Annotated in this window: 42 protein-coding genes and 4 tRNA genes (2 of these 46 cut by a window edge); 13 read left to right on the forward strand and 33 right to left on the reverse strand. The window is 55.5% G+C overall.

Annotation, left to right across the window (positions count from 1 at the left end; genetic code table 11):
• From hemX to LK04_RS20920, 3 genes are all read left to right on the forward strand, one after another.
• A protein-coding gene (hemX, locus tag LK04_RS18100; RefSeq protein ID WP_039329219.1) for a uroporphyrinogen-III C-methyltransferase crosses the window boundary here: on the forward strand, positions 1-62 show its end. The gene continues 1069 nt to the left of window position 1, outside the view; the window shows 62 of its 1131 coding nt (coding positions 1070-1131); the start codon falls outside the window, past its left edge; its stop codon occupies positions 60-62.
• Between the two features lie 2 nt (positions 63-64).
• The gene (gene hemY / locus LK04_RS18105) at positions 65-1261 is read left to right on the forward strand and encodes a protoheme IX biogenesis protein HemY (protein ID WP_039329217.1); all 1197 of its coding nucleotides are present in this window, start codon (positions 65-67) and stop codon (positions 1259-1261) included.
• Between the two features lie 500 nt (positions 1262-1761).
• Positions 1762-1896, forward strand: coding sequence for a hypothetical protein (locus tag LK04_RS20920; RefSeq protein WP_267886290.1), 135 nt, complete (start codon positions 1762-1764; stop codon positions 1894-1896).
• A 77-nt stretch (positions 1897-1973) separates the two neighbouring features.
• On the opposite strand, the gene LK04_RS18110 is transcribed toward LK04_RS20920, so the two are convergent.
• From LK04_RS18110 to trxA, 18 genes are all read right to left on the reverse strand, one after another.
• Positions 1974-2050: transfer RNA gene (locus LK04_RS18110), tRNA-Pro, on the reverse strand.
• A 36-nt stretch (positions 2051-2086) separates the two neighbouring features.
• Positions 2087-2173: transfer RNA gene (locus LK04_RS18115), tRNA-Leu, on the reverse strand.
• Positions 2174-2188: 15 nt separating this feature from the next.
• Positions 2189-2264 (reverse strand) — tRNA-His (locus tag LK04_RS18120).
• 88 nt (positions 2265-2352) lie between these two features.
• Positions 2353-2429 (reverse strand) — tRNA-Arg (locus LK04_RS18125).
• 158 nt (positions 2430-2587) lie between these two features.
• Positions 2588-3322, reverse strand: coding sequence for a lipopolysaccharide N-acetylmannosaminouronosyltransferase (gene wecG, locus LK04_RS18130; protein ID WP_039329215.1), 735 nt, complete (start codon positions 3320-3322; stop codon positions 2588-2590).
• 18 nt (positions 3323-3340) lie between these two features.
• Positions 3341-4684 (reverse strand): ECA oligosaccharide polymerase, encoded by a 1344-nt coding sequence (wzyE, locus tag LK04_RS18135; RefSeq protein ID WP_039329212.1) that lies wholly within the window; start codon positions 4682-4684, stop codon positions 3341-3343.
• Positions 4681-5751, reverse strand: a complete 1071-nt coding sequence (locus tag LK04_RS18140) for a TDP-N-acetylfucosamine:lipid II N-acetylfucosaminyltransferase (RefSeq protein WP_039329210.1) — start codon at positions 5749-5751, stop codon at positions 4681-4683. The genes wzyE and LK04_RS18140 overlap by 4 nt, the downstream gene beginning before the upstream one ends.
• Complete coding sequence (wzxE, locus tag LK04_RS18145) at positions 5748-7001, reverse strand: lipid III flippase WzxE (RefSeq protein ID WP_039329207.1); 1254 nt, start codon at positions 6999-7001, stop codon at positions 5748-5750. The genes LK04_RS18140 and wzxE overlap by 4 nt, the downstream gene beginning before the upstream one ends.
• Positions 7001-8131 carry a dTDP-4-amino-4,6-dideoxygalactose transaminase gene (gene rffA, locus LK04_RS18150; protein WP_039329205.1) on the reverse strand — a complete coding sequence of 377 codons (1131 nt, stop codon included), beginning with the start codon at positions 8129-8131 and terminating at the stop codon, positions 7001-7003. The genes wzxE and rffA overlap by 1 nt, the downstream gene beginning before the upstream one ends.
• On the reverse strand, positions 8128-8826 hold the full coding sequence (gene rffC / locus LK04_RS18155) for a dTDP-4-amino-4,6-dideoxy-D-galactose acyltransferase (RefSeq protein ID WP_039329203.1): 699 nt from the start codon (positions 8824-8826) through the stop codon (positions 8128-8130). The genes rffA and rffC overlap by 4 nt, the downstream gene beginning before the upstream one ends.
• Positions 8804-9685, reverse strand: coding sequence for a glucose-1-phosphate thymidylyltransferase RfbA (rfbA, locus tag LK04_RS18160; protein WP_039329201.1), 882 nt, complete (start codon positions 9683-9685; stop codon positions 8804-8806). The genes rffC and rfbA overlap by 23 nt, the downstream gene beginning before the upstream one ends.
• 23 nt (positions 9686-9708) lie before the next feature.
• Positions 9709-10785 carry a dTDP-glucose 4,6-dehydratase gene (rffG, locus tag LK04_RS18165; protein ID WP_039329199.1) on the reverse strand — a complete coding sequence of 359 codons (1077 nt, stop codon included), beginning with the start codon at positions 10783-10785 and terminating at the stop codon, positions 9709-9711.
• Positions 10782-12041, reverse strand: a complete 1260-nt coding sequence (gene wecC / locus LK04_RS18170; RefSeq protein ID WP_039329197.1) for a UDP-N-acetyl-D-mannosamine dehydrogenase — start codon at positions 12039-12041, stop codon at positions 10782-10784. The genes rffG and wecC overlap by 4 nt, the downstream gene beginning before the upstream one ends.
• Before the next feature lie 2 nt (positions 12042-12043).
• Positions 12044-13168, reverse strand: coding sequence for a non-hydrolyzing UDP-N-acetylglucosamine 2-epimerase (gene wecB, locus LK04_RS18175; RefSeq protein WP_039329195.1), 1125 nt, complete (start codon positions 13166-13168; stop codon positions 12044-12046).
• Positions 13169-13178: 10 nt separating this feature from the next.
• Positions 13179-14228, reverse strand: a complete 1050-nt coding sequence (gene wzzE, locus LK04_RS18180) for an ECA polysaccharide chain length modulation protein (RefSeq protein WP_039329194.1) — start codon at positions 14226-14228, stop codon at positions 13179-13181.
• 35 nt (positions 14229-14263) lie between these two features.
• The gene (gene wecA, locus LK04_RS18185; RefSeq protein ID WP_039329289.1) at positions 14264-15340 is read right to left on the reverse strand and encodes a UDP-N-acetylglucosamine--undecaprenyl-phosphate N-acetylglucosaminephosphotransferase; all 1077 of its coding nucleotides are present in this window, start codon (positions 15338-15340) and stop codon (positions 14264-14266) included.
• Positions 15341-15618: 278 nt separating this feature from the next.
• The gene (rho, locus tag LK04_RS18190) at positions 15619-16878 is read right to left on the reverse strand and encodes a transcription termination factor Rho (RefSeq protein ID WP_039329193.1); all 1260 of its coding nucleotides are present in this window, start codon (positions 16876-16878) and stop codon (positions 15619-15621) included.
• A 344-nt stretch (positions 16879-17222) separates the two neighbouring features.
• Positions 17223-17555: a thioredoxin TrxA gene (trxA, locus tag LK04_RS18195; RefSeq protein WP_039329191.1), complete on the reverse strand. Its 333-nt coding sequence runs from the start codon at positions 17553-17555 to the stop codon at positions 17223-17225.
• A gap of 116 nt (positions 17556-17671) precedes the next feature.
• Here trxA and rhlB point away from each other — a divergent pair, with 116 nt between their 5' ends.
• Both rhlB and gppA read left to right on the forward strand, forming a co-directional pair.
• Complete coding sequence (rhlB, locus tag LK04_RS18200; protein WP_039329190.1) at positions 17672-18967, forward strand: ATP-dependent RNA helicase RhlB; 1296 nt, start codon at positions 17672-17674, stop codon at positions 18965-18967.
• 7 nt (positions 18968-18974) lie between these two features.
• The gene (gene gppA, locus LK04_RS18205) at positions 18975-20459 is read left to right on the forward strand and encodes a guanosine-5'-triphosphate,3'-diphosphate diphosphatase (protein ID WP_039329189.1); all 1485 of its coding nucleotides are present in this window, start codon (positions 18975-18977) and stop codon (positions 20457-20459) included.
• 157 nt (positions 20460-20616) lie between these two features.
• Here gppA and rep read toward each other — a convergent pair whose 3' ends face one another.
• Positions 20617-22638: a DNA helicase Rep gene (gene rep / locus LK04_RS18210; RefSeq protein WP_039329187.1), complete on the reverse strand. Its 2022-nt coding sequence runs from the start codon at positions 22636-22638 to the stop codon at positions 20617-20619.
• Between the two features lie 180 nt (positions 22639-22818).
• On the opposite strand from rep, the gene ppiC reads away from it, so the two are divergent.
• Complete coding sequence (gene ppiC, locus LK04_RS18215) at positions 22819-23100, forward strand: peptidylprolyl isomerase PpiC (RefSeq protein ID WP_034827827.1); 282 nt, start codon at positions 22819-22821, stop codon at positions 23098-23100.
• Here the strand turns inward: ppiC and LK04_RS18220 are convergent, their stop codons facing one another.
• Entirely contained in the window at positions 23101-25161 is a 2061-nt protein-coding gene (locus LK04_RS18220) for an AsmA family protein (protein WP_039329184.1), read from the reverse strand.
• A gap of 62 nt (positions 25162-25223) precedes the next feature.
• On the reverse strand, positions 25224-25997 hold the full coding sequence (pdeH, locus tag LK04_RS18225) for a cyclic-guanylate-specific phosphodiesterase (RefSeq protein WP_039329183.1): 774 nt from the start codon (positions 25995-25997) through the stop codon (positions 25224-25226).
• Between the two features lie 284 nt (positions 25998-26281).
• Here pdeH and LK04_RS18230 point away from each other — a divergent pair, with 284 nt between their 5' ends.
• Complete coding sequence (locus LK04_RS18230) at positions 26282-27217, forward strand: sugar kinase (RefSeq protein WP_039329181.1); 936 nt, start codon at positions 26282-26284, stop codon at positions 27215-27217.
• 475 nt (positions 27218-27692) lie between these two features.
• Positions 27693-28562, forward strand: a complete 870-nt coding sequence (locus tag LK04_RS18235) for an alpha/beta hydrolase (RefSeq protein WP_039329180.1) — start codon at positions 27693-27695, stop codon at positions 28560-28562.
• A 173-nt stretch (positions 28563-28735) separates the two neighbouring features.
• On the opposite strand, the gene LK04_RS18240 is transcribed toward LK04_RS18235, so the two are convergent.
• The 6 genes from LK04_RS18240 to bcsE all read right to left on the reverse strand — a co-directional run bounded on the left by LK04_RS18240 (position 28736) and on the right by bcsE (position 37637).
• The gene (locus LK04_RS18240) at positions 28736-30250 is read right to left on the reverse strand and encodes a M16 family metallopeptidase (RefSeq protein ID WP_039329178.1); all 1515 of its coding nucleotides are present in this window, start codon (positions 30248-30250) and stop codon (positions 28736-28738) included.
• Between the two features lie 245 nt (positions 30251-30495).
• Positions 30496-31776 (reverse strand): dicarboxylate/amino acid:cation symporter, encoded by a 1281-nt coding sequence (locus LK04_RS18245; RefSeq protein WP_039329177.1) that lies wholly within the window; start codon positions 31774-31776, stop codon positions 30496-30498.
• A gap of 230 nt (positions 31777-32006) precedes the next feature.
• Entirely contained in the window at positions 32007-34019 is a 2013-nt protein-coding gene (gene hmsP / locus LK04_RS18250) for a biofilm formation regulator HmsP (protein WP_197063311.1), read from the reverse strand.
• Between the two features lie 242 nt (positions 34020-34261).
• The gene (gene bcsG / locus LK04_RS18255; RefSeq protein WP_039329175.1) at positions 34262-35902 is read right to left on the reverse strand and encodes a cellulose biosynthesis protein BcsG; all 1641 of its coding nucleotides are present in this window, start codon (positions 35900-35902) and stop codon (positions 34262-34264) included.
• Entirely contained in the window at positions 35902-36090 is a 189-nt protein-coding gene (gene bcsF, locus LK04_RS18260; RefSeq protein WP_039329173.1) for a cellulose biosynthesis protein BcsF, read from the reverse strand. Before bcsF ends, bcsG begins: the two co-directional genes overlap by 1 nt.
• Positions 36090-37637, reverse strand: a complete 1548-nt coding sequence (bcsE, locus tag LK04_RS18265; RefSeq protein ID WP_039329171.1) for a cellulose biosynthesis protein BcsE — start codon at positions 37635-37637, stop codon at positions 36090-36092. The genes bcsF and bcsE overlap by 1 nt, the downstream gene beginning before the upstream one ends.
• 193 nt (positions 37638-37830) lie before the next feature.
• On the opposite strand from bcsE, the gene bcsR reads away from it, so the two are divergent.
• Genes bcsR through bcsC form a run of 5 tightly spaced genes read left to right on the forward strand, consistent with a single transcriptional unit; the run spans position 37831 to position 47135 of the window.
• The gene (bcsR, locus tag LK04_RS18270) at positions 37831-38025 is read left to right on the forward strand and encodes a cellulose biosynthesis protein BcsR (RefSeq protein WP_039329169.1); all 195 of its coding nucleotides are present in this window, start codon (positions 37831-37833) and stop codon (positions 38023-38025) included.
• Positions 38025-38756, forward strand: a complete 732-nt coding sequence (bcsQ, locus tag LK04_RS18275; protein ID WP_039329168.1) for a cellulose biosynthesis protein BcsQ — start codon at positions 38025-38027, stop codon at positions 38754-38756. The genes bcsR and bcsQ (LK04_RS18275) overlap by 1 nt, the downstream gene beginning before the upstream one ends.
• The gene (gene bcsA / locus LK04_RS18280; RefSeq protein ID WP_039329166.1) at positions 38753-41368 is read left to right on the forward strand and encodes a UDP-forming cellulose synthase catalytic subunit; all 2616 of its coding nucleotides are present in this window, start codon (positions 38753-38755) and stop codon (positions 41366-41368) included. Before bcsQ (LK04_RS18275) ends, bcsA (LK04_RS18280) begins: the two co-directional genes overlap by 4 nt.
• 15 nt (positions 41369-41383) lie before the next feature.
• Entirely contained in the window at positions 41384-43681 is a 2298-nt protein-coding gene (bcsB, locus tag LK04_RS18285) for a cellulose biosynthesis cyclic di-GMP-binding regulatory protein BcsB (RefSeq protein ID WP_039329165.1), read from the forward strand.
• Positions 43674-47135 (forward strand): cellulose synthase complex outer membrane protein BcsC, encoded by a 3462-nt coding sequence (bcsC, locus tag LK04_RS18290; RefSeq protein ID WP_071885757.1) that lies wholly within the window; start codon positions 43674-43676, stop codon positions 47133-47135. Before bcsB (LK04_RS18285) ends, bcsC begins: the two co-directional genes overlap by 8 nt.
• 110 nt (positions 47136-47245) lie before the next feature.
• Here the strand turns inward: bcsC and LK04_RS18295 are convergent, their stop codons facing one another.
• The 6 genes in view from LK04_RS18295 to bcsQ (LK04_RS18320) are tightly spaced (at most 57 nt apart) and all read right to left on the reverse strand, a layout consistent with a single transcriptional unit that may run on beyond the window.
• Positions 47246-48250 carry a glycosyl hydrolase family 8 gene (locus tag LK04_RS18295; protein ID WP_039329160.1) on the reverse strand — a complete coding sequence of 335 codons (1005 nt, stop codon included), beginning with the start codon at positions 48248-48250 and terminating at the stop codon, positions 47246-47248.
• A 9-nt stretch (positions 48251-48259) separates the two neighbouring features.
• On the reverse strand, positions 48260-48706 hold the full coding sequence (gene bcsD, locus LK04_RS18300; RefSeq protein ID WP_039329158.1) for a cellulose biosynthesis protein BcsD: 447 nt from the start codon (positions 48704-48706) through the stop codon (positions 48260-48262).
• Entirely contained in the window at positions 48706-52512 is a 3807-nt protein-coding gene (locus LK04_RS18305; RefSeq protein WP_039329156.1) for a cellulose biosynthesis protein BcsC, read from the reverse strand. Before LK04_RS18305 ends, bcsD begins: the two co-directional genes overlap by 1 nt.
• Positions 52513-52523: 11 nt before the next feature.
• Positions 52524-55052, reverse strand: a complete 2529-nt coding sequence (gene bcsB / locus LK04_RS18310) for a cellulose biosynthesis cyclic di-GMP-binding regulatory protein BcsB (RefSeq protein WP_039329154.1) — start codon at positions 55050-55052, stop codon at positions 52524-52526.
• Positions 55049-57154: a UDP-forming cellulose synthase catalytic subunit gene (gene bcsA / locus LK04_RS18315; RefSeq protein WP_052205981.1), complete on the reverse strand. Its 2106-nt coding sequence runs from the start codon at positions 57152-57154 to the stop codon at positions 55049-55051. The genes bcsB (LK04_RS18310) and bcsA (LK04_RS18315) overlap by 4 nt, the downstream gene beginning before the upstream one ends.
• Positions 57155-57211: 57 nt before the next feature.
• Positions 57212-57671: the 3' portion of a cellulose biosynthesis protein BcsQ gene (gene bcsQ / locus LK04_RS18320; protein ID WP_039329151.1), read on the reverse strand. It continues 341 nt past the right edge of the window; the window shows 460 of its 801 coding nt (coding positions 342-801); its start codon lies beyond the right edge, outside the window; the stop codon is at positions 57212-57214.

Genomic DNA, 57671 nt, shown 5'->3' on the forward strand with positions numbered 1-57671 from the left:
AAACACGCGTCAGAAATCTGCTGGCGCAGCCGTCGGTTCCGGCTGATCAACAGGGAGGCTAAGCATGCTGAAAGTATTGGTGCTTTTCCTGCTGTTGATTGCAGGTGTGGTGTTGGGGCCGATGATCGCCGGCCACCAAGGCTACGTGCTGATTCAGACCGATAACTGGAATGTTGAAACCAGTGTGACGGGCCTGGTGATCATCTTGATCCTCAGTCTGTTAGTGATTCTGTTCATTGAGTGGGTTCTTCGCCGTCTGTTCCGTACCGGCGCACGTACGCGTGGTTGGTTTACCGGCCGCAAACGCCGCAGTGCGCAGCGTCACACGCAAAGTGCGCTGATGAAACTGGCGGAAGGTGACTACAAACAGGCAGAAAAACTGCTGTCGAAGAATGCTGACCATGCGGATCAGCCCGTCGCTAACTACCTGCTGGCCGCCGAAGCGGCTCAACAGCGCGGTGACGAAGTGCGAGCCAATCAGCATCTGGAGCGCGCGTCTGAGCTGTCTGAAAACGACACCATTCCGGTTGAGATCACTCGCGTTCGTCTGCAACTGGCGCGTAACGAAGATCATGCCGCACGCCACGGTATTGACCGTTTGCTGGAAGTGGCTCCACGCCATCCTGAAGTTTTGCGCCTGGCTGAACAGGCTTATATTCGCACCGGCGCATGGGGTTCATTGCTTGATATTCTGCCATCAATGCAAAAATCTCAGGTGAATGACGAAATCCAGCGTGAAGCCTTACAGCAACAAGCCTGGCTGGGGCTGATGAATCAAGCGATGGCCGATCAAGGCAGCGAAGGCCTGAAAAAATGGTGGCAAAACCAGAGCCGTAAAACGCGTCAGGAAACGGCGCTGCAGGTGGCAATGGCTGAACATCTGATTGAGTGCGACGATCCTGATACGGCACAAAGCATCGTATTGGAAGGGCTGAAACGCCAGTATGACGATCGTCTGGTGCTGCTGATGCCGCGCATTAAAAGTGGCGATCCGCAATCGCTGGAAAAAGCGCTGCGTCAGCAAATTAAACAGCATGGCGCCACACCGCTGCTGCATAGCACGCTGGGCCAGATGTTGATGCGCCACGGTGAGTGGCAGCAAGCAGCAGAAGCCTTCCAGCAGGCGTTGGCGCAGCGCCCGGATGCCTTTGATTACGCCTGGTTAGCCGATGTCTATGACCGTCTGCATCGCCCGGAAGACGCCGCTAAAATGCGCCGTGAAGGGTTGTTGCTCACGCTGAAGACCAATCCTGCACCCTGATTTAACGATTGTTACTTTTGTGCACGCCGGGCTTGTCCCGGCTTTTTTTTGCCTGTTGCTGGGAGAATCGCAAAAAAAAACACCTGCCAAAAGCAGGTGTAAAGTCAGGTCGTTCAGACAACTGATGGTATCCGACTCAACGTAATGTCCTTCTTACTGCAGTAAAGCGTGCGCAAATACTGCCAGGCTGGACAACGGATACCGTAAGGGGCTCTGCATCATTCCCAGGTTTATGTAGCATCAGCAAACATAAGAGGTGGAATGAGCATCTACAGAACAATTATTGCATAACGCGTGCCAGAATTGCAGACGCCGAGGTAAGTTATTTTAAATCAGCAAGATAGAATGGGATTAACGGCGCGAGGTGCCAGCAGTGTCGTGATTTCACAACAATCACGTCCGCGGTTGTCGCTGATGAACGACACGCTGTGCAAGGTAACGTAAGGCCGTTTAATATCAATAAGATAGGCGTCTCAGAATAGCGACAAATCGATATTCAAATGAATACGTTCTACCGTATTGTAGCGGCGCAATTCATTGCGCGTCCGGTCAGCAGCGGCTCCGCTCTATACAAGCGCGATAAATCGCGCCGCTACGGTTATTTTGTCGGGGCGCGCCCGATGGCGGCAAGGTGAGCCCTATACAGAATGACGTATGAGACGGGAAATACAGACGAAAAAAAACCTGCTTTTTCAAGCAGGTTTCTTAAATATGGTCGGCGAGAGAGGATTCGAACCTCCGACCCACTGGTCCCAAACCAGTTGCGCTACCAAGCTGCGCTACTCGCCGATTTTTTACTTCTTCACGCTACCGCGTAATTTTGCCTGGTGCGAAGGGAGGGACTTGAACCCTCACGTCCGTAAGAACACTAACACCTGAAGCTAGCGCGTCTACCAATTCCGCCACCATCGCATGTCCAGCAAAATTTGGGGTGGCTAATGGGACTCGAACCCACGACAACTGGAATCACAATCCAGGGCTCTACCAACTGAGCTATAGCCACCATAATTCTGGTGCGTAAGCATCTCTGCTTACTAATCACTGCATAACGCGGTCAAACCAACCACCGAAGCTCTTGCGCACAAACTAAATGGCGCGCCCGACAGGATTCGAACCTGAGACCTCTGCCTCCGGAGGGCAGCGCTCTATCCAGCTGAGCTACGGGCGCGTAGCGCCGTTGCGGATGGGCATACTACGGATTTGGCCTCACACTGTCCAGAGCTTTTTTATAAAAAAAACGCGTTTGCTTACGCTTTGTGCATTCCGTCGATAAATAGCGCAGTTTTGCTACTGAACAGGATGTAATTGCTGCAAAAATCAGCAATATCAAAGATCGCCACGCCAGTGGTAGCGTAAATATTTCAGCAGCTTTAACTGCCTGCGCCAGCGCGAAGGCTGACGAATCAGACGATAGAGCCACTCCAGCCCCAGATTCTGCCAAATACGTGGCGCACGCGCGACGTGACCGGTAAAGACGTCGTAGGTGCCACCCACGCCCATATAAAGGGCATGTGGCCAGCGCTCACGGCAATCACGCATCAGCAGCTCCTGGCGCGGTGATCCCTGCGCGACCGTGACTATCTTCGCCCCACTGGCGGCGATACGTGCAAACAGTGCCTCACGCTCAGCGGGTGCAAAATAGCCATCCTGGCGGCCAACGATATTCACATTCCACTGGCGACGCAGCTTGTCGCAGGTTTCATCCAGTACCGCCTGTCGGCCACCAATCAGAAACACCGGAATGCCCGTCCGCCCTGCGCGCTCCATTAACGCTTCCCACAGATCAGCACCGGCTATGCGATTCACCTGTAAGTCTGGGTACTTCTTACGTAATGAACGCACAATGCTGATGCCGTCAGGGTATTTAAATTCTGCCTCAGCAATCAGCGCGCGTAACTGCGCGTCCTCTTCCAGAGTCAGCATCTTCTCCGCGTTCATCGCCACCAGCGTGCCGCTGCGCGGCTGCCCCTCAGGCAGCAGGAAATGCAGGAAGCTTTCCATATCATTAAACGCGTGAAGATCGACGCCGCGCAGGTTATAGCGCGGCTTATCGGTTTTCATGAATCATCTTCCCAAAGGTTAAGAAAGGCTGTGAAACACCGGCTCGCTGCGCGCACGAATCAGTCCCGCACGCGCTAACAGCCAGTACAGCATTTTCGCCACTGCCATACAGGCAGCAAAAATCACACAAAAGAACACCACGCGAGAGCCAAATGCATCCAACCCTTCGCGAGCCAGCACGATCATGTTAAAGACTGCACCGAAGCAGAAGCTCTGCAGGATTGCGCCACTGTAACGGTTTGGCGTATCGCGACCTTGCAGATAGAGGCTATCGAACCCCTTCATCAGCCAGCCCACGGCAACCGCGCCCAGCGGAATAAACCATACGCCGCCCATCACCAGCAACGAACCGATCAGCGTGGGGGAAATCGCCAGGCCCGAGTGGTTATTCAGTACTTCCCAGGTAAAGTAGTTGGCACTGTTTAGCACAATCGATGGGCGACCAGGCCACAGCCAGCTGGGGATAAAGACATAGAAGTCACGCCAGATCGGTGCCAGCCCCTGGAAATCAATCTTGTCGTAGTTCTGCAACAACAGCGCCAGATTCTCCCAGGGTGAGAAGGTATCGCGCGTCAGATACAGGAAGGTATAGAAGGCTTCATCCCCCACCACGTCGAGGTTGTAACGGCGCAGCGCCAGCCAGAACATGCCCGCAATCGCCATCACGCCCGCCCCCACCAGCATCCACAGCGTAATCCAACCGCGCGTAATGCCAATAAACAGGAAAAGAGCAAAAGCGATAATGATATTCGCGCGAGTGCCCCCCACCAGCGCGTAGGTCAGCAGCCCAAACGCCACCGACACCAGCAAAAACCACAGCCACTGACGCTGCGTCGGATTGAGGAAATAGCGAATCAGCATCGCCGGGATGAAGAAGTAGAAGAAGCGCTTCAACGCCACGCCCGACACTTCACTGGAGAAAATCTGGTTGTAGGCTGAAAGCCTGAACAGCAGCAGGCCATTGTGCATAAAGAACACCGTCACGGTGCCGATCGCCACCAGAGCCAATAGCAAACAGGTGAGATGGGTTTCAACCCGATTCATCTGTAGCCAGGGTTTACGCGGCGGCGCAGTGACCGGACGTAATCGCACTTTGTAGCTGACGTAATAGATGGCGTAAAAACTGGTGGCGGCCAGCAGGGCCTGCAGCAAGAATTCCGGCGGCACCACTTCCACATTGAAGCGGAAAACCAACACGCAGGTGAGCGGAAAACCGAAGTAAAACGTCAGCAAAAACAGGATGGTAAAAAACAGGTGGAAGTTAAAGCGCACCCGTTTAAATTCCCGCCAGGTTAAGGTCAAGATAAAACCCAACGAAAACAGGTAAACCACCAGCAGACCACTAAACTGCATCAGGCTCATGTTCTCTCCCTTTCACTAAGGGTCAGCGCGTGGCGCCAGCCTGCCAGATAGCCAGGGGCGAAAAAGGCAATCAAGGATTTATCGCAGTGCGTCAGCTGTCGCTGCGCTTCCGCAACGCGGGCTGCATCCAGCACATCCTCACTGAACAACACCGGCAAGCCCTGCTCACTGAGATCGCGCCAGAACGGGTTCTTGCGGTTAAGCACAAACGGAATATTGGCCTGGATCAGCAAACAGAGCGTGCCAATCCCCTGCTGGCGCTCGAACATAAAATAGCCGAGCTGACAGCCACTGAGCAATTGCAGATAGGTGTCAAAATCTATCTTATCGCGTAATAAGCTCACCTGACCTTGTGGGAACAGGCGCTGCGCGGCGGTAGCAATCTCTGCGATATACGCGTGATTGTTATCCGGGTAACCGAGCGGCACCAGCACTTTCACCTTATCGCCAAACTGAGCATGAATCGCCTGTAAACCCTCAATATGGCGATTACTGCGATCGCCAGAGTTGCCTAAAAGCACGGTAAAATCATCGCTATGCGTTCCAGCGGGGACTGCAGCTTCTGGCATACGTGTCGGAAAATAGAGCAATGATGTTGGCACGCGGGGGTGACGTTGCTGGAAAGCGTGCAAATCGCCGCGCGTGGCGAACACATGTGCCAGACGGCGCTGGGCCAGACGGCGCAGCAGATAAAACAGCTGATACTTGATGCCGCGTCCTTCTTCGTACAGATCAGCGCCCCAGATATGCCAGAACGCCTGCTGACGCCGCAGTTTACCGCTCAGTAACGCCAGCCAGATTTGCGGATTAAACTGGCCGTGAAAGAAAAAGCGCGTTGCGCGGTCAGCCGCGCGCTGAATCACTGCCTGCGCCAGCGCGCGCTTGCTGGTGAAGGTTTCAATGTGCAGCGCAGTGTAGACTTGCAAGGCCTCTGGCGTTGTAGTCACCACCATAAACTGACGCGGCACATCAGTTGGCAGCTCGCGGCTCATCACCTCATTAAAGAAGCGCAGCACGGTATGGTTGTGATGCGGGATATCCGATCCCAGCACGTGAAATAAAGTCATTTTTTCCGGCAATAAATCATAAATACGCCACAACAAAGGGCGAAATAGAGCACGTAGGTCGCCATATAGGCTTGTGCAGCTCCGGCTGTGCCATGTAGTGGGATCAGCCAATGAGAAAACGCGGTCAGCAGCACAAACTGGCTGATTTCCGTCAATATATAGAAACGCAGCGACGCTTTGGCGATCACCAGGTATCCGAAAACATAGGCGCCGACTTTAAAGACGTCGCCACACAACTGCCAGACAAAAAGGTCGCGCATTGCGGCAAATTGCGGCGAAAACAGCAGCCAGATAGCGACATCGCGCAGCAACCAGACACAAAAACTGGCCGCCGCCACCGCAGGTAAAACAAAGCGCAGTGCGCGCCCCATCTCACGTGCAATCTGTGGTTTGCTCTCCAGCCGTGCCAGCGTAGGCAGTAACCAGACGCTGAAAGTAGCGGTGATGAACTGCAAATAGGCGTCAGAAATACTGGTGACGCCCTGCCACAACCCCACTTGCGCCCATCCCTGCTGTTGCGCCAGCAAATTACGCATCATTACCCATGCCACCGGTAAGGTGACCGAGGTGATCAGCGCCATCAGGGTAAACTTCGCCAGATTCCGCGCCAGCTCAGGCTGCCACGTCGGTTTGAGCCAGCGCAGTGGCAGCACCTGTTGATGACGCCGCAGCATCAGCAGTGCCGGGAACACCAGCAGTGCCGGAACCAGGGCCACCCCCACCAGCGCACCGGGATAACCGCCAAGCCACCAGCACAGCACATAGCCCAGCACACCCACCAGGCTTCCCGCAATCAGCGCCAGCGCATTGCCGCGCGCATCGCGAAAACCTTTCAGCAACGCCAGTGTCAGATTGGCCCAGGCAATACCGAACTGCAGAAACGCCACAATGCGCACCACATTCGCGTATTGCTCATGGCCAAACAGCGCATGGCTTATCGGCCCTGCTGCCAGCAAAAACACCAGCGCCACCAGAGTGGAAAAGCCCAACACCATGGCTGATGCCGTGCCCGTCACGGCCCGCAGTTGCGCGGGCTGCTGCTGAAACTGCGCGACATAGGTGGTCACGCCATTAAAAATGCCTGCCCCGGCTAATACGCCCAGCACGGTGACCAACTGACGGAAGTTACCCGCCTGCCCTATTCCCTCCGGCCCAAAGCTCACCGCCAGCAGTTTCACCACCAGCAAACCGGCGACAATTTTGACCAGCGTAGAGGAGGCGGTCCAGACCGAGGCTTTTGCTAACGACATCAGGCAAAGAAGCTCAGCAACGAACTGATCACCGTACGCTGATTGTTGTCTGAAAGGTTATAGAACAGCGGCAGGCGCAGCAGGCGCTCGCTCTCTGAAGTGGTGAAGACATCATCGCCCAGGAAGCGGCCAAACCGCTCGCCAGCAGGTGAAGAGTGCAGCGGAATATAGTGGAACACCGTGAGGATCTCGGCCTCTTTCATCCAATTAATCAGAGCCTGACGATCGTCGCTATCGCGCAGTTTGATATAGAACATGTGGGCGTTGTGGCGGCAGTGCTTCGGCACCACCGGTATTTCGATACGCCCTGCCGCTGCCAGCGGTTGCAGCGCATCGTAATAGCGCTGCCACAGTCGCAGGCGCTGCTGGTTGATGCGCTCAGCCGCTTCCAGCTGTGCCCACAAGTAGGCGGCTTGCAGATCCGCCATCAGATAGCTCGAACCGATATCGCGCCAGGTGTATTTATCCACCTGCCCACGGAAGAACTGGCTACGGTTGGTGCCCTTTTCACGAATAATCTCGGCACGTTCGACCAACTTCGCATCGTTGATCAGCGTCGCGCCCCCTTCACCCCCGGCAGTGTAGTTTTTGGTTTCATGGAAGCTAAAGCAGCCAATGTGACCAATGGTGCCCAGCGCACGCCCTTTGTATTGGGACATCACGCCTTGTGCCGCATCTTCAATCACAAACAGCTGATGCTTCGCCGCCAGCGCCATGATGCTGTCCATCTCGCAAGCCACGCCCGCGTAATGCACCGGGACAATTGCGCGGGTCTTGGCAGTAATCGCCGCTTCGATCAGGGTTTCGTCGATATTAAGGGTATCAGGGCGCACATCCACAAACACAATGGTCGCACCGCGCAGCACGAAGGCGTTGGCGGTTGAAACAAAGGTATAGCTCGGCATGATCACTTCATCACCGGGCTGGATATCGATCAGTATCGCGGCCATTTCCAGTGAGGCAGTGCATGACGGCGTCAGCAGGACTTTTTTACTGCCAAAATGTTGCTCCATCCACTGCTGACAGCGTCGGGTAAAGCCACCATCACCACAGAGTTTGCCGCTGGCCATCGCCGACTGCATATATTCAACTTCGCTGCCTACAACCGGAGGCGCATTAAATGGGATCATGAGGCATTCCTGTAAAACCAGTAAGCGGTGCTTTCAAGCCGGGCACCGCTGCGTAAATAGAGGCGCATCGCCGTGAGATTACTGAGTTGCGTGGCCACACGCAGGCGCTCAAGTTGGCGCACACGGCCCCAGTCTGCGGCAGCCAGTAACAAACGTTGTCCGATTCCCTGGCCCTGGGCATGCGGCAATACGGCCAGCAAGCCAATGCGCGCATCGCCTTCTACTTCTCGCATTGAGACAAATCCCTGCAATGCGCCACTCTCATCGCTGGCCACCAGGCATTGATGATCAAAGGTGCCGCGCACAGCATTCTCAATCCATTGCGCGTAGAAGCGTCCGCTGTCCTCGGGATCGAACCAGGGTGCACGAAAACGACTCAGCCGAAATGCCTGCGAGGCCGCCTCACGTAATGCCGGGATTTGCGCTTCACGCGCAATACGCACCCCCATTTGCCGTTCGGTGCGTTTGATATTGAGCGCGAGGTCCGCTTCCCCCTCAACCAGCTGGAACCCCTGCTGGCTCAGAGCATCAATCACCTCAATGCGCTCGGCAGGCACTTTGGCCTGCCACAGCGTAGCAGGCTGCTGCAGCGCTTCCTCAAGGGAGAGTTCGCCATCCAGCATCACGCGGGCGCTGTTTACGCCAAAAAAATCGCTCTCCCACGCAAGGGGATTAATACTGACGCGGACGGGCATGGAGAACATCCAGCAGATATTGGCCGTAGCCGGTTTTAGTCAGCGCCTGGGCAGCCGCAAGCAGTTGATCGTCACTGAGCCAGCCATTGCGCCACGCAATCTCTTCCAGGCAGGCAATCTTAAAGCCCTGCCGTTTTTCTACCGTCTGCACAAACATACTCGCTTCAATCAAGCTGTCATGCGTACCGGTATCCAGCCAGGCGAAACCGCGCCCGAGTAACTCAACCGACAATTCACCCTGCTCAAGGTACATTTGGTTGATGGCGGTAATTTCCAGTTCTCCCCGTTCAGAGGGCTGCACCTGTTTGGCAAACTCCACCACGCGGTTGTCGTAGAAATAGAGACCTGTCACTGCCCAGCGAGATTTGGGTTGCTTTGGCTTTTCCTCAATCGAAAGCGCGTTAAAGTCATCATCAAACTCAACGACACCAAAACGTTCAGGATCCATGACCTGATAAGCAAAGACCGTGGCGCCCGTGCTACGCGCAGCCACTTTCTTCAGTTTTGGGCTGAAGCCTTGACCAAAATAGAGGTTATCGCCCAGCACCAGACAGCAGCTATCATCGCCAATGAAAGCTTCACCGATAATAAATGCCTGCGCTAATCCATCCGGGCTGGGCTGTTCCGCAAACTGCAGTTGCAGCCCGAATTCACTGCCATCCCCCAGCAGGCGCTCAAAATGCGCTCGATCTTCCGGGGTCGTGATGATCAGGATCTCGCGGATACCCGCCAACATCAGCACCGACAGCGGATAGTAAATCATCGGTTTGTCGTATACCGGCAGCAATTGCTTCGAGATTGCACGCGTGATGGGATGTAAACGCGTGCCCGATCCCCCTGCCAGAATGATACCTTTCATCGATGCTTCTCCTGAATGACGCTTTAGCGCGGAATGGCTAAACCCAACCGCTCACCACGATAGCTGCCGTTGAGAATCGCCTGCCACCATGGCGGATTGGCCAGATACCACTGCACGGTTTTACGAATGCCACTTTCAAAGGTTTCCTGTGGCGTCCATCCCAACTCACGCGCAATTTTGCTGGCATCAATAGCGTAACGTTGATCGTGACCCGGCCTGTCAGTGACAAAGGTAATCAGATCGCGATAGCACGTCAGATGCGCCGCTCGCTGCTGCGGTGCCAGTTCGTCTAGCAAATCGCACAGCGTTTCAACCACCTCAATATTACGGCGTTCGTTGTGCCCGCCAATATTGTAGGTTTCCCCGACTTTGCCGTTGCTCACCACGCTATAGAGCGCGCGCGCGTGGTCTTCAACGTACAACCAGTCACGAATCTGGCTACCATTGCCATACACCGGCAGTGGTTTGCCCGCCAGCGCATTGATGATGGTGAGCGGAATCAGCTTTTCTGGAAAATGGTAAGGACCATAATTGTTGGAACAGTTGGTGACGATTATCGGCAAGCCATAAGTGCGTAGCCAGGCCCGAACTAAATGATCGCTACTGGCTTTGGTGGCGGAATAAGGGCTGCTCGGTGCGTACGGTGTCGTTTCAGAAAAGAAATCATCACTACCGTGCAAATCGCCAAACACTTCGTCGGTGGAAATATGGTGGAAAATGAAGCCTTTTTTGCGCTCATCGTCCATTTGATTCCAGTAATGGCGTGCCGCTTCCAGCAACTGATAGGTGCCGACAATATTGGTTTCGACGAAGGCAATTGGCCCATCAATCGAACGGTCGACGTGACTTTCAGCCGCCAGATGCATAATGCAATCAGGCTGATGCTGTGCCATGACGCGATCCAGTTCAGCACGATCGCAGATATCAACCTGTTCAAAAGCAAAACGCGCACTCTGCTGCACAGGTGCCAGAGAGGCTAAATTCCCGGCATAACTGAGTTTATCCACCACCACGACACGATGGTTAGTCTGCTCAATCAGGAAACGCACCAGCGCAGAACCGATAAATCCGGCGCCTCCGGTGACCAGGAACTGTTTCATCGCCAGACACCTTTAGTATCGACGACCCACGGCTGCGCGATGCGACTCGTGTCAATCGCGCGGAACTGAGCGTGATCGACCAACATCACCAGAATATCCGCCTGTTGCAGCGCATCTTCGGTGGAAACCAGCGTGGCCTCTTGCGCCAGGCGTGCGGGGATCTCTTCGATATGCGGCTCCACCACCAGCGTCGGGCCGCTGTGCCATTCCGCAATCAGATGCGCCACCGTCATGGCTGGGCTTTCGCGCAAATCGTCAATGTTGGGTTTGAATGCCAGACCAAAGCAGGCAATCGTCACTTCGCTCGCGCGCTTGCCGCTGGCGGTCAGGCATTCGGCAAGCTGCTGTTTGACTTGATCCAGCACCCAGGTCGGCTTCGCATCATTCACTTCACGCGCCGTGCGGATTAAGCGCGCCAAATCCGGGTTCTGCGCCACGATAAACCAAGGATCGACCGCGATGCAGTGGCCGCCAACGCCGGGACCGGGTTGCAAAATATTGACGCGAGGATGGCGGTTCGCCAGCGCAATCAGCTCCCACACATTAATCGCCTGTTCTGCACAAATCAGCGACAGCTCGTTGGCGAAAGCGATGTTCACATCGCGGAAGCTGTTTTCGGTGAGTTTGCACATCTCGGCGGTGCGGGCGTTGGTTTCAACACATTCACCACGCAAGAAGATTCGATACAGTTCACTGGCGCGTGCCGAACAGGCAGGCGTCATGCCGCCGATCACCCGATCGTTCTCCAGCAGTTCAACCATCACTTTGCCGGGCAGCACGCGCTCGGGGCAGTAGGCGATAAACACGTTGCAGTCATCACCGTGCTGGGGAAAACGCAGATCGGGACGTGACTCAGCCAGCCATGCTGCCATTTGTTCCGTGGTTCCCACTGGAGAGGTGGATTCCAGAATGACGAGATCACCCGCTTTCAGTACCGGTGCAATCGACAGCGCCGCCGCCTGCACATAACTGAGATCGGGCTGATGATCGCCGATAAAAGGCGTGGGCACGGCGATCAGGAAGGCATCGGCGGCTTCAGCCTGAGTTGTCGCACGCAGATAACTGGCCAGCACGGCGTCACGCACCACATCACCCAGCTCGGGTTCAACAATGTGGATGTCACCGCGGTTAATGGTGTCGACCGCGCGGGCATTGATGTCCACGCCGATCACGCGCTTTCCCTTTGAGGCAAAAACAGCTGCCGTTGGCAGCCCAATGTAGCCCAGTCCGATAACGGAAATGGTATTAAAACTCATCATTATGCTCTGTATTGTTTGAGTGCCTGCAAGATGCGCGCGCAGGCCTGACCATCGCCGTACGGATTATGTGCACGACTCATGACCTGCCAGGCTTCATCATCCTGTAGCAACACGCTGACTTCTGCGACGATACGATTAACGTCAGTGCCAACCAGCTTCACCGTACCGGCATCCACCGCTTCCGGACGCTCAGTGGTGTCACGCATCACCAGCACCGGTTTGCCCAGCGAAGGGGCCTCTTCCTGGATGCCGCCGGAATCGGTCAGAATCAGCCAGGAGCGGTTCATCAGCCAGACAAACGGCAAATACTCTTGCGGCTCAATCAGGATGATATTGTCGATACCGCTGAGAATGCGGTTTACCGGCTCACTGACGTTAGGATTGAGATGGACAGGATAGACAATCTGCGCCTGCGGATGCTGACGCGCAATCTGCGCCAGTGCGCTGCAAATGCGTTCAAAGCCTCCACCGAAACTTTCACGGCGATGGCCAGTGACCAGAATCAGTTTCTTATCCGCATCCAGGAACGGATAGCGTGCCGCTAAACGCGCATTGAGATCGACATCATCCAGCACGCGATCGCGCACCCACAGCAACGCATCAATCACCGTATTACCGGTGACAAAAATACGTGCATCGGGGAGATTTTCGCGCAGCAGGTTCTGTCGTGAATTTTCCGTTGGCGTAAAGTGGTAGCTGGCTAAATGCCCGGTCAAGGTGCGGTTGGCTTCTTCCGGCCAGGGCGACATCAGGTTGCCGGTGCGTAAACCCGCTTCCACATGCCCGACCGGAATCTGATGGTAAAACGCGGCCAGGCTGGCAGCGAAAGTGGTGGTGGTATCACCGTGCACCAACACTAAATCGGGCTGAAAATCGGCCAATACCGTTTTCATACCTTGCAAGATACGGCTGGTAATCTCTGTCAGCCCCTGCTCGGGGCGCATGATATTGAGATCGTAATCAGGTTGCAGCTTGAACAGCCGCAGCACCTGATCGAGCATTTCACGATGCTGCGCCGTCACGCACAAGCGTGCGTCAAACGCAGGATCGTCCGCCAGTGCCTGCACCAGCGGAGCCATTTTGATCGCCTCAGGACGCGTGCCAAATACGGTCAGAACTTTCACGTGGCTTCTCTTAATGGCTGGTTGGTAACGTTGAACGAGGACGGCGCACCAGCGCGACACCTGAACCCACCAGCGCACCGATCACGCCCCACATGATCATCATAAACACCCGGCGCGGACTATCGCGCGATACCGGTTCTTCCGGGGTGCGCAGGTAGCGATAAGTCTGGAACGGTTTGTCCAAACGCGCGCCCGCCTGCAGCGTACCCAGCATCGCCCTGTTTTGATCATAGCTTAAATCGTAAGCGGGACCGCTCGCCTGTAGCGTATCCAACTGCGCTTGTAGCATTTGCTGACCCAACAGGAAGCGGTCGCTATCGGGCAGCGCCTCACCGGTGGCAGGTGCGCGATTCTCTTTAATCCCCTGCTGACTGGCCACTTTCAATGCTTGTTCAATGCGTTGACGCTGGCGGTCAAACACCGACTGGGCCACTTCCTGTTGACGATTCACCTGCGCCAGCAGTTGTACGGTGCGCGCCTGCCATGCACCTTTCAACTCGGCATTGAGATGACGCGCCGCACGCTCGCTGGCATAGGCGATATATTGACGCAGTAGATTGTTGGCGTCGCTGGCGGTTTCAGCAATCAGTTTGATGTTATCCAGCGTGTTGTGCGCCGCATCCGCCGGCGTGAACTGGATATTGGTGATCATGTCGTCGAGCAGTGCTGCATCATTGTGGGCGTTGCCACTTTTGCGGCTTTTGTAATACTCGGTTTGCTGCCAGAAGTCACGACGCGTATCCCAGGAGGCCAGCTGCATGGTGAACTCCTGATACACCTCATCCATCACCGTAGGGGCAGGCGTATTAAGATTGAGCGTATTGGTGCGCACATCAAGATTATTGAGAAACTGCTGCTGCACGAAGAAATCGCCCAGCATATTCACCGTTGGGCGATCGGTCACCGCCGTGGTGCTCCACGCTTGTCTCATCAACATTGAGGCCAGCCAGGCCAGCAGGGCAAACAGCAGCGCGCAGCCGATAATCCAGCGCTTGCCGCGCCATAACGTGCAGCCCAGGCCGCGCACATCCAGTTCGTTCTCCACAACGACAGAGGTCATAACAAAAGTCCTTATCCGGGTACTGATCGGGTAATTTATTTTTTATCTTCGCTGCTACTTTGCCAGCGACGTTTTATGCGACGGATTTTGCGTGCCACACGCCAGGCGTGTTTCAGGCAATAGCCATAAAGGAAGAATGCCATCAGGAATAACACCAGCATCACCCACTCGGGGATGAAGGCAAGATATTCACCCAATACGCCAATGCCCGCCAGAATCGCTGCGGCTACAGTGATCAGGACAAACGCCTGACGTGAAGTAAAACCGGCGCGCATGATTAAATGGTGAATGTGCTGGCGGTCAGCCGAAAACGGGCTCATGCCTTTGCGTAAGCGGCGATACATAATGGCCACCATGTCCATCAACGGAATGGCAATCAGCCATAATGCTGTGACAGGGGTAATCGGGTGACTCAAGCCCTGGGTGGTTTCCAGCAGAATCCAGATGATGGTGAACCCGATCATGGTGCTGCCGGCATCACCCATAAACACTTTATAGCGGCGACCAATCAGACCAAGGTTCAATAAGATATAGGGAATAGTGGCCGCAATCATGGCGAAGCACCACATCGCAAGGCTGGTCTGACCGTCGAAATAGAGGATGATGCCCATCGCCGCAAAAGTGACGCTGGCAAGGCCTCCCAGCAGGCCGTCAATCCCATCAACCATATTGAAGGCGTTGATCGCTGCCCAGACGGCAAACAGTGTGAGCACATAGCCAAAAGGCCCTACAACCAACTCCACAGGGCCGATAATAAAACCGAGGCTCAACAGATACAGCTTGGCACCGACCATCATCACAATGGCGACGGCTGCCTGCACTAACGCGCGAATTTTAACGCTGATATCGAAGCGATCGTCCAGCGCACCGACCAGCACCAACACACCTGCGCACGCAAGATAGAGTGAAGCATGGGGCAAATAATAATCTGAAATAGCGAAAGCAAAGCAGATCCCCGCATAAACGGAAATCCCGCCCACTAAGGGAATGGCGCCATGGTGTCGTTTTCTTGAATTAGGCGTGTCCACCAGCCCAATTTTTTTAGCTGCTTTGCGAGCAAAAAATAGGAACACTAAGGTAAAAAGAAAAACTAAACCCAGCTCAGTACTCATAGTGAGTAAATTCACGTTAACGCTCTCAGCTAAAATCATCGACAACAATAAGCAAGATCCTTGCCATTGCCGTATATCCTTTGTCCGAATTCTGCCTGCGAAAAGTCTGATTGCTGAAAAAAGCAGCACCTTTCTGGCACAATCATCATAATGCTTCCTGACTGGGCTAATCCTAATGCCCATAAATGAAAAACGCCACGTTAAGACGTGGCGTTAGCAATAAATCCTGGCAAAGTGTGCGACCGAATCGCTTCGCTTAGCGATTCACGTTCGCCAACTTATGAACGCTTCATCATATCGAAGAATTCATCATTGGTTTTGGTCATCGCCAGTTTATTGATGAGGAACTCCATCGCGTCAATTTCACCCATTGGATGGATAATTTTGCGCAGGATCCACATCTTCTGCAGTTCTTCCTGAGAAGTCAGCAGCTCTTCTTTACGGGTACCGGAGCGATTGTAATCGATGGCCGGGAACACACGTTTTTCCGCAATTTTACGCGACAGGTGCAGTTCCATGTTACCTGTACCTTTAAATTCTTCGTAAATCACTTCATCCATCTTCGAACCGGTATCAACCAGCGCGGTCGCGATGATGGTCAGGCTGCCGCCCTCTTCCACGTTACGTGCCGCACCGAAGAAACGCTTTGGACGGTGCAGGGCGTTAGCATCCACACCACCGGTTAAGACTTTACCGGAAGCTGGAACAACGGTGTTATAAGCACGGGCCAGACGAGTGATGGAGTCAAGCAGGATGATAACGTCTTTTTTATGCTCAACCAGGCGCTTAGCCTTCTCGATCACCATCTCAGCAACCTGAACGTGGCGTGATGCTGGTTCGTCAAAGGTAGAAGCAATCACTTCACCTTTTACCAGACGCTGCATCTCGGTCACTTCTTCCGGACGCTCGTCAATCAGCAGCACCATCAACACGCAATCCGGGTAGTTGTAGGCAATGCTCTGCGCAATGTTCTGCAGCAGCATGGTTTTACCGGCTTTCGGTGGTGCCACGATCAGACCACGTTGGCCACGGCCAATTGGCGAAGCCAGGTCGAGTACACGTGCGGTCAAATCTTCGGTTGAGCCATTACCGCGCTCCATACGCAGACGATTGTTTGCGTGCAGTGGCGTGAGGTTTTCGAACAGAATCTTATTACGCGCGTTTTCCGGCTTGTCGTAGTTAACTTCGTTAACTTTCAACAGTGCAAAATAACGTTCACCCTCTTTTGGTGGGCGAATTTTGCCAGAAATGGTGTCACCAGTGCGGAGGTTGAAGCGGCGGATTTGGCTGGGAGAAACGTAGATATCATCGGGACCGGCGAGGTAGGAGCTGTCTCCAGAACGGAGGAAACCAAATCCGTCCTGCAATATCTCCAGCACACCATCACCAAAGATGTCTTCGCCACTTTTGGCATGCTGCTTCAGGATAGAGAAAATAATATCCTGCTTGCGCATACGTGCCTGGTTTTCCAGACCCATATTTTCGCCGAGGGTAATCAGCTCAGAAACCGGCGTATTCTTTAATTCGGTAAGATTCATAGTGAGGGTTCTTAAACTCGGGGTAATTCTCGAAATGATTGTCGTGAGTGGTATGGCAAAAATTCCATGCCTGTTAATGGCTCTTTTTCAACTCTACTCGACGATTATCGTCAGGTGTGGCGATAGGAAACGAAGAGACGGTCGAAAGGTGATGCCGAATGTGCTAGTCATCAGATTGCCAAACCACGATAACGTTCAATGCGAGCAGGGTCTGACAAGGGAAAACTTTAGATGCAAACTACAAGGTAAGTGCGTAATGCAGTAAGGTCAACTTAACACGCCTGAAAGAGGACGTCCAGCAGTGGCGAAAAAATTCACCACTGCGGAACAACACCGCGCTGGACTTAGGCCAGGTTAGCGTTCAGGAACTCTTTCAGCTGACCTTTAGACAGGGCGCCGACTTTGGTGGCAGCCACTTCGCCGTTCTTGAACAGCAGCAGTGTCGGGATACCACGAATGCCGTATTTAGGCGCAGTGCCCGGGTTGTCATCAATGTTCAACTTGGCGATGGTAAGCTTACCTTCGTACTCTTCTGCGACTTCGTCGAGAATGGGGGCGATCATTTTGCAAGGACCACACCATTCAGCCCAGAAATCTACCAGAGTGACACCTTCTGCTTTCAACACGTCGGTGTCGAAACTGTCATCGGTCAAGTGAACGATTTTATCGCTGCTCATGTTTAACTCCAAAGATTGTGCCTGGCGAATTGGCGTAAAATATACCAACGTAGGATGACTTTATTTCATCGGATACGCTTTCGTAAAGCGCTAGTAAGCTGATATTCTACCACACTATGAGCAAAACACACTTAACTGAACAGAAGTTTTCCGACTTCGCCCTGCACCCACAGGTAGTGGAAGCCCTTGATAAAAAAGGCTTTCATAACTGCACGCCTATCCAGGCGCTCGCATTGCCTTTTGCGCTTTCAGGGCGTGATGTTGCGGGTCAGGCGCAAACCGGTACGGGCAAAACGATGGCGTTCCTGACGTCAACGTTTCATCATCTTCTTTCTCATCCAGCCGCCGAAGGCCGCCAGATCAACCAGCCGCGCGCGCTGATCCTGGCCCCTACGCGTGAACTTGCGGTGCAGATTCACGCCGATGCTGAGCAACTGTCGCAGGTGACAGGTCTGAAGTTGGGCCTTGCCTACGGTGGCGACGGCTACGACAAACAGCTGAAAGTGTTAGCGGAAGGCGTCGATATTCTGGTGGGCACCACGGGTCGCCTAATCGATTATGCTAAACAGAATCATGTCAATCTCGGTGCGATTCAGGTCATGGTACTGGATGAAGCCGACCGCATGTTCGACCTCGGCTTTATTAAAGACATCCGCTGGCTGTTCCGCCGCATGCCGCCGGCCACCCAGCGTCTGAGCATGCTGTTCTCCGCGACCCTTTCTTACCGCGTACGTGAACTGGCGTTTGAACACATGAACAACGCCGAGTACGTTGAAGTTGAGCCTGAGCAGAAAACCGGCCACCGCATCAAAGAAGAACTTTTCTATCCTTCTAATGAAGAAAAGATGCGCCTGCTGCAAACCTTGCTGGAAGAAGAATGGCCAGATCGCGCCATTATTTTCGCCAACACCAAACACCGCTGTGAAGATATCTGGGGCCACCTGGCCGCTGATGGTCACCGCGTGGGCTTGCTGACAGGGGATGTGGCTCAGAAGAAACGTCTGCGCATTCTGGATGATTTCACTAAAGGTGATGTCGATATCCTGGTCGCAACGGATGTTGCCGCACGCGGTCTGCACATTCCTGCCGTCACCCACGTGTTTAACTACGATCTGCCTGACGACCGTGAAGACTATGTTCACCGTATTGGCCGTACCGGTCGTGCCGGTGCCAGCGGACACTCAATCAGCCTGGCTTGTGAAGAGTACGCCCTGAACCTGCCTGCAATTGAAGAGTATATCGGCCACGGCATTCCGGTGAGCAAGTACAACAGCGAAGCACTGATGAGTGAACTGCCTCCGCCAAAACGCCTGCAGCGCAGCCGTTCAGGTAATGGCCCACGCCGTGGCGGAAACAACAGTAACCGTCGGAGCGGTGCACCGCGTAATAACAACCGTAAACGTTCGAGTTAAGCACACCATGCTGAGCGCATCGTCACTTTATGCTGCGATTGATTTAGGTTCTAACAGCTTTCATATGTTGGTGGTGCGCGAGGTATCCGGCAGTATTCAGACCGTTGCGCGGATTAAACGCAAAGTGCGTCTGGCTGCCGGGCTGGACAAAGCCAATCAGCTCTCCATCGAAGCGATGCAGCGCGGATGGCAATGTTTAAAGCTTTTCTCCGAACAATTGCAGGACATCCCGCCTGAGCAAATCCGCGTGGTGGCAACCGCGACGCTGCGTATTGCCGAAAATGCACAAGATTTCCTGACCACTGCTGAAGAGATTCTGGGCTGCCCGGTGAATGTCATCAGCGGCGAGGAAGAAGCGCGTCTGATTTATCAAGGCGTTGCCCATACTACCGGCGGTTCCGATCAGCGCTTGGTGGTGGATATCGGCGGGGGCAGTACCGAACTGGTCACCGGTGAAGGTTCGCACGCGACCACGCTGTTTAGCTTGTCGATGGGCTGCGTCACCTGGCTGGAACGTTACTTTGGCGATCGCCATCTGGCGAAAGAGAATTTCGAGCAGGCCGAACGGGCTGCGCGCGAGATTATTCGCCCTGTCGCTGCCGCCCTGCGTGAAAAAGGCTGGCAGATCTGCGTGGGCGCCTCCGGCACCGTGCAGGCACTGCAGGAAATCATGGTGGCGCAGGGGATGGATGAACGCATCACCCTGAGTAAGCTGCAGCAGTTAAAACAGCGCGCCATTCAGTGCGGGAAGCTGGAAGAACTGGAAATTGAAGGATTGACGCTGGAGCGTGCTCTAGTGTTCCCAAGTGGCCTTTCCATTCTCATCGCCATCTTCCACGAACTCAATATCGACAGCATGACGTTGGCCGGCGGTGCGCTTCGCGAAGGTTTGGTGTACGGCATGCTGCATCTGCCGATCGATCGCGATATCCGCAGTCGGACATTGCAGAACGTCCAGCGCCGCTTCTCCATTGATGTGGAACAAGCAGGCCGCGTGCGTCAGTTGGCAGAGAGCTTTTTCCGCCAGGTGAGCAGCAGTTGGAAGCTGGATAACCGATGTCGTGACCTGCTATTAAGTGCCTGTTCTATCCACGAAATTGGCCTGAGCGTCGATTTTCGTCAGGCGCCACAACACGCCGCTTATCTGATTCGTCATCTCGACCTCCCTGGCTTTACTCCCGCCCAGAAAAAAATGTTGGCCTGTATGCTGCAGAACCAGAGTGGCAGTATTGATCTGGGCTTGCTGACGCAACAGAACGCCGTACCTCCGCGCATGGCAGAACGGTTAAGCCGCTTGTTACGTCTGGCGATTATCTTCTCCAGCCGCCGTCGTGATGACACGCTGCCCGCGGTACGTTTGCAGGCCGATGATGATGCACTGCATTTGACACTGCCTGCTGGCTGGCTGGATGCGCATCCGCTGCGAGCTGAGCTGTTAGAACAGGAAAGTCACTATCAGTCCTACGTACACTGGCTACTTACTATTTCTTGATCGAACCGACTGCGCTTGCTGATGCTGGGTTGAAAAGCTCCCGTCAAATGCGCATTTACGGCCTGGCGACAGAAGATCTCGTGATTTCCAGGTGCGCATCAATGCGCACCCTACAGGTTTTTTGCGTAGGGTCGCCATTCATGGCGACCGCCAACCATTAACCCTTTTTCGCCTTATCCAGCATCGCGCGTAATCCAGCGACTCGCGATTGGCCGGTCTTCATGCGCTCTTCCGCGCTCACCACTTTTTTCTCGTGCTCCCACACCACATCATCCTGCGGTAGCTCCAGCAGGAAACGACTCGGCTCCGGGCGCACCAGCTCACCGTACTGGCGGCGCTCGCGGCACAGGGTAAACGTCAGCTCTTTCTGCGCTCGGGTAATGCCCACGTATGCCAAACGGCGCTCTTCTTCGATGTTGTTCTCGTCAATGCTGCTCTGATGCGGCAATAGCCCCTCTTCCATACCGACCAGATACACATACGGGAACTCCAGCCCTTTCGATGCGTGCAGCGTCATTAGCTGCACCTGATCGCTCTCTTCGTCACTTTCACCGCGTTCCATCATGTCACGCAGCGTAAAACGGGTGACAACCTGCGCCAGCGTCATCGGCTCATTCAGTTCGTCACCTTCCAGCATTTCCGTCATCCACTGGAACAGCGTGTTGACGTTCTTCATGCGCATTTCAGCCGCTTTGGGGCTTGGCGAGGTTTCAAACAACCAGCTTTCGTAATCGACACCGCGAATCAGGTCGCGCACGGCATTCACCGGTTCACGCTCGGTCAGCTGAATAATGTCATTCAGCCAGTGCGTAAACCGCTGCAAGTGCTCAAGACCGCGTCCACTCAGCGTCTGCTCCAGTCCCATATCGAAACTGGCATTGAACAAACTCTTACTGCGCAGATTGGCCCACTCACCCAGCTTTTGCAGCGTGGCGGGGCCAATTTCACGGCGCGGCGTGTTGACGATACGCAAGAAGGCGCTGTCATCTTCCTGATTCGTCAGTACTCGCAGATAAGCGAGCAAATCTTTAATTTCCGGGCGCGAGAAGAACGAGGTGCCGCCAGAGATACGATAGGGAATACGGTTCTGCATCAGCTGCTTTTCAAACACGCGCGACTGATGGTTGCCACGATAGAGGATCGCGTAATCTTTGTAGGCGGTCTTATTAATGAAGTGGTGGGCAATCAGCTCCCCTGCGACCCGCTCCGCCTCATGGTCCTCATTGTTGGCACTCAGCACTTTCAACTCGCTGCCTTGTCCCAGTTCGGAAAACAATCGCTTCTCAAACACGTGCGGGTTGTTGGCAATCAGGATATTGGCAGACTTCAGAATGCGCTGCGTCGAGCGGTAGTTTTGCTCCAGCTTCACCACTTCCAGCGCCGGGAAATCCTCTTTTAATAACACCAGATTTTGCGGACGCGCACCGCGCCATGAGTAGATCGATTGGTCATCATCACCCACCACGGTAAAGCGCGCACGGCTGCCGACCAGCAGCTTGACCAGCTCATATTGGCTGGTGTTGGTGTCCTGATATTCATCCACCAGCAAGTAGCGAATGCGCTGCTGCCAGCGTTCGCGCACTTCCTGGTTGCGTTGTAGCAACAGCGTGGGCAGCGCGATTAAATCGTCGAAATCCAGTACGTTGCAGGATTTCAGGTGCTGATCGTACAGTTGGTAGCAATGGGCGAAAATCTGATCACGCTGCGATTTCGCCAGCCCTACCGCACCCTGCGGATCCACCAGGTCATTCTTCCAGTTGGAAATAGTGGAGATCAGCTGCTGTAACAGGGTTTTGTCCTCTTCCAGCCACTGCTGGGTGAGGTCTTTCAACAGTGCCAGCTGATCCTGGTCGTCGAACAGTGAGAAACTGGCTTTCATCCCCAGCGCTTTGTATTCGCGTTTGATGATCTCCAATCCCAATGTATGGAATGTCGAAATCATCAGGCCGCGCGCCTCTTTGCGCCCCAGCGTTTGTGCCACACGCTCTTTCATCTCACGCGAGGCTTTATTGGTAAAGGTTACCGCCGCGATATGCCGTGCCTGATAGCCGCATTCGCGGATCAGGTGGGCGATTTTATTGGTGATAACACGGGTTTTACCTGAGCCCGCACCGGCCAGCACCAGGCAAGGACCGGTGACAAATTCGACAGCACGTTGTTGGCCGGGGTTTAAACGCATAACGGAATTTCACTCAGTTGAATCAAAAGAATGGGGAACAAAAAGCCTGCCGCTATCCCGGAGGGGCACATTCATGCGCACCTCACTACCAGGTCGCCAAAAATGGCGACCCTACAGCAGATAGCAGCCGCATTAGGCTATAATGCGCCGGACATTATACATACATACAGAGACTCCATCATGGCGAAAACCGCGGCGGCTTTGCACATCCTCGTCAAGGATGAAGCGCAGGCCAAATCATTGCTGGCACAACTGGAGAAAGGCGCAAACTTTCAGCAGCTGGCCAAAAAACACTCCACTTGCCCCTCGGGCCGCAACGGCGGCGATTTAGGGGAATTTCGTAAAGGGCAGATGGTCCCCGCCTTTGATAAAGCGGTCTTCTCTTGCCCGCTGCTGCAACCTTACGGACCGGTGAAAACCGCTTTCGGCTATCACATCATCAAAGTGCTGTGGCGTAACTGATCACTTTTTACTTTTCATCTGCTGCAACACGTTACTGCACTGATTCGCATCCGTATCGCTGGGCGAAATCAGTGCCAGCAGCGCCGCAGCCGGTGCCACCACGGCACCCAGCGCAACGGCTGCCGCACCGCGTGCAATCAACGGCCCCGCTTTCACGCCCGCATCAGGATTTTTAAAGGTGCCGCGCACATAGAGCGGCGAACGCAAGGTGATGATACGAATGCCTTTACTCTCCGGATTAATCGACAAATCCATCCGCTCATTGGCGAAGTTGACGTTGCCGGTAACGTTGATCACCGCATTCTCGGTATCCAGCACAAACACCTTCGGTGTGGCCAAGCCCTGACGGATATTCAGATCGGTGGCCGCGCAGTTGATGCGCACTTCATCGTCACCGAACAACTTACCGACCACATAATTGCCCACGTTTAATCCGGCAATCTCCATCAGGCTGCGGCTGATCAAGCCATCGTTCATTAACAACTTCAGCTCACCGTTACTGGTACCCAGCAAATCCGCCACCGAATTCCCGGTACCGCTCAGGGTCGCATCACCATTCAACTGCCCCAGGCTACGCTGCATCGCGGTGACATTCGGGAACAGCTGACGCAATTGCAATTTACGCGCGTGCAAATCAGCTCGACCGCGCATCGGACTTTTATCCCCTTCCAGATGCAAGGTGGAATTGATACTGCCGCCCGCCATGCCAAAGCGCAGCGGATCTAACAGTAGATCGCCGTTCTTCAATTGAAGATGGGTATAGAGATCGCTGAGCGGCAGCTTGCTGCTGTGTTCGATGCGTTTGCCGCTGAACTTCACATCGGCATCCATCACATCCCAGCTTTTGGTATCGAACTTATCGTGTGGCAGCACACGGTCCGCTGGTTGCGTAGAGGCGTCGCCGCGCTGTGCTTTGGCCTGCTGGGTTTTCTCACTGCCTTTGCCTGAGTTAACCCCGATCAGCGGCCCTAAATCCGCCATACGCAGCTGATTTGAACTCAGCTCACCGGTCAGGCTCGGGCGCGGTTTTGCCTGACGATAGGTCAACGAGCCATGAATATCACTGTCACCAATATGACCGTTAAACTTCTCATACTGGAACAGCGGCCCTTTTTCCTCATTAAAGCGCGCAATCAGGTGACCATCCGTTTCATAAGGTGGCGTATCCGGCAACAGCACGCCGGTCAAACCATACAAGTTCGCCAGGGTGTCGCCAGAAAAACGCAGGCGCACATCTAAGCCACCGAGATTGAGCGGATCCTGCAAAGTGCCATCAACACGCACCCGCGTCGTGCCGTTACGCACATCGACCTGCAGCGGGAAAGGGGTCGTTTTGCTGCGCAGCGATAGCATGCCGCCAATTTTGCCCTCGCCCTCCAGCTTCTGGTTGTTATAGGTGCCGTTTGCCTGCCAGCCGAAAACAAAATCACCCGCGCCTTTTTGCTGATCGTTACCGCCAGCGACTTGGGCATAAGGCAGCGGTTTACCTAACGGGTTGATAATGACCGTGACATCAGCCTTATTGATGGCATCGCGATAGCGCACTTCCCCCTTATCAAACAGGATGTTATCAAGACGGAATGACCAGGCTGAAGGCGGTGCGTTGGCATCGCTATTGGCGCTGCTGGCTAAGTTGAAGGTCCAGTTATTCTTTTTATCGGCGGTTTGTACCAAGCGCGCATCCGGTAACTGCAACTTGATCCACGGCAGATAAACCTCTTGATGCAGCAGCGCCAGCGGCGCAAGCGTGGCTTCAACGCGCTGCAAGTGGACCATGGTGACATCAGGAATATTGGGAGGGTTACCGAGCATAATGTCGTCAGCATGCACCTGTGGCCAGGGTACCCAACTGCGCCAGCCAGGCTCTTCGCGATTGCGCACCCAGGCAACGCCCAGGTCGCCGCGAATGGCGAAAGGTCGATTCAGTTCAGCCGAGACTTTTTGATTGATAGTCGGTTTGAGGCGGTTCCAGTCGAAGGTGGCGATTATCACCACGACCACCACAATTAATAATAATAAAATCCCGAAAACCCAACTCAGGATCTTTCCTGTGCGTGACATTATGCTTCCTCCTTGCCCTTCCACGTCTCAACTAACTGTAGTCGAGACGCCACGGAACGGGGTCAGTGAAGCTCAAGTGCCATATTTTCCAGTTCGCTGAAGGGAACCGGGCGCGAGAAGAAATAGCCTTGCGCGGCCATGGCGGGCGAATTCTGCACCTGCTGCCATTCCTCTTCTGTTTCAACGCCTTCCACGATCACACCGTTGCAATAACGGTTGATGAGCGCCAGTAACATCGAAAACAGTGAGCGACCTTCATCGGTTGAACGCAGCAGCATAAACAACTCGCGAGACAGCTTAATATAGTCATAGCGCAGTTCGGTGAGCGCAGAGAAGTTCGCCATGCCAGATCCAAAGTCATCCAGCCACAACGGCCCAAGCTCGGGCATCTTCGCCACCATCTCCTCTTGTGGCAGCGCATGGTGTTCGGTCAGTTCGAAGCGCATCCACGGCAGTTCAGAGATTAATTCACGAATCCCAGCATGTTGCTGTATTGCCATCAACGTCGGGCCATCGATATTAACGGACGCCACCAACTGACGCTGGGTGAAAAAGTGTGACCACTGTAATAACAGCTCAAGCTGTTCCTCGACGACGTCGAGACGCTGCGCGATATTCAGCGCATCAAAATAGGTTTCGGGCGACAACCTTTTCTCTGGTGCGGAGGGATGAGTCACCGCAGTCAGTAATTCAATGGCCAGTAAACGGCCGGAGACCTGGTAGATCGGCTGGAAAGTATAGAATCGTTGGCACTGCTGCCAGAAGAGACGCGTTTCCTGTTGTTGCTCCAGTTCAATTGAAATAGGCAGCCGATGACTTAAATTATTCATCACCATGGTTTTTTCCTGGTTGGTGGTGGGTGCCTGCAAATAACATCCCAGCGGCAAGTATCGGCTATTAACGGGATAACTTTATGTGTCTCAGCAACCACACGAGCAGTTGAGTGTATCAGCGCGTTTCAGGCTTAATCGGCAAAACAAACGGCGCTTTGGCCGCTAAATCACCGTTGACGGGGCCATTCACCACCTTAAGCTAAATTAAAACATCGTTTTAAAAACCATTGACAGCTGCCATACCAGGCGCGAGACTCGTCAGCAGAATTCACTACAGGTTAAAGATCATGACGCAGAAGACCATCGCCATCATTGGCGAATGTATGATTGAGCTGTCTGAAAAGGGTGAGAATATTAAACGCGGTTTTGGCGGTGATACGCTGAATACCGCGGTCTATCTGGCGCGTCAGTCAGATAGCCAGCGGTTACGGGTAGATTATGTCACCGCACTCGGCACCGACAGCTTCAGCGATCAGATGATCGCCGCCTGGCAGCAAGAGCAGGTGCAAACCCAGCTGATTCAGCGCCTCGATAACAAAATGCCGGGCCTGTACTTCATTGAAACCGATGAACATGGTGAACGCACCTTCTGGTACTGGCGTAACGATGCGGCCGCACGTTTTTGGCTGGATAGTCCGGAATCTGAGGCGATCTGCCAGCAACTCGCCCATTACGATTACCTCTATCTCAGCGGAATTAGTCTGGCGATCCTGCCTGCGGCCAGCCGCGAGAAGCTGATGACCCTGCTCAGCGCCTGTCGTCAAAACGGCGGAAAAGTGATTTTCGATAACAATTACCGTCCGCGCCTGTGGGCTGACCAAGCCAGCGCACAGCAGGCGTACGCTGAGATGCTGCGACACACCGACATGGCCTTCCTGACGCTTGACGATGAACATCTGCTGTGGGGCGAACAGCCGCTGGAAGCGGTGATTGCGCGAACGCGTGAGGCTGGCGTGCAGGAGATCGCCATTAAACGCGGTGCCGATTCCTGCTTAGTGGCGATAGGCGACGATGCCCTGTGCGAAGTGCCGGCGATTAAGCTGGCAAAAGAGAAAGTGATCGATACCACTGCCGCAGGCGATTCGTTTAGCGCCGGTTACCTGGCCGTGCGTTTAGCCGGTGGAAGCGCGGAAGATGCCGCAGCGCGTGGTCATCTCACCGCCAGTACGGTGATTCAGCATCGTGGCGCGATTATCCCGTTGGAAGCCATGCCAAATCATTAATAAATCCGCTACGGTGGGTAGTGGCGTGCCATGGCGCGCCCGATGGCGGCAACGGGCGGCCTAAAGGCCGCACCCTACAAAATCCGTCGCGGCGCAATTTATTGCGCGATAAATCGCGCCGCTACCAAATTGACCTGCGCCCCTGAAAAAATCATTACCCCGACTTACCGAAGTCACAGGGAAATTTGTATTAACAACACATTTTTCACTACTAATTTTCATCATCATCGCCAGTCATCCCCATCCGACAGACGCCCCTCAAAACCACTTTAGCCTTACTAATAAGATCAATTTAAATTCAATCGATTACGGCAAGAAAACGGGCCGCCAGGCATAGTCCGAAACTGATGAAATCGGCGGTTTTCGGCTGGACGCCAGCGGGAAAACAGACCATGTTTTAATCAATAACAGCAGGACGCTGTTACTCCGGCCGCGAACAGAATAACGACAACATGACTCGCTCAGGACTGATTGTATGCACACAGAAATTATTAATATCTGGCCGCACGGTGATGCGCCAGGCGCGAGCGATTCGCGCGCTCAACCGCAAATCGTCGATCTTGCTAAAGAATATGAACCCTATGACCGCGCCGCCACCGGTGTGCGTTGCCCGGAGATGGCAATCTGGCATCCGGAAACCTCCAACGGGATTACGCTGCTGGTTGCGCCTGGCGGGGGCTATCAGCGGGTACTGATTGACCGTGAAGGCAGCGCGCTCGCCACCTTCTTCACTTCCATGGGCTATACGCTGGCGGTGATGACCTATCGCCTGCCCTACGATGGCCATCACGAAGGCCCGGATGCACCGCTGGCCGATGCGCAGCGTGCGGTTCGCGTGCTGCGAGATCGTGCGCAGCGCGGCATGAATGGCAAATATATTGTGATGATGGGCTTCTCTGCCGGGGGACACGTGGCCGCCAGCCTGGGCACGCGCTTTGGCGAGAAGGTCTACCCGGTTCAGGATCAGGCCGACAGCTTCTCACCGCGCCCGGATGCGATGGTGCTACTTTATCCGGTAATCAGCATGCGTGACGGGCTGGCGCACGAAAGCTCGCGCACCCGCTTGCTCGGCGCGTGGCCTGATCAAAAGCTGATTGAAGCCTATTCACTGGAAACGCGTGTGCATGCGCAAACGCCACCCACGCTGCTGATTCACGCCACTGATGATGAGTCGGTTTCCGTAAATAACAGCATGGTGTTCTTCAGCGCGCTGCGGGAGCACAAAGTGCCGGTGGAGATTCACTTCTATCAGAAAGGCGGCCACGGATTTGGCATCCGGGGCGTGGCGGATTTACCGCTAGCGAGCTGGCCGATGCTCGTGACCGAATGGCTTCGCGCCAAATGATCCCCTTCATACTTTGAGCTGCAGCGGCGTTGGCTGCGCGCGTTCACCCCAGTCACTTACTGATGTAAGCTCCTGGGGATGAACACCCTTGCCGCCTTGCTGCAGCTCAAATTATTTTGGGGATGACATATGCCAAGATGATTAAACTTGGGCCATGAATCATAAATTATTTGTCATGACGACGGTTGCGCCGGGTCAGTGGCGCTCGCGCTGCCATTACTTTCCGGTTTGGCATCATCTGGCGCAGCCGGTGCGGCAGGCGCATCGGGTACCTTCATCACCTTGTCCCAACTGTCCTGCAGCATCTTCACGTTGGTTTCCGGTTCGCCCTGCGGCTGAATCAACACCATCGTCAGTTCCTGCGTCAGCTGCTGGCGCAGTTCCTGGTTGAGCTGCTCACGTGTCAATTCGCTGAGAAACGCCTGACGCAGCTTCTGGTACTGCTCCGGTGCGATATCCACCACCGCATTCTGCTGTGAACGCAAACGCTGCCCCATCAGAATATCGGTATCAGTACGTGCGTAAGTGGCGAACAGCTTGTTCAGCTCTAACAGCTTTTGCGCCATCAGCGCATCAAACTCTTCCTGCGGTAAGCCTTTATCACGCACCACCGCCAACTCTTTCGCCACCTGATTCATGTTCTGCGCCAGCGAGGCATTAGGGCTGTCCATATTAATGGAACACTGTGCGCGCTGGTACAGCACACGGCAGTCAAAACCGACCTGGACGTTCTGCGCTTTGCTGTCCGCCAGCGAGCGCTGCACATGCCAGAACAGGGCTTCACGCGCCAGATCGCTCTGCCAGTAGTGTTGCAGATTTTGCGAGTCGCGAATCGGTTGCCACGGCGTATCCCACACCAAAGACAGACGATCCTGGTTCATACCGCCGTTGACCAGGTTAACCGCCTGATGCGGCAGCGGTGACAGCGTCGGCAGTGCAGCCGGAGCCACGCGCTTGCCCTTCAGCGGTGAGAACGCTTTATTGATCTGCTCGGCCATACTGCGACTATCCACGTTGCCCACCACGTATAGCGTCATGCCATCCGGGGTGTACCACTGCTGATAGAAGCTATTAAGTTGAGCGATATCCACCGGTGCACGCGGCTGTTCGCCAGGATCGTGCGCCAGCATCGCTGAGCCTTTCAAACGATAACGCCACCACACGTCTTGGGTGTTAGGTGGCCAGGTGGCAATCGGGTCGGTCGCGGTTAACGCGGTCGAGATCACCTGCTCATTAATGGTCATTTTGCCTGCGGTCGCCGCCAGCCAGCTCAGCGCTTCTTTCAGCAGCTCAGGGCGGTTATTCGGCAAACTCAGGTTGTATTGGGTGTAATCGTATGACGATATCGCCGGTGGCAGCGGTCGCTGCGGGTCCATCGCCTGCTGCCACAGCGCGCGTTGCTGGTTGGTGTCCAACGCGGCGTTGTGTACCATCGCCATACGTGGAATCAAGTGGCTGAAGCCCGTTTGCTGCGCGCTCTCCACCAGCGAGCCGGTGTTAACGATCAGGCGCAACTCAATGCGATCGCTCGGACGCTGTGGTGTTGTCAGAAGCTGCCAGCTAAAACCATTGTCCAGTTTACCTTCCTGCCAGGCGGGATCGGGCTGGAGTGTTTCAGCGTGTGCGCCAAAGCCGGATGCCGCAAGGATCAATCCGCCAACCAAAAGCCGAATTCTGGTGCCCTGCATGTGAACCCCTACTCAAACAGATCAACGCTCGTTATCGCGACATAAACGGTCACAACAGGGGTGACCGACGCGGCATATCGCCGCCACGTTTATTGAAGAACAGACTCTTTGACCACAGGATGGTCAGGATGTCGCGCAACGAGGTAAAAAATCGGGAAAAAAATCAATGGGGTTTATTATGCAAATGCCCGCTGTCAGGGCAAGCGACAGCGGGCATTTCTCGGGAAATTAACGCAATTAGCCGATTAGATGCTGGTTTGTGATGCGTTATTCACCTTTTTCGCTGAAGAAAGCGTCGCTTTCATCTGCTCTTCATCCAACTGACCGACCCACTTCGCCACGACAACGGTCGCCACGCCGTTACCCACCAGGTTAGTCAGTGCACGCGCTTCGGACATAAAGCGGTCGATACCGAGAATCAGCGCCAGACCCGCCACCGGCAGATGTCCCACTGCAGATAAAGTCGCTGCCAACACGATAAAGCCACTGCCGGTCACACCCGCAGCCCCTTTAGAGGAGAGCAGCAGCACCACCAATAACGTGATCTGATGGAAGATATCCATATGCGCGTTGGTGGCCTGTGCGATAAACACTGCCGCCATGGTGAGATAGATAGAGGTACCATCAAGGTTGAATGAGTAGCCGGTCGGGATAACCAACCCCACTACCGACTTCTTACAACCCAGCTTCTCCATCTTATCCAGCATGCGAGGCAGCGCGGATTCCGAAGAAGAAGTGCCCAGCACAATCAGCAGCTCTTCTTTGATGTAAGCGACGAACTTGAAGATATTGAAGCCCGCCCAACGCGCAATCAGCCCCAGCACCACCACCACAAACAGCACACAAGTAATGTAGAAGCAGATAATCAGCTGCCCCAATTGCACCAGTGAACCGACGCCGTATTTACCGATGGTAAAGGCCATGGCACCGAAAGCACCGATTGGCGCGAGGCGCATAATCATGTTGATCACGCCGAAGATCACTTTCGAGAAGCTCTCAATGACGTTGAACATCACGGTACCGGCGTTACCCAGGCGATGCAGGGCAAAACCAAACAGAATGGCGAAAAGCAGCACTTGCAGGATGTTGCCGCTGGCAAAGGCGCCGATCACGCTATTCGGGATGATATCCAACAAGAAGGCGATAACACCCTGCTCTTGCGCCTGCTGGGCGTAAACCGCCACGGCTTTGGCGTCGAGCGTTGCCGGGTCAACGTTCATGCCCGCACCCGGCTGCACCACGTTAACCACAACCAGACCGATAATCAGCGCGATGGTGCTGACCACTTCAAAATAGAGCAGCGCAACGGCGCCCGTACGTCCAACGGCTTTCATGCTCTCCATGCCGGCAATACCGGTCACCACCGTACAGAAAATCACGGGGGCGATGATCATCTTGATCAGCTTAACGAAACCATCACCAAGCGGCTTCATTTGCGCGCCTAACTCAGGATAGTAGTGGCCCAACAGGACGCCGATGCCGATGGCAACCAGCACCTGAAAGTAGAGGCTTTTGAACAGTTTCATAACAGGTGTCCAGGTATAGACGGAATTCACCGCCGTTATTATGGAGAACGCATGCGGCAAGCCGCCTGGAAGCGAAAAACCTTACCGATTGCGGGAAAATAACACCCCGTTAACAGGATTAATATACCCTTACATTCCTTACAAAAGTTACAAAACTCTAACTATGAACTGAAACGCTTCAGCACACGGTACATCAGCGTTTTATCAAGGAAAATCAATAAATCAGGTGATTATTCAGGATGTGACGAAGGCGCAAGCCAGCGTTGATTAAAGATGTGTAAAGGCAAGGCTTCTGCGTATAAGTAGCCTTGCCCTATGGTAATTCCGCGCGCCAGCAGCCAGTCACGCTGCTCTTCCGTTTCAACACCCTCGGCAATCACGTCAAGGTGAATGATGTCGGCAATGGCTGACACAATACGCACCATGGTGTCGTCATCGGGCAGTGCGGCAACGAAGCTGCGGTCCATCTTCAGCTTGTTCACTGGCAGCGCTTTAAATTGATGCAGATAGTTGAGGTTAGAGTAACCCATACCGAAATCGTCGAGCGCTACTGCCACGCCGGTTTGCTGCAACGCGCGCAGCAGGGATATCGCCTGCTCAGCATCACCTATTTGCGCGGTTTCAGTAATTTCCAGTACAAAGTTACCCGGTGCAATGCGATGGCGCTCCAGCAGCCCCTGCAAATGGCTCACCATGCTGGCGTCACGCAACTGCACGGCGGAAATATTAACGCTGAGTGGGATATTGATGCCTTGCTTCTGCCAGGCGGCGAGAATGCGGCAGGCTTCTTCAAATACCCAGCGGCCTATCGCCGAAATCACGCCAATCTCTTCGGCGCTGGCAATAAACTCTTCTGATAATCCGTAACTGCCATCCGGCATACGCATACGCAGTAACGCTTCGGCACCGGCCAGTTCACCGGTTGCCATGTTGATTTGCGGCTGCAGATAGAGTGCAAACTGATCGTCCTGTAAGCCCTGCAAGATATCGTGCTCCTGCGTCAGACGTTTTTGCGCCCGTTCAGTGAGTGCCGGATCAAAGAACAGAATCTGGTTTTTACCCTGATGACGCGCCGACATCATGGCGGAGGTGGCGCGATCAAGCTGCTCGCCCGCGCTGACGACGCTATCGTCATACAACGCCAGACCGATACTGGCATTGGGACGCAGTTGCAGTTGATGAAGATTGACGGGCTGATTGATGCGGATCATCAGGTTGCGGGCCAGCCGCATCGCCCGGAACGGATTGTGGGCGCGCTTCATTAATAGCGCAAAATCGCTCGGTCCGGTTTGCGCCAGCAAAGTGTGATCGTCCACGGTGCTGCGAATTTTTTCCACCAGCGTCAGCATTAAGGTATCGCGCTGCTCATCACTCAGGACGCCGTTGGCTTCCTGCAAGGTCTCAATGCGGATCACCATCACCCCCCACGGCTGACGACGATGGCGATGGCTGGCGTGCTGATCGAGCAGGGCCAGGAACAGTGCGCGATTGGGTAAATCGGTGACGGCGAAATGGGTGGTCATACGGCTCATTTCATCATGAATCGACTCCAGCACCTGCTGATTGCGGTTGTAGCTACGGATCAGCATGCCGATTTCATCGTCGCGATGGTTGTGCGGCAAATCCAGTTTGTGGGTGAGAATCGCTTGTGGCGGTAGCTCCTGCAAGTCACGCGACAGGTTACGCAAGGGATGCACGATAAGACGGTTGATGCACCAGCTGATGGCCACTGAGAGAATCAGTGCCAGCAGCAAATAGGTGGTGATCATGGTTGAAAGCGTACTCAACAGGAATTGATACACCCGTGAGGAGTCGGCCTGTAGCACCAGATAAGCGATCGGCTTCGGCAGCCCGGTTCGCTCAACCGAGTATAGCGGCAGAGTGATTTGCACCGGCAGCTCAAACAGGCGTGCAACAAAGCGTGGCACCGGTTTTTCCGGCACGAAATCGGCATGCAGCGCCTGGAACGCGTTTGGCAGTACCACATCCGCCCGAGACAAAATACCGGCAGGTTTGAGGGTATTGAGAATGCGTTCCGCCTGCGGAATATCGCCTTTGAGCACCGCTTCAGAAAGCGGCTGACGCACCGTGTGCGCGATATTCTCCATCTGCTGGGCGTAGTCAATCCTGCGCTGCTGCACAAAGTGGAATAACTGGATGACGATAAAAATGCTGATGGTCACCATCGCCACGGCGGACACCGTTGCCATCTGCTTTATCGTTAACGAGCGGCTAACGCGCAACAAAACCTCTCCCGGCGTCTCACGCCGTGTCTTTAGATGAAATGCGCAGCGAGTATATCGCAGGTCAGTGATTTTTTGCGCCGGGATAAGGTCGAAAAGTGGCTGAGAGAGGCAGATAAGTGGGTGAATAGGAATTGTTCAGGTTGCCGAACCGATTTGAACCAGCAAGAAACCGTAGCGGCGTGATTTATCACGCAGATTTGCAGCGCAATAAATTGCGCCGCTACGGTTCACATTGACGATTACTGCGGATACGCGACCCAATCCCCACCGTTGAGACGTATCCAGGGTTTACCCTGATACATCATCACCACGGCGTTATCGTTTTCTGACACCACTGGCGATTGCGGTAAATTATCTGCCAGTACCGACATATTCACGTTGGGTGCGTTAAACACCTGTCCATCCACCACGCGCGAAATAATCTCGGAAATCGCCAGCAAACTGGTCGGCGTATCAATGGTCAGCGGTTGGCCTTGATGCGGTGCCTTCATGCCAACAAACTTAATGCCCACCGGCACATGAGTAATACTTGGGCTGGGGATATCGCGCAGACCTGACATCTGCATCTTATCGCCCTGCAGCGCAGCACCGTGTTCGGGCACCACCAGCACCATCACACGACGACCGGATTTCTCCAGATTAGTCAGGAAAGTATCCAGCTGATCAAACAATACCTTCGCGCGCGGTTGCCAGTCGGCGGTGCGCGTGCTGCCCAGCTCACGCGTGCCATCATGCAGCGGAATCAGGTTATAGAAAGTGGCACTGCGCGCGTCGCTACTCTTGGTACGATCGTCAAGCCAGCGCTGCATAAGCTGCCCATCATTAAACACCGTCGAACCGTCAAACGAGGTCAGCTCCGGCGCAATTCCCGCCTGCGACATCAGCGGTGCTTGTAGATTGCCATCTTCGCGCAACTCTTTGAGGTAATTACCAAACACGCCGGTGTGGTCCATCATCAGCTCTTGCTTAAAGCCGAGCTTCGCCAGGTTATCAAACAGATAGCAGCGCTGATCGGTGGCTTTATACAGATTGGTATGCGACGTCTGGCCGCAGCTGGCACGCAGCAAACGAATCCCCGCCGGGCCGCTGTAGCCGGTGGCAGAGTTGTAGTTATTCAGCACGATATCAAAATGCTTCCACAGCGGATGGTCTCGCAGTTGCGCCACATCCAAATCTGACCACGACAGGGAGCAGATATTGATCACCAGGATATCAAACGGCTGCGAGTCCGCAGGCAAGGCATCCGGGAAGTGGGTGACGCGTTGGCGCTCACTGTCGTAGAAGCGATTGAGCCATGAAGTCAAATTGGCACTGGTCGGTGGCGCCGATTGATCCAGACCATCCGGCGCCTTAGCCGTGGACGGTTTGTCATTCAACGCCACTTCAGGCGTGGCGGCCTTGGTCGGCAGTAAATTCATTGCCGGTCCGGCTATCGTCAGCACGTTCAACCAGATCAACATCAGCGATACCAACACGGTAACGCGAATCCACTGGGCCACGAACAGGTACAACACCAGCAGCACAAAGCCGGTGCCGATCATCTCCCAGTTAATAAAGCGATCCAGCAGGTCGAGCAGGTAAGCCGATGAGAATCCAGCTAGCTGACTGCCCTGACTCATGATCGAATCGGGCCCTGGCAGCCAGGTATCGTGCCAAAACAGCGCAAAGCCAATCGGCAGCGAAACCCAGTGACGTATGCGATGCAGACGGCGTGACGGCAGCGGGAACAGCAGCCAGGCCAGAAAAACCAGATTGCTCAGCGCGTGAAAATTAAGATAGCCGTACCACAACAGTCCAAATTTGATCAGGAAGTAGAAGTTCCAGCCGCCGAGACCGCGCCACCACGAACCGTGCAGCGTCGAAGGTTTAGTATCACTCATTACGCTTTGGTATCCGTTTTAGCGGGTTTGCGTTGCCACTGCCCTTCCGATTTCAGCGCACGCGGCGGCAGCAAACGCATCAGCAAGCTGGTGCTGCTGCGCGGTAACCAACGCACAAACAACGATTTCAGGAACAGCAAAATTAATAACAGCAGGATCGCCACCTGCACCCAATCCATCAGCGTCATCAGTGGCGATCTCCATCAAGGTTGAGAATAAACGGTTGGGGTGTTTGCGCACTGCGCCTCTCAGCAACCGCCGTCGGACGGGTCGAGGGTAAATCCACCGAAGCCATCTGCACTTCACGTTGTGCCACCGGGGTCAGCTGGCGAATCTTATGCACTTCCGACAGAATCTGATTGTCCTCAAACCACACCACGCGGTTACTGAACAACTCATCATGCGGCAGTGAGAAAATCGACTTCAGCGCAATATCCAGATCGTTAAAGCGACAGGAGGATAAGAACAAATAGATGCGGTCATTAATCAACGTCACTAAATCACCAAAGCGACGCGGTTTACACAACGTCAGAACCTGCTCCGGCTTCAACTGAGGGACGGGACGCAATGCCACCATCAGTCCTTTGTCATTTTCCGGCAGCAGCGTGTTGCCCATTAGCTGCTGCACGGCGGTGCAGAAGTTCTCCAGCGGCAGATAGCCTTTCTGCTGTAGCGGTTGCAGCGCCTGCATCAAGGCCGAGAGATTGGCCGGCACGTGACGGGTAAATTGCTGCCCCTGAATCCCCTCCAGCGTGGTGAGAAAACGCGATAAGGTGGCTGCCGTCGGCACAATGGCATTTACCCCACAAGCCAGCAAAAGACGCTCATCACTGTATCTAAGACTGGTACTGATTTCGCGCACCACAATCTTCAGCGTATTACCCCGTGAACGGCGCAAACTGTGGACCATCTTCGCTAAGGTATTGATATCCTGATTATGGGCCAGGCTAAAAATGACAGTTGCCGCATTCGCCTGCTGAGCACGAGAGAACACCCCTTCATTGTCGCTAAACAGTTGCCACTGGCTGGACAGCGGCGGTGCACCTTCTAACACCCCTTCTTGCGCCAGGAATTGATTTTCATCATTCAGGCTGAGCGGAGTATGTTGTTCCGTTTCATTGGCGGCACAAAATTGATTATCAGTGCAACTGAGTCGGATAGCGCGGTCCGCCAAAAGTTTGTCTGCGGAGTACCACCAGTTAATTCGGTATTGCCAGCTATCTTGTTGAAATTCTAAATGCGCGACACCATCAAGTTGGCGAAAATAACGCTGAAGATGATTACGCAAGTGAATAATTGCCGTGCCCGAGGTGATCAATAGCAAGGTGATTTGTTTTTTGATTAACAAACGACGCATGCGTTTAACCCATTGCGTCAGTTCATCCTCGGATAATTTACTCCACAGTGCGGCGTTGCTGTAAAACAGCACGAGGCCACTACGGCTATTCAGCACGCGGGAAAAATCATTCTCAAGGTGTTGCAGGCTGGCTTTATTGGCCGGCAAAGAAAATAACGGGATACGCGCTGGACCAGAGACAGGATCGGGAGTGAGCAGCGCTTGTGGCTTCTCATCTGCGCTGACCAGGGTTGCCGCCTGCTGATGGCTAACCACCTGACGCAGCAGTAATCTGGCATCTTCCTGACGCTGACTGGTGATCCAATAAAACCCTGGATTCTGTAGTGTAATTAATTCCTGCTGAACCTGTTGTAGGCCAAGCGCGTAGCGATTTTTCATATTTGTTTCACGATCAGAACAATCCAGGCTAGTTTAATATAGACGACGACGATTGGAACTGCTGAAATAAATAAAACCTGCGCTATCTCAAATCACATTGATTTTTGCATGGTGCCTGCTTTTCTTCCGGTCTAGACTTTACAAAAAATAAAACCACAATTCATCCGTTGCTGTTTTTGGTGGCAAGAAAGTAATGAAAACTGAGAATGCCTTTTCGCTGATCGCTTCCACCAGTGAGGATCAGGATGACATTAATGCGTTGAGCGAAGCCTTTTCTTTAATGGCCTTTCGTTACATTGATATTGCCCGCGAAGAGCGCCTCAATTCTCTGCTCACGCGCTGGCCGCTATTGCATGAATTAACTGCCTTACAGGAACCTGAACGCTAATGCCGGTTATTGCCTTACAAGGATTGCGTGGTGGTTGCGGTGCAACCTCGCTCAGTGCGGCACTCGGCTGGGCACTCAACGCGTTGCGGGAATCAGTGTTAGTCATCGATTTTTCTGCGTCAAATCAACTGGCTGCCCATTTCAACTTGCCTCTCACTCATCCACAGGGCTGGGTGCCCGCCCTGCTGGAACAGCAGCCGTGGCAGCAGTGTGCGCAGCGTTATCAAACCGGGCTCGATTTTCTGCCGTTCGGCACGTTAAGTCATCATCAAACGTTAACCTTGCAAGCGGCGGATGAGCATTTTGCTGCACCACTGCTTAACGCGCTCCCGGCCCTGAAAGCGCATTATCGTTGGGTGATCCTCGACCTTCCAGCGGATCTTCAACCCTGGCAGCGATCTTTTGCCCATGCAGCCGATCGATTGCTGCAAGTGCTATCGCTGGATGCCAACTGCCAGCTACGTTTGCATCACCCACGCTTCCTGCCGCATACCCTGTTTTTGATCAACCAGTTCAACGCCAACAGCCAGCTACAACAAGATCTCCATCAACTGTGGCTGCGCACGCTGAAGAATCTTATTCCACAGGTCATTCATCGTGATGAAGCGCTGGCCGAGGCGCTGATGATGAAGCAGCCGGTGGGCGAATATCGCCCCCATGCGCTGGCGAGTGAGGAGATCAATACCCTGGCGAACTGGCTGCTGCTGAATGTTGCGGGTGGTCACGCGTGAATCCGTTGCGCTGGCTTTTGGTTCCGCAGGCATGGCAGGCGCTGCAGCGTCGCGCCCGTACAGCACGTCAGCACGGCGCAGGGCGTTTAACCGTGGCGTTGCACCTGCTGTGGTGTGTGCTGGCCTGGTCGCTGCTGCGACTGGAAACGCCCGGCTGGCAACGTATTCTGCAACAGCGTCAGCGCTACTATCCGCAAATCTCACCGCAGCGCCCGCGTCCGTTAGATGCGCTGCGCTACGCGCTGCAGAGTCTGTGGCTGCTGCTGGTGTTGCCACTCGACAACAGCGCGCGCAGTGAACGTAAACGCTTCAACGCATTTAGCTCACTGTTTCGCTGGCGTCAGCAGTTTTATCAATGGTTGGGCACGCTGCCTGCACGGGTAGCGAAAACCGGTTTGCATCTGCGCACCGAGCAACAACTGCAAAAACTGCCCGTGCGCGTGCGTCAGTTGCTGTTTATCACCGCTGCGATTGTCGCCAGTCTGCTGGCGTTACTCTGTATTTCACAGCCGTTTGGCATCACCACCCAGTTTGTTTTTGTGCTGCTGTTGTGGGGTCTGGCGATGATGGTGCGCCGCGTGCCGGGCCGCCTCTCGACTATCATGCTGATTGTGTTGTCGCTGACCATTTCCTGTCGCTATTTGTGGTGGCGTTACACCGAAACCCTGAACTGGGACGATCCGCTGAGCCTGACCTTTGGTCTGCTGCTGATTGGTGCCGAAACTTATTCGTGGTCGGTACTGGTGCTGGGTTATTTCCAGACGCTGTGGCCACTCAATCGCCAGCCGGTGTCAATGCCCCCTGAAATCACTACCTGGCCGAGCGTCGATATTCTGGTGCCGACGTATAACGAGCCGCTGAGCGTGGTGAAACCGACCATCTACGCAGCCATGGGCATCGACTGGCCGCAGGACAAACTCAATATCTACATTCTTGATGACGGCACACGGGAAGAGTTCCGCGAGTTTGCCGCCAGCGTAGGCGTCAATTATGTGGTGCGACCCACCCATGAACACGCCAAAGCGGGCAACATCAATCACGCACTGAAAGTCGCCTGCCGCAGTGACTACGTGGCGATATTTGACTGCGACCACGTGCCAACACGCTCCTTCCTGCAACTGACCATGGGCTGGTTCCTGAAGGATCACCGTCTCGCGATGCTGCAAACACCGCATCACTTCTTCTCGCCTGACCCGTTCGAGCGCAACCTCGGCCGCTTCCGCCAGACGCCCAACGAAGGCTCGCTGTTCTACGGCCTGGTTCAGGACGGTAATGACACCTGGGATGCAGCGTTCTTCTGCGGCTCCTGTGCGGTGCTGCGCCGTACAGCATTAGATGAGATTGGCGGCATTGCAGTGGAAACCGTGACCGAAGATGCCCACACCTCACTACGCCTGCATCGTCAGGGTTACACTTCGGCGTATATTCGTATTCCACAAGCCGCCGGCCTGGCGACCGAAAGTTTGTCCGCGCACATTGGTCAGCGCATCCGTTGGGCGCGTGGCATGGTGCAGATTTTCCGTCTCGATAACCCGCTGTTTGGCAAAGGGTTAAAGCTGGTGCAGCGCTTATGCTACGCCAACGCCATGCTGCACTTCCTCGCCGGGATTCCACGCCTGATTTTCCTGCTGGCGCCCTTGGCCTTCCTGCTGTGCCACGCCTACATCATCTACGCCCCCGCGCTGGCGATTGCGATTTATGTGCTGCCGCATATGGTGCACACCAGCCTGACGAACTCGCGCATTCAGGGACGCTGGCGTCACTCGTTCTGGAGTGAAGTGTATGAAACCGTGCTGGCATGGTACATCGCGCGCCCGACCACCGTGGCGCTGTTTAATCCGCACAAAGGCAAGTTCAACGTCACTGCCAAAGGCGGTCTGGTGGAAGAGCGCCATCTCGATTGGGTGATCACCAAGCCTTACATGATGCTGGTGCTGTTGAATATCGCAGGCATCGGCATGGCCTTCTGGCGCATGGCCTACGGCCCCGCCAACGAAATGCTCACCATTTGGGTCAGCCTGGTGTGGGTGGTGTACAACATGATCATCCTCGGGGGGGCCGTGGCCGTCTCGGTGGAAGCGCGCCAGATTCGCGAAGCGCACCGCGTGGAGATCGCCATGCCGGCGGCCATCGCCCGTCAGGACGGCCATATGGTGCCCTGCACACTGCGTGACTACTCCGATGGTGGCGTGGGCGTCGAACTGCGTGAAGCAGATGCCCTGAAGGAAGATGAACCCGTCTGGCTGCTACTGCGCCGTGGTCAGCAGGAGTTCAGCTTCCCCTGCCAGGTACAGCGCGTGTTTGGCCGCCGTGCCGGTATTCGCCTGCATCAACTCTCGACTCGCCAGCATATTGAATTTATTCAGTGTACCTTCGCCCGCGCCGATACCTGGGCGCTATGGCAGGACGGCTTCCCGGAAGACAAACCGGTGCAGAGCCTGGCAGACATTATGATACTGGGCTTCAAAGGCTATTTGCGCCTGGCGGAGTATGGCCCTGCCCCGCTGCGCCGACTTTTCCAGGTACTGACAGCGTTAGTCAGCTGGCTGGCTTCACTGTTACCACAGGGCATTCGCCACACCCCTGCGGCAATCAAAACCGATTTCACTTAAGTTGATGATAAGACCATGACGAGAAAACTGAGCTGGTTTACCGCCCTGTTGCTGGGCACTGCCACGCTGGCGCAGGCTGCGCCACAGCCTTCAGCGCCCGAGGCACCTCGCGCCGCCGCACAGACGCCGCTCCCGGTGGTTGCTCAACCCCTGGATGTGAATGCGCCGCTGCGCGACAGCCAGCTGCTGTTCAATCAGGTCGCGCCGCCACCCGGCAGCATGACGCTGCGCGGCACGGAACCCACCAGCCAGATCGAGTTTGGGGTGCGCAGTGACGAAGTGGTGACGCGTGCTTTGTTGACGCTCAGTTATCGTCCCTCTCCGGCGCTGATCCCCACGCTGTCGCAACTTAAGGTCTATCTCAACGATGAACTGGTCGGGCTGATCACCGTCACCGCTGACCAGTTGGGCAAAGAGAATCAAACCCAGCTGCCGATCGATCCGCGTTTTATCGGTGATTTCAACCGTGTGCGTCTTGAGCTGGTTGGGCATTACGCTAACGTGTGTGAAAACCCTGCCAACAGCACCATCTGGATGGATATCGGCAAAGAGAGCAAACTCGATCTGACGCTGCAAAAACTGCCGCTGAAGAACGACCTCTCGCACTTCCCGGAACCCTTCTTTGACGCGCGTGATAATCGGCCTTTGCAGCTGCCGATGGTGTTCAGCAACCAGCCAAACCTGGTACAGCAGCGCGCCGCCGGTATTCTGGCTTCGTGGTTCGGTAGCAAAGCCCAGTGGCGTGGACAGTCTTTCCCGGTACTGTATAACCAGTTGCCGAAAGATCAGCATGCGGTGATTTTCGCCACTAACGGTCATCGCCCTGACTTCCTGAAAGACCTGCCGCCGGTGGACAAGCCAACGGTGGAGATGGTGAGCCAGCCCGACAATCCGTACGAAAAAATGCTGCTGGTGCTGGGCCGTGATGATAACGACCTGCTGACCGCCGTTGAAGGTATCGCGCAAGGTGAACTGCTGCTGCGCGGCGATACGTCCACCATCGACAGCGTCAAACTGCTGGCCCCACGCCAGGCCTACGATGCGCCAAACTGGGTGCGCACCGACCGCCGCACCACTTTTGCCGAGCTGACGCAATATCAGAACCAGCTGCAGGCCGACGGCTTGCAGCCGAACCCTATCAGCCTGACGCTGAACCTGCCGCCCGATCTGTTCCTGGTGCGTGCACGCGGCATCGATATGGATCTGATTTACCGCTATACCTCGCCGATTCAGCAAGACGGCTCGCGTTTAGCTGTACACCTGAACAATCAGTTCATGCAGGATTATCCGCTGACGGTAAAAGATACCGCCGGTCAGCAGCTGATGCGCATTCCGCTGATGCAAGGGCTGCAAGACAGCAACCGCCAGTTGACCATTCCGGCACTGCGTCTTGGCGTGGTGAACCAACTGCGCTTCAGCTTTGACTATGCCAATACCTTTATTGGCGGCACCGCCGATGGTCGCTGTGAAACCGTCACTGCCGTTGGTCACCACGTGGTGATCGACGATCACTCCAGCATCGATTTCTCCGGCTATCGCCACTACATCGAGATGCCGTCGCTCGGTGCCTATGCTAACGCCGGTTTCCCTTACAGCCGCTACGCCGATCTCGCGCAAACCCTGGTGTTAGTACAGCCGAAGCCGAATAACGGCGAAGTCAGCACCATGCTGAATGCCTTGGGTGCCATCGGCGCGCAAACCGGTTACCCGGCACTGCGCGTGCAAATGAGCGATAACTGGCAGCAAGCCAAAGACAAAGATGCTGACCTGCTGATGATCGGCGGCATCCCGCAGGATCTGCAGGATGATAAGAAGATCAACTTACTGGTCGAGGCGGCACGTAGCTGGATCAACATGCCTACGCGCCCGATCACCGCGCAGAATGTGCCGGTCTCAGACAGTGACCGCAAAGTGGAAAGCCAGACCGGTATCAGTTCACGCGGCCCGATGGGTGCGATTGTTGGATTCCAGTCGCCGTTTAACGATCAACGTAGCGTTGTCGCCTTGCTGGCTGACAGCCCACGCGGCTGGGATTTACTGAATAACGCGCTGCTCGACAGCGGAAAACGTGCTGCCGTGTTCGGCTCTGCCACCATCGTGCGGGAATCGGGCGTCACCAGCGTGCGCGTGGGCGACACCTACTTCGTCGGCCATCTGCCATGGTGGGAACGCTTGTGGAATATGCTGGCAACTCATCCGGTGTGGCTGGCGATTTGTGCCGTGGTGGTGGTGATTCTGTTTGCACTGATGGCATGGCGTCTGATGCGCATGGTCAGCCGTCGCCGTCTGGCCGAGCTGGATGATGATGAATAAACTGCCACTTGGGCTGCTGATTGCCAGCATCCTCGCGGGCCCCGGCGTGGCAGCCGATGGCCCGCAGGTTTCGCCGGTCGCGTGGCTGCTGATGCAGATCCGCACCGGTGAATCCACCAACAAATACGACCTGGTGCAGCAGTCACTCTATCGTCTGGAAAAAATCGATCCGGACAATCCACAGGTGCTGGCGGCGCAAATCCGCATGGCACTGCGTCAGGGCGATCAGGCCAAAGCGCAGACGCTGCTGGATGAATTGAAGAAAGTGGCGCCCGATGACATCGCCACACGGGAATCCGAAACCGGCCTGCGCTTGATGAGCGCGGAAGGTCGCCAGCAGCTGCAACAGGCACGCTTGCTGGCCACCGCCGGACGCGTAGAGGAAGCTAAAGCGGCCTGGGATGCGCTGTTCCATGGCGTCTTCCCGGACGTCAACACCGAGCTGGAATACTGGCGTCTGGTGGCGCGTTTACCGGGCCAACAGATCACCGCTTATCGCCAGTTGCAGGGGCTGGAGCAGCGCTATCCCGGCAATATCGGCGTAGAACTGCAGCTGGCACGCATGGCGTTTGATAACAATCAGCCGAATGAAGCGCTGAAGCAACTGCGCAGCCTGGCCAATCGTGATGGCGGACGTGATGCGGCTTCAGAGCTGTGGCTCCAGCAGATCCAGAATCAACCGGTCAGCGACCGCACTGTGGCCAGCCTGCAGCAATATTTGCAGGTGTTCACCTCGGGTGATGCCCAGCAGCGCGGCCAGGAAGAGCTGGCACGGCAGCAGAAATTGCTGGCCGATCCAGCCTATCGTCAGCGTATGCGTGGTTTGGCGCTGGTGGATGCGGGCGGCGGGGCCGGTGCGATTGCCTCACTGAGCGCAGCGCTGAAAGCCAACCCCAATGATGCCGAACTGATGGGTGCCATGGGCCAGGCGCAGGCGCGTGCCAACAATCGCGCGGCGGCCATCAGCTGGCTGCAAAAAGCCATTCAGGCCGGGCAAGCCAGCACTCAGATTGGCAAATGGCAGTCCCTACTGCAAACCAACCGCTACTGGCTGGCCATCAATAATGGCGATGACGCGCTGAAAAAAGGCGATCTCTCTGGTGCAGAACGTCAGTATCGCAGTGCGCAGGCCATCGATAATCGCGACAGCTGGGCGTTGATTGGCCTGGGCGATGTGGCTCAGGCACGCAAAAATGAGGCGCAGGCGGAACAGTTCTGGCAACAGGCGTTGCGTCTGGATCGCAGCAATACCACGGCGGTGAGTCGGTTGGCTGGGCTTTATCAAAGACAATCTCCCGCACGCGCCATGGCGTTTATCAATTCCCTGCCTGCCGCACAGCAGCGCTCCCTCGCCGATACCCTGCGTTCGCTGCGCAGTGACAGCCTGCGTGCGGAAGCCGATGCGCTGGCACAACAAGGCCAGTGGCATCAGGCGGTGGTGAAATATCGTCAGGCGGCGCAGGACAACCCTAATGACATCTGGCTCTCTTACCGCTTAGCCGGGGCGCTGCGTAACAGCGGCGCAGAGGCACAAGGCGCACAAGTGATGGACGCCATGGTGCGCCAGCATGCGCAGGAACCCGCCGCACTCTATGCGTGGGCGCTGTGGCTCTCCTCTGGCGATCAGGATGATGCGGCATTAGCGGCACTGCATCGCCTGCCTGAAGCGCGCTGGGACAGCAATATGCATGAGCTGGCCGATCGCTTAACCCAAGACAAAGTCTTCGCCCAGGCCAGCGAACTTCGGGCCAATGGCAAGGAACACGCGGCGCTGGCACTGTTAAACCAGCAGCCCGCCTCACAGCGACGTGACATCACGCTGGCCGACTGGGCGCTGGAGCGGGGTGATGCCCAATCCGCGCTGAACGGCTATCAACGCGTGCTGCAACAGGATGCGCAGAACAATGATGCGGCATTAGGCCGCATTGAAGCGTTAATCGCCCTTAAGCGCACGCAGGAAGCGCGGCAGGCATTGCACGCCCTGCCGCCAAGTGTGGCGCAGCAAAATATCAACAGCGGAAGACGCGTGGCACTGGCCTGGCAAAACAGCGGCGACAGCGTGCGAGCGCAGCAGCTGCTGAATGATTTAAAAAACCGTGTGGCCAAAGAGCCGCCGTCGCAGAGTAAAGCGCTGGTGTACCGCGATGCCGCACGGCTGGAAACCCCTGAGCTGGCGCAGCAGGATTATCGCAAGGCGATGGCCGCCAGCGGCATCAGCCATGATGTACCGATGAGTAATGATGACTACACCCGCCTGACGCGCAATGACGACCAGGATGACTGGCTAAAACGCAGCATTCGCAGCGATGCGGCCGACCTGTATCGTCAGCAGGACACCACCTTCACGCTGGAGCAGGATTACTCACGCGATAAGGGCAACGGCGGCACGTCTGATTTTACCGCGCACACCACCATGATGCAGGCGGAGACGCCTTTCGCAGATGGACGCAGCTTTGTGCGCGTCGATCACGTATTGGTGTCTGCGGGGACTTTTTCGACCACCGACGGCAGCCACAGTGAACGGTTCGGCAGCTGTAATGATGATAACTCAGGTGGCTGTAGCCGCGACTTCACCCAGCGCGATGAAGGTACGTCAATTGGTGTCGGCTGGCACAATGACCGCTGGTCAGGAGACATCGGCACCACACCGCTCGGCTTTGAAGTCACCAACTGGGTGGGCGGTTTAAGCTGGAAAACCGATGTGAAAGATATTGGCGTGACCTTCACCGCTTCGCGCCGACCGATTTCCAGTTCGCTGCTGGCTTACGCGGGTGCCCGCGATCCGTCCGCCAATGGCGGGAAAACCTGGGGCGGCGTCGTGGCGACCGGTGGCTCTATTGGGCTGAGTTACGATCAGGGCGAGGCCAATGGCGTGTGGGCCGATATCAGCGCCCATCAAATTACCGGTGAGAACGTCGCGGATAACAGCCGTGAACGTTTGATGGCGGGTTATTACTACAAGCTGATCAACGAGAACAACCGCCGCGCAACCATTGGCCTCAACAGCATGCTGTGGCATTACCAGAAAGACCTCAGCGACTACACCTTCGGCCAGGGCGGCTATTACAGCCCGCAGCAATATTTTTCGCTGTCGGTGCCGATTACCTATCGTCAACGCACCGAAAACTGGTCCTATGATCTCGGTGGCTCGGTGTCCTGGTCGCAATCGCAAACCGATGGTCAGCAGCGCTATCCGGTCAATCCTGGCTTTACGCTGGCATCCAATCCCACCTCTGACAGCAGCTCAGGTAACGGCTTCGGTTATACCCTGCAAGCGGTGGTGGAGCGCCGTCTGACGCCGCACTGGTCGGTAGGCCTGGCGATGGATATCCAGCAAGCCAAGGATTACACCCCAAGCCATGGGTTGATTTACATGCGCTATTCCATGGCAGGCTGGAACGGGGATATGGACATGCCGCCACAGCCATTGGAGCCGTACGCGGATTTTAAATAAGGGTCTGCACGGGGAATGAAACCGGTCGGCATGAATGCCGACCCTACGCGGATGACGATTGTAGCGTCGCCATTTATGGCGACCGGTACGTCATCCGCACGCTGTGATTGTTAACGCTTCTCTTGATACGCCAGCCACGTCAGCAACTGCAAACTGGCCGAGAAGTAGTTCTGATCCGGCGCTAAATGGTCGCTAAGATAACCGGTTTGGTTCAGGGTCAGATCGCGGATAGCCAGCAGCCCACCGTCCATATTGTATGGCGCAGGGGTATTGGCGAGCACATCAAACCAGGCTGGTGTGGTCATGCGACCATAGCCCTGCCAGACACGCTGGAACGGCACCAGACGTAAGCTCTGCGGATCGTACCACCAGATATTCAGCGGGATACGAATCGCGTCATAGCTGAAGCGGTTGGAGTACCCCACCGCAGGCGCGACTGAACCATCGGCGTTCAGCGCCACCCAATCCAGCGGCAGGCCGGTTTTGCCGAAATGCATATCGCCCAGCAAATCCATCCCGTCATCGATCAAGCTGTTCCACACGCGCAGATGGCTACGATCGGCAAACTCTTTCCATGCCGCAAACAGGAAATAAGAGGGATTCAGCACCACATAGCTGTTTTTGTTGAACCCTTGTGCGCCAGGCAACATCACCGTGCGCCCACCAAAGGTGATCACGTTCTGTTTGACAATAGCCCGCTGAATACGGTCAGAGGTGGACTGATAATCACCGCCCCACTTCTGCCCTGCACGTTGCAGCGCCCATGCAATCAACACATCGCCATCGGACGCGTTGTTTTTATCCGCAATCGGATTGGCTGCACCTGGCGTGTAACGCCAGTAGAACAGATCATTCTGTGGATTGCGTAAATGGCTACGCGTCCACTGCCACAGCTTATCAAAAGTGGCACGATCGTCGTTTGCCACCGCCAGTAACATGCCGTAGCCCTGACCTTCGGTGTGGCTGACATTGTTGTTAGCCGTATCGCTGATACGGCCATCGCTGCTCATAAAACGGCTTTTAAAGGTACTCCAGCCGTCTGCGGCCGCCTGGGCGCTAAAAAACATCACCATGAAACACAGCATCCATTGACGCCAGAACCGCATCACTTTCATCACAGCATCCTATTGATATCGATAATGCAACGTACCGCCGTCGTTCTTCTCGAACGTGACCGGCACCGCCGCACTGCCACCTTGCGCCTGTAACCACTGGGCATAAACGCCCGCCAGCACGGCGCTTAAAGCCAATTGCCAGCGCTCAGCATCCACATTGCTGTCGCCCTGCGGCAGCGCGTGGTGCTGAATGAGAATCGCATTTTCCTGCGGTTGCAGTTGGCTGAAACCCCAGTTGAAACGGGCCAGCTGCAGATTTATTTCGCGCTCCAGATCCTGCACGGTGCGCGCTTCTGCTAAAGGATAGCGTTTTGCCAGCGATGCGCCCACGTCGATGAGAAAACCTTCCGCTTCCTCACCCGCATTGTTCAACATGCTTTCAATCATCACGCTGACCAGGTCGAACCAACCTGGCTGATGTGGATGGCTGACGCGCGCGGTTACTTGCTCACTCATTAGTTGTCTCCGAACATGTAACGGAAGTACAGATTCGCTGTGCTCTCGTTGTAATCGCCAAAGGTGTCGTAGCCTAACTGGCCGCCAATGGTGACATCTTTGTTGATCTTGTAATCGGCACCGGCATGCAGGTTGTAGCCGATACCGTTTTTGCTGTCGCCGCTGTAATAGGCACTCTTCACATAACCCTGATCGGCCAGGCTCTGCATTTGCGCCTGGTATGTCGGATCATTCGGGAAGTAGGCGCTCTTATCCTGGCTGTACGACTGATAACCCACCGAACCGCCGACGTTCACTTTCAGGTCGTCAAACTTGCGGGTGAATTCGATAGGGAATGACACCGACGCATAGTTTTGCGGGCTGAAGTAACCGCCCTGGCCGTAGCTGAAGTAGCTGAGGTTTTTCGAGAAGTCCATCCACGACAAACTCATCCCGGCTTTCAGTTCGCGGTCATCGGAGTGGAACGGACGCACATAGGCACCGGCGGTCGCCTGCACGCTATTGTTGCTTGCCACGTTTTCACCGATGTAGCTGTACGCACCACCGCCCACATAGAAACCGGCATCGCCGTTATCGTAGCTCAGTAAAGCGTTACCGCCGTTTTTGGTGACGCGGCCCCAGCGCTTACCGCTGGTTTTGTCTTCGACGCCAACGTAAGAGAGCAGGCTGTCAGTCATCGCGCGACGTTCACCGGTGAGGATCAACGTCAGGAAGTCAGTCAACTTCGGCGACCACTGCACACCACCGACCAGCGTGCTCAGATCCTGCCCGAGCGGGGTACTGCCGAGGTCAATCTTGTAGCTGTCGCCTTTCAATGCCAGGTTCAACTCAACGCCGGTGGCCTTCTGCGAATCGGTGGACGAGGAAGGCACATCGTCAATTTTGGCATCGCCCGAGGCCACCACATTCCCCTGCACCAGGGCGTTGGTGCCGAAGCGACGCCATGCGTCACCGGCCGCACTGCCTGCCGTCAGAGAAACCGGGGTCATAGTGAAGTCAAAGCGTGACTCGCCAAACGGCACGGTGGAGAAAGTCAGCGGCGCTTTGGCTTCGGTCAGTTTACTCAGACCCGATTCGCCATCACGACCGCGCACCTGCATTTGCCCCTGCACCCAAGTACCGGTTTTTTCTTGCAAATCGTCCATCATGTTGTCGATTTGACGCAGCGTCTGGCTCTGCTGCACCGCTGGCGTATTACTTGCCAGCGTCACGCCTGCGGCACTGCTGGTGGAGGCATCCGGTGCTGACTGCCAGGGCATAACTGCGCCATAGGCAGAAGGAGAACCTGAAACCGGCGATGTGCTGCGGTTGATGAACGGGTTGTCGGCCAAGGCCAGACCACCAACGCTCGGGACGCTGCCCGTCTGTGCACCTTGCAGGCCAATCAACTGACCGCGTGCGGTGCGCAAGTAACTCATCGCCTGGCTGTGCTCGCCGTTGGCTTCTGCCACACGCGCCAGCAGCAGCAGACGGTCTGGCGTCTGCTCATTGCGCAGGCCACGCGTTAAGGTATTCGCCTTATTCACATCATTATTAGCCAGCGCCACATTGATGGCTCCGGTACGCGCGTCTTGCGTTGGCGTATCCTGGGTCATCAGGTAGTCATACACCACGCCCGCTTCTTTGTTCATCTTGCCGGACTGATAGAGACGCGCCATCGCGAACATCAGATCGCGGTTTTGTGGATCGTGCTGCAGTGCGCCCACCAGCTTGTCATAAGCGGCGGCGTACTGTTTCTGCTCGCGCAGGCGATCCACTTCATTGATCACGTAACCGTTACGAATACTCGCCAGCTGCGTGGGTGTACTGCGCGACTGCAACTCTGGGCTGCTGAGGAAGCTCTGCGCTTCGGTATTCAGGCCAGCCTGGTTCAGCACCGCCACCTGAGCGGCATAGTCACCGGCGTTACCCTGAATGCCACGCTGCATATTGCTGCGCACCACCGACACGGCGGTAGTGAGATCGCCCGCTTTCGCCAGCTTCTGCGCCAGATTGCCCGCATCTACCGGGTTGGCTGGCGGGGTAGAGGCCAGCGCACGCAAGGTGTTAGCCGCTGCCGCATTTGAACCCTGCGCCAGATACTGATCGGCGGTTGCCATTTGCAGGTTGAAATTCACACGCTGCGCCAGTTCGCGCATGTCGCTGCTCTTGCTGCCGTTCGGAATGCGCGACAACAGTAAACTGGCCTGCTGCCAGGCACCGCTTTCGCTGGCGTTCAAGGCGCCGGCATACAGCTCATTGGTGCTGGCCCCGCTGCGCATGGCAGGCTGCATAATATTGGCGGCCATCATGTTATCGCCCTGGGCGCGATAAATACGCGCCAGATCAAGACGCAACCAGCCGTCGTTCGGGTAGCGCTGGATACCGCTGTTGAGTGTGGCAATCGCTGCACTGTTGTTACCGGCAGCCAGTTCACGTTTGGCCTGCGCACGGATCGGATCGGTGCTGCTGCCGCGCGGTGCCACGCTCTGACGCACACTGTCTGGCAGTGATGCCAGCAAGGTATTCGCCTCTGCGCTGCGGTTTTGCTGACGCAATACGTAGAAAAGACCTTCTTTGGCATTACGGTTATTGGCATCCGTTTGCAAGATAGCGCGATAGGTTTGCTCTGCCTGATCGAGTTGATTGCTGCGACGCTGGACGTCCGCGCGGAACAGCTTCGCCGCAATGCCTTTCTCACCGTCGGCCTGCGCCAGCGGTTCACTCAGCGCCAGCGCCTGGGCGCTGTCACCGTTCTTCAGCGCCTGCTGGGCAGTCGCCAGCTGGGCATAAAAGCGCGCATCCGCCGCCTGTTTCTGGCGTGTATCACTCTGGTCGCCGCCCAGCTGCGCGGCGCGTGTCAGGTAGTCCGCCGCTTCGGCGTAACGCCCAGCACGCTGAGCCACATAGCCCATACCGGCCAGCGCATCAGCATCCTGCGGGTTGGCCTGCAGCACCTTTTCAAAGTTGTTCTGTGCATTACTGACATCACCGCTGTTCAGCGCGGTAAAGCCAGCGCCTTTCTCAGCTCCACCGACGTTTTTACGGTAGTAATCCATCACCGCATTGTCCTGCGGGTGGCGCTGCTGCCAGGTTTGATACAGCGAAGCATCGGACGCCTGTGGCCCCAACCACAGCAACGCCTGACGCAATGAGCGGTCAGCATCTTTATTGCCATCGGCGAGGGACGCGAGCAAATCGATCCCCTGACGACGGGTGGATTCCTGATAGGTCATCGCCTTACCCAGCGCCAGTTTCGCGCCGGTATCCTGCGGATGGTCGGCAGAGAACTGACGCAGCGCTTCTACCGCCTGGGGCAGCAGCGCGCGGTCACCCGCCATCGTCAGGTAATACTCTGCCGCCACGCTCGGGGGTGGCTCATTACCGTTAAAGGTATTACGCCAGGTTTGCAGTGACGCCGCGATGTTGCCGCTGCGCGCCTGCTGACGCGCCAGCGACAGCTGCGCCTGTGGAATGGTTTGCAGCTGACGCGCGTTATCCAGTTCGGTGAGATGCGGATCGTTGGGTGATGCCGCGCTCAGGCGTGCACGCCACTGCGCCGCTTCCGCCGTGCTACCGCTCTGCTGCGAATAGAGCGCCAGCAGATAAAGCGCCTGAGTGTTGTTTGGCTCCACCATCAGCACTTTCTGCAGCGAAGATTTGGCTAAATCGTCATGCGCTTTCTGATGCCAGTAAGCCGCCTGATCGAACAGCGCTTGTAACGCAGGATTGGTACTCTCTGCCGCGAACAGCGGCTGAGAGAGCGTCAATGCCCCACCCAGAATCAGGGCATGACGAATACCGGCACTTAACAGATTTTTTTTCATTGTTTTTATCCTTACTTCTTGCCGGACTTGCTATCAGCTTTCGGGTTGAGACGTCGCCACGCATGACGTTTCAGCATCGCCCAGGCGCCACCGCCTACCAACGCTGAGAGCAGCAGTGCCGCCAGCGCCATCAGCACGGAGTGCTGGTTGGCATACCACACCACCATCATGTACCACGGCATTTCACCGCTCGGGAATTGCGGTCCGACACGGAAGCTGCGAATGCCGTTCTCATCGGTGATGATGGCGGTATCGCCACGAATACCGGCGTTGATGCGTGAAGAGTTCAGGTCCTCATGCAGGCGCAGCAACTGTTGGTCACTGGTCGCCACGGTCATCACCACCAGACGATCCGCATTCCATGGCGAGCGATAGCTGACAAAGCCACGCCACGCTTCGTTCGAGGAGAAGTAACGATCGGCATCCAGCTGCTGGCGATACCAGTCACCGGTCAGCCAGCCGCGCAGTTTGTCCCAGGTGGTCGGGTCTTTCACGCCCAGCGTATTGCCACTGGTTTCATACGGCGTATTCGCCAGCATCTGCTGGTTAAACTCGCTGTTCTGCGTGGTGCTCACCGCCAGCAGATCGCTCTGCTGCAGACGCGTCAGATTGGTGCCGCCATTCGGCAGGCCAAACAGCACCTGGTTCTGCACCAGCGGCACGCCTGTGGCGTTACCGGCGCGTGAGGACATATCCAGCAGCGTGGAGATCTCGGCATCGGTAGGCTTTTCAGGCAGCAGCAAGGTGGTCTGCGAGAAGTCCGCCAGACGTGAGAACGGGAACGACGCGCCCACGAAGTACGACAGGTTAGGCAGCATGGTGAAGTGACGCGTGTGGCTCAGATCGATCCACGAATCATCTTCAATGCGGCTCTTGATGTTGTTGTTGAGCAACACACCGCAAGGTGCATCCGCTTTCGGTTTGATGTTGAAGTACAGCGCCAGCTGGTTGTCACCGTAAATCAGATACGGCTCCAGCTTCAGGGTGTAATGCTCCTGACGCGCGTCGCCACCCAGACGATGCCAGGCGCTCTCCAGCAGACCGACTTTATTTACCGTCAGGTTGCGCAGGAACGTGCCGTTAATCATCACGTTAAGGAACGATTTGTTCTCATCAATCCAGCTTTCTGATGGGAAACGGTAGTGCAGTTCCACCGGAATGGTGTCGCCATCCCACATGAACAGGTCCGGTGCCGCGCGGAAGTTGACGCTCAACGCATCGTGCCAGATACCGGTGGTGGTCAGGCTTTGATCTTTACGCAGCAGCTCGCTCAGGCGCACTGGACGGCTGGTATTGATCCAGCGTGGCGCGTCATACGGCTTACGCACACCAATCTGCTGTGGCTGAACGTTCAGGCTGCTGGCATCCGTGGTCAGCGGCTGGGTGGTTAAACGGTTTGCCGCCTGCCGTAACTGCGCGTCGTCCGCTCCTACCACTAACAGCAGTTTGTAGACCGGGTTGTTCGGGTTATCGATCACTTGCAACAGTGGGCCATTGGTGGCCGGCAAGGTCACCGAACCAATCTTGTCACCCGGATGACCGACCAAAATGCCGTTGTGTTCTGGCAAATCACCACGCACAACCGGGAAACGGATACCGCGATAATCAGACTGAATCCCCATCCAGGAAGCCACTAAAGCCGCAGCGCTCACGCTGTCAGGTGCCACATTGGCGGCAAAGCCAAAGGTCACGCTGGCGGGCGTCATGCGTTGCGCATCAATGAACGGACGCGGGAAGTTGCGCAGACTGGTGCCAATATTCAACTGCTGCCCTTCAAGGCTCAGCGTGGTTTTCGGCAGAATTGAGACCTGATACTGCTGCGCACTCTCTTTTTCGCACAGCAGCTTATCCGCATCGTTGATTTTGAAGCTGAGGTTGTTGCTCGATACCACCATCGCCGCAGGGATATCCAGCTGATAGTCGCTGACATCGCTGTCGCTGGAGCCCAGCGGCAAGGTGCCCAACGGCTGGCCGTTGAGCATCAACTGCAGTGAGGTATTGCGCGCCGCCAGCGCTGCAGAAACACGCAGCGACAGGTTGAGATGCGCATTGGTGATTACTTCATCACTTGGCAGGGTGAACACAATACCGGATTGCAGCTGACCACCGGTCAAGGTAATGCCCTGCGGCTGGCCCATCTGAGCCACCGTAATCGTGCTGCTTACCGGCTGGTTCAACATCGCGGTAGTTGGCGCGGCGGCTACCGGCGCAACAGGGGCAACGCTCGGCAACACCATTTCCGGTGCAGGAGCCATATTGTTGTTCGTTGGCGCACTATCAACCGGTGCAGGCGCCGCGCCCGTCGTATCGGCTGGCGCAGCGTTCTCAGTGGCGGGCGCGTTGTCTACCGGTGCGTAAGGCGTGGCACCGGCGGCTTGTTGTAACTGCGTATCCGCTTCACTCTGAATCCCTTGCGGTGGCGGCACGTCAGACAGCGCCGAGCTGTCTTGGGTGACCGCAGGCGTTTCCGCCCAGGCAGGGGCGAGCATCAGCGCCGTTGCCAGCGAGCTCGCCAGCAACGTTTGAGTCAAGTTCTTCATGCAGCGCTGTCCTCTTTTACGGCGGCCTGGTTGTCACGCTTATGCTTCTGACGGCGATCTTTCCAGGTCAGCCAGAACAGCTCAAACACGGTACGAATAATGGTGCCCAGTGAAACCAGCGGGTTGTCCTGCTTGTACTCGGGCTGAATCCACGCATCGGCACGCGCCAGTACCACGCGCACCAGTTCACGGCGGCGCGAGAGCGGCATATCGCCAAAGCGCAGACGAATGGTTTCATCATCGCCGGAGATTTTGCTCACCGGGATAGTGATAGCACCCGATTTCAGCAGCAGGTCAATCTCTTCGATTTCATCGGTCTCGTGGCGATTGTCTGGCGCATCCAACTGCGCACCACCCATCGACAAGTCGCTGGTTTGGGTACGTGAAGAGATGCCGCTCGCATAGTGAATCACCGCCGGAATCTGCACTTCGATACGAATGGTTTTACGTACCTGCTTGGTTTCACGCGCCACGGCAATGGCCGCCATCAGGATGATCAGGCTGAACACCGCCCAGCCGACGTTGAGCGCGATAACATAAGGGTCAACACCAAAGTAATCATGCGCCGTGGCGCGCACCACGCCCGCCACAATGCCGATAGTCAGCAGCACGGCGACAATCACATGTGGACGCACGATGTGGAAGTCGAAGAAGCCCTGATCCAGCAAACCGCCTTTATCCGTTACGTTAAATTTCCCGCGCTTAGGGGCCAGCATGGTCAACAGCGTCGGAATCACGAGGTGGAAACACATCACGGTTTCGTAGATTTCACCCCAGAAGGTGTAACGGAACTTGCCGTTCATGCGGGAGTTGACGTACAGCGACATCACCAGGTGCGGCAGCACGTAGGCAAAAATCAGCGAGGCTGACGAGTGAATGATGTTCAGGTTGAACAACAGATACGCCAGCGGTGCCGTCAGGAAGGCCACGCGTGGCAGTCCAAACTGGAAGTGCAGCATGGCGTTGAGGTAGCACAGGCGTTGCTGCCATTTCAGACCGCGGCCAAACAGCGGGTTATCAACACGGAAAATCTGCGTCATGCCACGCGCCCAGCGGTTACGCTGTATGACGTGCAGGCCCAGACGTTCGGTGGCCAGGCCGGCAGCCAGTGGAATCGCCAGGAAGGCAGATCCCCAGCCCAGACGCTGCATTTTCAATGCGGTGTGCGCATCTTCCGTGACCGTTTCAACAGCAAAACCACCGATTTCTTCTAACGCACTGCGACGGATAACCGCACAGGAACCGCAGAAGAAAGTCGCATTCCAGTTATCGTTGCCCTGCTGCACCGGACCGTAGAACAGTGCACCTTCGTTTGGAATGCTGCGCGCAGCGCGCAGGTTACGCTCGAACGGGTCCGGAGAGTAGAAGTAGTGCGGCGTTTGTAACAACGCCAGCTTAGGATCTTTCAGGAACGGGCCGACCGTTGCTTGCAAGAAAGTACGGGTGGCAACGTGGTCACAGTCAAAGATGCAGATCAGCTCACCTTTGGTGATTTTCATTGCATGATTGAGGTTACCGGCTTTCGCATGGCTGTTGTCGTCACGGGTGATGTAACCCACGCCCACATCCGCCGCAAACACCGCAAACTCACTGCGCTTGCCATCATCCAGCAAATAGACTTTCAACTTGTCGCGCGGATAATCGATGCACTGGGCCGCCAGCACGGTATCACGCACGACATCCAGGCTTTCGTTGTAGGTCGGCACGTACACATCCACCGTTGGCCACAGGCTGGTATCCTCCGGCAGCGGTTCAATGGTGCGTTTCAGTGGCCAGGTGGTCTGCAGGAAGCCCAGAATCAGGATCAGCCAGACATACAATTCGGCCAGATATAAACCGATGCCGAGAATGGCTTCGATCTCTGAATTAAATTGCAGCGTCTCTGTGGTGCGCCACCAGATATATCGGGTCGACATCAGCGCAGAAAGAATAACCATCACAACGGTTATTTTGCGGCTTTTGCTGAAGCCCAGTAGAAACATCATCCCGATGCTGATTAAGCCAAAAATATATTGTTTTTGGCTGTCCATAGGCGTGATGACGATTACCGCGGCGACCGGTGCAAGCACCAGTAGCAGCAGGTAAAACCCGAGTTTACTCATGATTCACCCTAAAGAAGCTGTGTTGTTATTATTGCGCCAGGCAACAGCCTGGCTTATTTAATAATGACTGCGAATGGGCGCCTGAACTTCACCGTTACCCACGGTAATATTCAGGATATTTGCCACACGTTTGGCCACCAGTTCGATATCAAACGCGGCCGCAGAGGCAGGGCTGAAATCAAACACCGACTGTTGTGAAGCATTGGCTTCCGCGACGCTTTCATCGCGGTGCACCACACCCAATAAGTTCTCACCCAGACGCTGCTGCATAAAGCCGGTGACTTCACGGCTAATATTGCGGCGGTTGTCGCTCTGGTTAAGCACAAAATAATGACCACGTTTATTATTCAGTGGCTGACCTATCATGCGGTCATTTTCTATTTGCGGCAGAAGCGAGACAGAAGCGGTATCTGCAAGCATCACCACTAAATGCATATCGGCAAGCGCGGTCATGGCTTTAAGCGCCGGACCTGGACCTGGAGGAAAATCAGCAATAATCACCAGTCCCGGATAATTC

Origin of the sequence: Pantoea vagans, from assembly GCF_001506165.1 — a bacterium.
Classification (GTDB): domain Bacteria; phylum Pseudomonadota; class Gammaproteobacteria; order Enterobacterales; family Enterobacteriaceae; genus Pantoea; species Pantoea vagans_C.

Coding starts and splice junctions, on each gene's coding strand:
- hemY (WP_039329217.1), top strand. CDS start 65: ATGCTGAAAGTATTGGTGCTTTTCCTGCTGTTGATTGCAGGTGTGGTG.
- LK04_RS20920 (WP_267886290.1), top strand. CDS start 1,762: ATGAATACGTTCTACCGTATTGTAGCGGCGCAATTCATTGCGCGTCCG.
- wecG (WP_039329215.1), bottom strand. CDS start 3,322: ATGAAAACCGATAAGCCGCGCTATAACCTGCGCGGCGTCGATCTTCAC.
- wzyE (WP_039329212.1), bottom strand. CDS start 4,684: ATGAGCCTGATGCAGTTTAGTGGTCTGCTGGTGGTTTACCTGTTTTCG.
- LK04_RS18140 (WP_039329210.1), bottom strand. CDS start 5,751: ATGACTTTATTTCACGTGCTGGGATCGGATATCCCGCATCACAACCAT.
- wzxE (WP_039329207.1), bottom strand. CDS start 7,001: ATGTCGTTAGCAAAAGCCTCGGTCTGGACCGCCTCCTCTACGCTGGTC.
- rffA (WP_039329205.1), bottom strand. CDS start 8,131: ATGATCCCATTTAATGCGCCTCCGGTTGTAGGCAGCGAAGTTGAATAT.
- rffC (WP_039329203.1), bottom strand. CDS start 8,826: ATGCCCGTCCGCGTCAGTATTAATCCCCTTGCGTGGGAGAGCGATTTT.
- rfbA (WP_039329201.1), bottom strand. CDS start 9,685: ATGAAAGGTATCATTCTGGCAGGGGGATCGGGCACGCGTTTACATCCC.
- rffG (WP_039329199.1), bottom strand. CDS start 10,785: ATGAAACAGTTCCTGGTCACCGGAGGCGCCGGATTTATCGGTTCTGCG.
- wecC (WP_039329197.1), bottom strand. CDS start 12,041: ATGAGTTTTAATACCATTTCCGTTATCGGACTGGGCTACATTGGGCTG.
- wzzE (WP_039329194.1), bottom strand. CDS start 14,228: ATGACCTCTGTCGTTGTGGAGAACGAACTGGATGTGCGCGGCCTGGGC.
- wecA (WP_039329289.1), bottom strand. CDS start 15,340: ATGAGTACTGAGCTGGGTTTAGTTTTTCTTTTTACCTTAGTGTTCCTA.
- rho (WP_039329193.1), bottom strand. CDS start 16,878: ATGAATCTTACCGAATTAAAGAATACGCCGGTTTCTGAGCTGATTACC.
- trxA (WP_039329191.1), bottom strand. CDS start 17,555: ATGAGCAGCGATAAAATCGTTCACTTGACCGATGACAGTTTCGACACC.
- rhlB (WP_039329190.1), top strand. CDS start 17,672: ATGAGCAAAACACACTTAACTGAACAGAAGTTTTCCGACTTCGCCCTG.
- gppA (WP_039329189.1), top strand. CDS start 18,975: ATGCTGAGCGCATCGTCACTTTATGCTGCGATTGATTTAGGTTCTAAC.
- rep (WP_039329187.1), bottom strand. CDS start 22,638: ATGCGTTTAAACCCCGGCCAACAACGTGCTGTCGAATTTGTCACCGGT.
- ppiC (WP_034827827.1), top strand. CDS start 22,819: ATGGCGAAAACCGCGGCGGCTTTGCACATCCTCGTCAAGGATGAAGCG.
- LK04_RS18220 (WP_039329184.1), bottom strand. CDS start 25,161: ATGTCACGCACAGGAAAGATCCTGAGTTGGGTTTTCGGGATTTTATTA.
- pdeH (WP_039329183.1), bottom strand. CDS start 25,997: ATGGTGATGAATAATTTAAGTCATCGGCTGCCTATTTCAATTGAACTG.
- LK04_RS18230 (WP_039329181.1), top strand. CDS start 26,282: ATGACGCAGAAGACCATCGCCATCATTGGCGAATGTATGATTGAGCTG.
- LK04_RS18235 (WP_039329180.1), top strand. CDS start 27,693: ATGCACACAGAAATTATTAATATCTGGCCGCACGGTGATGCGCCAGGC.
- LK04_RS18240 (WP_039329178.1), bottom strand. CDS start 30,250: ATGCAGGGCACCAGAATTCGGCTTTTGGTTGGCGGATTGATCCTTGCG.
- LK04_RS18245 (WP_039329177.1), bottom strand. CDS start 31,776: ATGAAACTGTTCAAAAGCCTCTACTTTCAGGTGCTGGTTGCCATCGGC.
- bcsG (WP_039329175.1), bottom strand. CDS start 35,902: ATGAGTGATACTAAACCTTCGACGCTGCACGGTTCGTGGTGGCGCGGT.
- bcsF (WP_039329173.1), bottom strand. CDS start 36,090: ATGACGCTGATGGATTGGGTGCAGGTGGCGATCCTGCTGTTATTAATT.
- bcsE (WP_039329171.1), bottom strand. CDS start 37,637: ATGAAAAATCGCTACGCGCTTGGCCTACAACAGGTTCAGCAGGAATTA.
- bcsR (WP_039329169.1), top strand. CDS start 37,831: ATGAAAACTGAGAATGCCTTTTCGCTGATCGCTTCCACCAGTGAGGAT.
- bcsQ (WP_039329168.1), top strand. CDS start 38,025: ATGCCGGTTATTGCCTTACAAGGATTGCGTGGTGGTTGCGGTGCAACC.
- bcsB (WP_039329165.1), top strand. CDS start 41,384: ATGACGAGAAAACTGAGCTGGTTTACCGCCCTGTTGCTGGGCACTGCC.
- bcsC (WP_071885757.1), top strand. CDS start 43,674: ATGAATAAACTGCCACTTGGGCTGCTGATTGCCAGCATCCTCGCGGGC.
- LK04_RS18295 (WP_039329160.1), bottom strand. CDS start 48,250: ATGAAAGTGATGCGGTTCTGGCGTCAATGGATGCTGTGTTTCATGGTG.
- bcsD (WP_039329158.1), bottom strand. CDS start 48,706: ATGAGTGAGCAAGTAACCGCGCGCGTCAGCCATCCACATCAGCCAGGT.
- LK04_RS18305 (WP_039329156.1), bottom strand. CDS start 52,512: ATGAAAAAAAATCTGTTAAGTGCCGGTATTCGTCATGCCCTGATTCTG.
- bcsB (WP_039329154.1), bottom strand. CDS start 55,052: ATGAAGAACTTGACTCAAACGTTGCTGGCGAGCTCGCTGGCAACGGCG.
- bcsA (WP_052205981.1), bottom strand. CDS start 57,154: ATGAGTAAACTCGGGTTTTACCTGCTGCTACTGGTGCTTGCACCGGTC.